Annotated in this window: 46 protein-coding genes (1 of these 46 running past the window's edge); 33 read left to right on the forward strand and 13 right to left on the reverse strand. The window is 42.9% G+C overall.

The genetic code is table 11. From position 1 onward, the window contains the following. Window positions 1–251: 251 nt before the first annotated feature. Together viaA and ACED42_RS08465 are read right to left on the reverse strand one after the other, a co-directional pair. A complete protein-coding gene (viaA, locus tag ACED42_RS08460) occupies window positions 252–1697 on the reverse strand; it encodes an ATPase RavA stimulator ViaA (protein WP_135441605.1) in 1446 nt (481 codons plus the stop codon). Between the two features lie 12 nt (window positions 1698–1709). After that, the gene (locus ACED42_RS08465) at window positions 1710–3365 is read right to left on the reverse strand and encodes an ATPase RavA domain-containing protein (RefSeq protein WP_012600558.1); all 1656 of its coding nucleotides are present in this window, start codon (window positions 3363–3365) and stop codon (window positions 1710–1712) included. 287 nt (window positions 3366–3652) lie between these two features. Between ACED42_RS08465 and ACED42_RS08470 the strand changes: the two genes are divergently transcribed. The 11 genes from ACED42_RS08470 (at window position 3653) to ylqF (ending at window position 14605) form a co-directional block, all read left to right on the forward strand. Next, entirely contained in the window at window positions 3653–4168 is a 516-nt protein-coding gene (locus ACED42_RS08470) for an NUDIX hydrolase (RefSeq protein ID WP_009845430.1), read from the forward strand. Between the two features lie 40 nt (window positions 4169–4208). Continuing rightward, a complete protein-coding gene (gene ltaE, locus ACED42_RS08475; RefSeq protein ID WP_009845431.1) occupies window positions 4209–5213 on the forward strand; it encodes a low-specificity L-threonine aldolase in 1005 nt (334 codons plus the stop codon). A gap of 797 nt (window positions 5214–6010) precedes the next feature. Next, entirely contained in the window at window positions 6011–6535 is a 525-nt protein-coding gene (locus tag ACED42_RS08480) for a hypothetical protein (protein WP_371702154.1), read from the forward strand. A gap of 77 nt (window positions 6536–6612) precedes the next feature. Beyond that, the gene (locus tag ACED42_RS08485; protein WP_009845433.1) at window positions 6613–7110 is read left to right on the forward strand and encodes a hypothetical protein; all 498 of its coding nucleotides are present in this window, start codon (window positions 6613–6615) and stop codon (window positions 7108–7110) included. Between the two features lie 114 nt (window positions 7111–7224). Beyond that, the gene (locus ACED42_RS08490) at window positions 7225–7950 is read left to right on the forward strand and encodes a molecular chaperone (protein ID WP_371702155.1); all 726 of its coding nucleotides are present in this window, start codon (window positions 7225–7227) and stop codon (window positions 7948–7950) included. 2 nt (window positions 7951–7952) lie between these two features. Then, the gene (locus ACED42_RS08495) at window positions 7953–8639 is read left to right on the forward strand and encodes a molecular chaperone (RefSeq protein ID WP_009845435.1); all 687 of its coding nucleotides are present in this window, start codon (window positions 7953–7955) and stop codon (window positions 8637–8639) included. Continuing rightward, window positions 8623–11115 carry a fimbria/pilus outer membrane usher protein gene (locus ACED42_RS08500; protein ID WP_371702156.1) on the forward strand — a complete coding sequence of 831 codons (2493 nt, stop codon included), beginning with the start codon at window positions 8623–8625 and terminating at the stop codon, window positions 11113–11115. The genes ACED42_RS08495 and ACED42_RS08500 overlap by 17 nt, the downstream gene beginning before the upstream one ends. Then, on the forward strand, window positions 11105–11986 hold the full coding sequence (locus ACED42_RS08505) for a hypothetical protein (RefSeq protein WP_371702158.1): 882 nt from the start codon (window positions 11105–11107) through the stop codon (window positions 11984–11986). The genes ACED42_RS08500 and ACED42_RS08505 overlap by 11 nt, the downstream gene beginning before the upstream one ends. Window positions 11987–12081: 95 nt before the next feature. Continuing rightward, window positions 12082–12765 (forward strand): helix-turn-helix transcriptional regulator, encoded by a 684-nt coding sequence (locus tag ACED42_RS08510; RefSeq protein ID WP_009845438.1) that lies wholly within the window; start codon window positions 12082–12084, stop codon window positions 12763–12765. Window positions 12766–13188: 423 nt separating this feature from the next. Further along, entirely contained in the window at window positions 13189–13503 is a 315-nt protein-coding gene (locus tag ACED42_RS08515; RefSeq protein ID WP_371702159.1) for a cytochrome c, read from the forward strand. A gap of 166 nt (window positions 13504–13669) precedes the next feature. After that, window positions 13670–14605: a ribosome biogenesis GTPase YlqF gene (ylqF, locus tag ACED42_RS08520; protein ID WP_009845440.1), complete on the forward strand. Its 936-nt coding sequence runs from the start codon at window positions 13670–13672 to the stop codon at window positions 14603–14605. 186 nt (window positions 14606–14791) lie between these two features. Here the strand turns inward: ylqF and ACED42_RS08525 are convergent, their stop codons facing one another. Then, window positions 14792–15337 (reverse strand): GNAT family N-acetyltransferase, encoded by a 546-nt coding sequence (locus tag ACED42_RS08525; RefSeq protein ID WP_009845441.1) that lies wholly within the window; start codon window positions 15335–15337, stop codon window positions 14792–14794. 166 nt (window positions 15338–15503) lie between these two features. Here ACED42_RS08525 and ACED42_RS08530 point away from each other — a divergent pair, with 166 nt between their 5' ends. Together ACED42_RS08530 and ACED42_RS08535 are read left to right on the forward strand one after the other, a co-directional pair. Next, window positions 15504–16646 carry a fatty acid desaturase gene (locus tag ACED42_RS08530; protein WP_009845442.1) on the forward strand — a complete coding sequence of 381 codons (1143 nt, stop codon included), beginning with the start codon at window positions 15504–15506 and terminating at the stop codon, window positions 16644–16646. Between the two features lie 255 nt (window positions 16647–16901). Next, window positions 16902–17192 (forward strand): putative quinol monooxygenase, encoded by a 291-nt coding sequence (locus ACED42_RS08535; protein ID WP_102250016.1) that lies wholly within the window; start codon window positions 16902–16904, stop codon window positions 17190–17192. A 405-nt stretch (window positions 17193–17597) separates the two neighbouring features. Here ACED42_RS08535 and manA read toward each other — a convergent pair whose 3' ends face one another. From manA to mngA, 4 genes are all read right to left on the reverse strand, one after another. Further along, entirely contained in the window at window positions 17598–18785 is a 1188-nt protein-coding gene (gene manA / locus ACED42_RS08540) for a mannose-6-phosphate isomerase, class I (protein ID WP_009845444.1), read from the reverse strand. A 2-nt stretch (window positions 18786–18787) separates the two neighbouring features. Then, window positions 18788–19954 carry a glycerate kinase gene (locus ACED42_RS08545; RefSeq protein WP_371702161.1) on the reverse strand — a complete coding sequence of 389 codons (1167 nt, stop codon included), beginning with the start codon at window positions 19952–19954 and terminating at the stop codon, window positions 18788–18790. 45 nt (window positions 19955–19999) lie between these two features. After that, the gene (gene mngB, locus ACED42_RS08550; protein WP_371702163.1) at window positions 20000–22669 is read right to left on the reverse strand and encodes a mannosylglycerate hydrolase; all 2670 of its coding nucleotides are present in this window, start codon (window positions 22667–22669) and stop codon (window positions 20000–20002) included. 238 nt (window positions 22670–22907) lie between these two features. Beyond that, on the reverse strand, window positions 22908–24842 hold the full coding sequence (mngA, locus tag ACED42_RS08555; protein ID WP_054545553.1) for a PTS 2-O-a-mannosyl-D-glycerate transporter subunit IIABC: 1935 nt from the start codon (window positions 24840–24842) through the stop codon (window positions 22908–22910). A gap of 317 nt (window positions 24843–25159) precedes the next feature. On the opposite strand from mngA, the gene ACED42_RS08560 reads away from it, so the two are divergent. The 5 genes from ACED42_RS08560 to ACED42_RS08580 all read left to right on the forward strand — a co-directional run bounded on the left by ACED42_RS08560 (window position 25160) and on the right by ACED42_RS08580 (window position 30368). Beyond that, a complete protein-coding gene (locus tag ACED42_RS08560; RefSeq protein ID WP_009845448.1) occupies window positions 25160–25876 on the forward strand; it encodes a GntR family transcriptional regulator in 717 nt (238 codons plus the stop codon). 232 nt (window positions 25877–26108) lie between these two features. Continuing rightward, window positions 26109–27005 (forward strand): hypothetical protein, encoded by an 897-nt coding sequence (locus tag ACED42_RS08565; RefSeq protein WP_371702165.1) that lies wholly within the window; start codon window positions 26109–26111, stop codon window positions 27003–27005. 191 nt (window positions 27006–27196) lie between these two features. Beyond that, window positions 27197–27949 carry a DUF481 domain-containing protein gene (locus ACED42_RS08570; RefSeq protein ID WP_371702206.1) on the forward strand — a complete coding sequence of 251 codons (753 nt, stop codon included), beginning with the start codon at window positions 27197–27199 and terminating at the stop codon, window positions 27947–27949. A gap of 192 nt (window positions 27950–28141) precedes the next feature. Then, window positions 28142–29158: a polysaccharide lyase family 7 protein gene (locus ACED42_RS08575; protein ID WP_371702167.1), complete on the forward strand. Its 1017-nt coding sequence runs from the start codon at window positions 28142–28144 to the stop codon at window positions 29156–29158. Window positions 29159–29456: 298 nt separating this feature from the next. Continuing rightward, window positions 29457–30368: a 2OG-Fe(II) oxygenase gene (locus tag ACED42_RS08580; protein WP_371702169.1), complete on the forward strand. Its 912-nt coding sequence runs from the start codon at window positions 29457–29459 to the stop codon at window positions 30366–30368. A 96-nt stretch (window positions 30369–30464) separates the two neighbouring features. Here ACED42_RS08580 and ACED42_RS08585 read toward each other — a convergent pair whose 3' ends face one another. The 4 genes from ACED42_RS08585 to ACED42_RS08600 all read right to left on the reverse strand — a co-directional run bounded on the left by ACED42_RS08585 (window position 30465) and on the right by ACED42_RS08600 (window position 38508). Further along, window positions 30465–33542, reverse strand: a complete 3078-nt coding sequence (locus tag ACED42_RS08585) for an efflux RND transporter permease subunit (protein WP_371702171.1) — start codon at window positions 33540–33542, stop codon at window positions 30465–30467. Continuing rightward, window positions 33529–34866: an efflux RND transporter periplasmic adaptor subunit gene (locus tag ACED42_RS08590; protein WP_371702172.1), complete on the reverse strand. Its 1338-nt coding sequence runs from the start codon at window positions 34864–34866 to the stop codon at window positions 33529–33531. The genes ACED42_RS08585 and ACED42_RS08590 overlap by 14 nt, the downstream gene beginning before the upstream one ends. 194 nt (window positions 34867–35060) lie before the next feature. Next, window positions 35061–36254 (reverse strand): outer membrane protein transport protein, encoded by a 1194-nt coding sequence (locus tag ACED42_RS08595; protein ID WP_371702174.1) that lies wholly within the window; start codon window positions 36252–36254, stop codon window positions 35061–35063. Then, window positions 36244–38508 carry a lipase gene (locus tag ACED42_RS08600; protein WP_371702176.1) on the reverse strand — a complete coding sequence of 755 codons (2265 nt, stop codon included), beginning with the start codon at window positions 38506–38508 and terminating at the stop codon, window positions 36244–36246. Before ACED42_RS08600 ends, ACED42_RS08595 begins: the two co-directional genes overlap by 11 nt. A 358-nt stretch (window positions 38509–38866) precedes the next feature. On the opposite strand from ACED42_RS08600, the gene ACED42_RS08605 reads away from it, so the two are divergent. The 3 genes from ACED42_RS08605 to dcuC all read left to right on the forward strand — a co-directional run bounded on the left by ACED42_RS08605 (window position 38867) and on the right by dcuC (window position 41900). Then, window positions 38867–39571: a transcriptional regulator gene (locus ACED42_RS08605; protein WP_371702177.1), complete on the forward strand. Its 705-nt coding sequence runs from the start codon at window positions 38867–38869 to the stop codon at window positions 39569–39571. Then, complete coding sequence (locus tag ACED42_RS08610; protein ID WP_050634228.1) at window positions 39564–40070, forward strand: hypothetical protein; 507 nt, start codon at window positions 39564–39566, stop codon at window positions 40068–40070. The genes ACED42_RS08605 and ACED42_RS08610 overlap by 8 nt, the downstream gene beginning before the upstream one ends. A 462-nt stretch (window positions 40071–40532) precedes the next feature. After that, window positions 40533–41900 (forward strand): anaerobic C4-dicarboxylate transporter DcuC, encoded by a 1368-nt coding sequence (dcuC, locus tag ACED42_RS08615; protein ID WP_029405584.1) that lies wholly within the window; start codon window positions 40533–40535, stop codon window positions 41898–41900. A 193-nt stretch (window positions 41901–42093) separates the two neighbouring features. Here dcuC and ACED42_RS08620 read toward each other — a convergent pair whose 3' ends face one another. Both ACED42_RS08620 and narQ read right to left on the reverse strand, forming a co-directional pair. Then, the gene (locus tag ACED42_RS08620; RefSeq protein WP_371702180.1) at window positions 42094–42726 is read right to left on the reverse strand and encodes a response regulator; all 633 of its coding nucleotides are present in this window, start codon (window positions 42724–42726) and stop codon (window positions 42094–42096) included. Then, complete coding sequence (gene narQ / locus ACED42_RS08625) at window positions 42713–44443, reverse strand: nitrate/nitrite two-component system sensor histidine kinase NarQ (RefSeq protein ID WP_009845451.1); 1731 nt, start codon at window positions 44441–44443, stop codon at window positions 42713–42715. Before narQ ends, ACED42_RS08620 begins: the two co-directional genes overlap by 14 nt. Before the next feature lie 253 nt (window positions 44444–44696). Between narQ and napF the strand changes: the two genes are divergently transcribed. The 12 genes from napF to ACED42_RS08685 all read left to right on the forward strand — a co-directional run. After that, window positions 44697–45176, forward strand: a complete 480-nt coding sequence (gene napF, locus ACED42_RS08630; RefSeq protein ID WP_017101835.1) for a ferredoxin-type protein NapF — start codon at window positions 44697–44699, stop codon at window positions 45174–45176. Between the two features lie 23 nt (window positions 45177–45199). Beyond that, a complete protein-coding gene (locus tag ACED42_RS08635; protein WP_009845453.1) occupies window positions 45200–45505 on the forward strand; it encodes a chaperone NapD in 306 nt (101 codons plus the stop codon). Beyond that, the gene (napA, locus tag ACED42_RS08640; RefSeq protein WP_009845454.1) at window positions 45502–47991 is read left to right on the forward strand and encodes a periplasmic nitrate reductase subunit alpha; all 2490 of its coding nucleotides are present in this window, start codon (window positions 45502–45504) and stop codon (window positions 47989–47991) included. The genes ACED42_RS08635 and napA overlap by 4 nt, the downstream gene beginning before the upstream one ends. Window positions 47992–48116: 125 nt before the next feature. Then, entirely contained in the window at window positions 48117–48578 is a 462-nt protein-coding gene (locus ACED42_RS08645) for a nitrate reductase cytochrome c-type subunit (RefSeq protein WP_009845455.1), read from the forward strand. 29 nt (window positions 48579–48607) lie between these two features. Beyond that, window positions 48608–49189 (forward strand): NapC/NirT family cytochrome c, encoded by a 582-nt coding sequence (locus ACED42_RS08650; protein ID WP_009845456.1) that lies wholly within the window; start codon window positions 48608–48610, stop codon window positions 49187–49189. Between the two features lie 11 nt (window positions 49190–49200). Continuing rightward, on the forward strand, window positions 49201–49338 hold the full coding sequence (locus ACED42_RS08655) for a TIGR02808 family protein (protein ID WP_009845457.1): 138 nt from the start codon (window positions 49201–49203) through the stop codon (window positions 49336–49338). Between the two features lie 451 nt (window positions 49339–49789). After that, entirely contained in the window at window positions 49790–50989 is a 1200-nt protein-coding gene (locus tag ACED42_RS08660) for an HD-GYP domain-containing protein (RefSeq protein ID WP_122047503.1), read from the forward strand. A gap of 394 nt (window positions 50990–51383) precedes the next feature. Continuing rightward, the gene (locus tag ACED42_RS08665) at window positions 51384–52592 is read left to right on the forward strand and encodes a TolC family protein (RefSeq protein ID WP_371702208.1); all 1209 of its coding nucleotides are present in this window, start codon (window positions 51384–51386) and stop codon (window positions 52590–52592) included. A gap of 1 nt (window position 52593) precedes the next feature. Further along, window positions 52594–53814 (forward strand): efflux RND transporter periplasmic adaptor subunit, encoded by a 1221-nt coding sequence (locus ACED42_RS08670; protein ID WP_371702183.1) that lies wholly within the window; start codon window positions 52594–52596, stop codon window positions 53812–53814. After that, window positions 53804–56959 (forward strand): efflux RND transporter permease subunit, encoded by a 3156-nt coding sequence (locus ACED42_RS08675; protein ID WP_371702209.1) that lies wholly within the window; start codon window positions 53804–53806, stop codon window positions 56957–56959. Before ACED42_RS08670 ends, ACED42_RS08675 begins: the two co-directional genes overlap by 11 nt. Next, window positions 56949–57629, forward strand: a complete 681-nt coding sequence (locus tag ACED42_RS08680; RefSeq protein ID WP_371702185.1) for a response regulator transcription factor — start codon at window positions 56949–56951, stop codon at window positions 57627–57629. The genes ACED42_RS08675 and ACED42_RS08680 overlap by 11 nt, the downstream gene beginning before the upstream one ends. A gap of 2 nt (window positions 57630–57631) precedes the next feature. Then, window positions 57632–57671 carry the beginning of a sensor histidine kinase gene (locus ACED42_RS08685; RefSeq protein WP_371702187.1) on the forward strand. Its footprint extends 1268 nt past the window's final position, so the window shows 40 of its 1308 coding nt (coding positions 1–40); the start codon lies at window positions 57632–57634; its stop codon lies off the right edge, out of view.

A 57671-nucleotide genomic window follows, 5' to 3' on the forward strand; every position in this document is an offset into this window, starting at 1 on the left:
CGAACCGAGGTCCACGGATTTGCAATCCGCTGCATAGCCACTCTGCCAAGGCGCCATTTTTCAACACGTTAGAACCGACTAAACGTTAGCACCGCTGTGTTCGGGTGCCTACTTTACGGATCGAGGGGAGATAGTCAAACAAAAAAATGAATTTCAATTCCGTTTGCTGACATTTAAATCAAATTGCTGCATGTTCGATCTCTTCAATCAATAAACACGCAGCAAAATGGAGCAAATTAAGGAATTCGACGTTACCACTTCTTCATAAAACGGCCGACTAGGCTTGGATGGTAAGCCCAACAATGGTCAAACATCGTCATAAGTTGTGGGTTGCCATATTTCGAAAGACTAACCGCATGAAAACGGTTTTTGTGCTCTTTCAATTTTTCGACCTGAGCAATCATTTCATCAGACTGCTTAGGAGCAATAAAGTCAGAAAGCACGATCAAATCTGCGTTCTTGTATTTGTCACCCGTCATCAAATCAATCGACTTCATCAGAACAGGTTCTAAATCTGTACCGCCATGGAATGAGTAGCTTAAAAAGTCACTCGCTTCACGTAGGCCATCTTGCCTTGTTAATTCATAGGTAATCTGCTCAGAAGAGAACAAAATCACGTAACAGTCTCTCTCTTCGGCTAGAGCTATCTGCATCAACGCATAAGCCATAGCTTTGGCTGACTGCTCTGGGAAACCGCTCATAGAACCCGAAGCGTCGACACAGACGATAAACGGGCCCTTTTCAATATCGATATTCTTGCTATCAGGCTTTTGCGCTTTCACTTTACGTAATGTCCGTGATTTACCTTGCGAACGATAGCTCAATAAACGCTTGTCGGCCAAGTGCTTATAAAAGATAACCTCAAGTTCAGGGTAAGCTAAGAACATGGTTTCGTTTGGCAGCATCTTGTTGAGATCATCACTTTCATGAATCCCAACAATATCATCGACTGCTTCATCGCTTTTCTCTTCAACCATCTGTAGTTCTTCTACAGGGGCTTTGTGTAACGAAGGATCATCTTCCTCACCAGCCATACGGCCTAGCTTTTCTGCGATCTCTTGCAAACCCTTGTGCTTATTCAGAAACTCAGCGTGGCGCTTCATGATGGTTAGGTCTGTTTTGCTTAATTTGGCCGAAGCCATGTCCCACAAGCGCCCTACACTGCCTTCATCGCCCGACTCTGTCACTTTGTCCATGTTTTTCATGGTTTCCATGCGCTGATAAAGATCAGCTAAGACTTTTTCTTTGCTTGTTTCGAGTTCGGTGACTTGAGCTTGTTTGATGGCGTCTGATAGCGATTGGTACCATTGATCACAAAAGTAATGTGGAAACATCGCGTTATAAACACCTTTATTGTTTTCCATCAAACGTCTTGCTTGTAGGTAAAATGCTGAGTGCCACTCCAGCTTCTTGATAACGCTATCAATCTCGTCAAAGAACTGAGACTCATCCCAGTAAATCACTTCTTGGTAAAGTGCGATTTCCTCTTGGAAACGGTCGGTTTCACACACTTTAGTGACGCGTTTTTTTACTTTACCGCGCCATTTAACTAAGTGGTTTTTGACTGATGTTTTCACACCTTTATTCTCAGCAGCCATCATCACTTGAGAACGAGCGATAAGATCATTCATCGCGGTATCAATGATACCTGAGTCAGCCACCATCAAAGCGAGGTTTAAGCCGTCAGCTCCTAACATATGCTCCCCCTCTTACTCAAAGTACTGACTCATGAACTTAATGCGTTGCGCGATCTTGCTACTCTTCACTTTTGTCGTTTCAAGCTCTTGTGTTACCGCCTGTAAGCTTGATTCCATCGCTTTCGGTAAATCAGGGTCAATATAGTTATGCGGTAATGCGTCATGGAATTCAGTGCGTACTCTTTTTAACTTGAATTCAGCTGCAGTTAACTGTTCTAGGGCTTTCTCAGCGCCGTTCAACCACTTGTTATACAGTTCTTGATCTAAACCGTCAGTAGTCACCACACTCACCAATACAGAACGATTAGCAATATCTTTGATCACTAATTGATTCGATGCATCCAAGTCGAGCTTTAAGCGGCATAGATTTTTATTTTCGTTTACGTAACCATAAATGTCGCCATGACCTTCTTTTAGAACACGGTCAAAATCATCTTTGGCTACATACACCCAACGACTATCGCCTTTCTCAGATTCAGACACCGACATATTGCTTTGCAGCATAACCAATTTAATAAGATTGTATGCGCTACCGACGCTGTACATTTTCGCGTTCTTGATATCATGTTGGTAAACGTCTTTACGTCGTAAGCCACTGGTTGACTCCACAGAGAGCGACACCGACAGAGTCGATTCAACATCATCTTGAATCTCTTCTAGCTCTTCACGAGACATTTCGATTTGAGATTTAGACTCTTGCTGATCAAACGCTCGGTTCAACGCAAAATCTTTTACAACGCTACGAACCACATCGCGAGATTCAGGGCTATGCCACAAGCAATCCTGTAAAAGCATAATATCGAGCGGGTTAACGCTATCACGGCCACTGAAAAATGCGCTCGCTTTCAATAGTTTAACCGCTTTCTTCCAGCGTCTGTCCGAAACATACAAATCCGACTCTGACGCTGAGCCTTGCTTCTTAACCGTGTCTTCAAGCATGGTTTTTAGCTCAAATAACTTGTTAAACGAATTATCCGTCAACTCCAGATTATCGAGTTCTTTCTGCCATTGATGATATTCAATGTCTGTAATCGCTAACCCTTTGGGAATGACAGCTTCTTGAGAAGTACCTGTCGTTAGCATCGATTTGAAGTTTTGTTTGTTTTGAATACGGTTGACGAACACGCGAACTAACATTCGGTCATAAAGTGCTTCTAGTCCACTGTCTTCGTCAGGAAGTTCATTAGACGCTGAAACCAACAAGCGCATCGGCACACGCTCAATGTCTGCGCCGTTTTTAAATGTCTTTTCGTTAACCACAGTCAGTAACGTATTGAGAATGGCAGGGCCTGCTTTCCAGATCTCATCAAGGAATACAACTTGCGCGGTTGGTAGGTAGCCTTCGGTCAGCCTTACGTAACGACCGTTGTCTTTTAATTCTTGAATGCTTAGTGGGCCGAACACTTCCTCAGGAGTAGAGAAACGTGTCATCAAATATTCGAAGTAGCTACTGTTGTCAAAAGCCTGGATGAGGCGTTTAGCGATAAGGCTTTTTGCGATACCCGGAGGGCCCAATAGGAACACACTTTCGCCAGCCAGAGCCGCCAGTAAACAAAGCTTAATGGTGTCTTCTCTTTCATAAACGCCATCAGAGAGAGCATGCGCTAATTTATTGATTCTTTCAGAGAGTAGCGCCTTGTCAGCATGTGAGGAAATAGAAGGGTTCATGCGTTACTCCGAAAATCTTTGAACAGTTGAGAGTGTAGATACGTTTTTATACATTTGTTAGCACTTTGTTACAAGTATCTTTTATTATTGAGTTGCCTTTATATCAGATGGTTAAGCTGCAATTTTCGCGCAATCATAGATTCCAATTATGAGAGTAGCATCACGAATGGTGTGAAACTAAATCTATTGTTAACCCTAATTTTTCTTTTATTTTCGACACCATAGACGTTATGGTGGTACACGTCTTCAGTTATAAGAAAAATTGGCAAGGAAAGTGGCCAGATTGCATGAGTAAAGTTATCCATCAATGGAAAAGTATTTCTCTTATAGAAGAGAACGTGACGCTCCCTACGAACGTCGTGGTAAAACATACAACAATAAACCACCCCGGCGCGGCCGTTATTCTTCCTATCACTTCGTCTGGAAAAATCATCCTCATTAACCAGTTTCGTCCTTCTCTTAAAAAATGGCTTTTGGAACTCCCTGCTGGCACGATGGAAATTGATGAGACACCTCTTCAATGTGCACAACGCGAACTCGAAGAAGAAACGGGGTACAGTGCAACTTATTTCCAGAGCTTGGGACAAGTTACCCCTTTAGCTGGCTTCTGTGATGAGATCCAACACTTGTTCATCGCAAAAGACTTAAGCCTTACTACCCGCTTTGAATGTGATGAAGATGAAGTAATAGAGGTTATCGAACTTAGCTTGGAAGAACTGCAACATAAAATTCGCAACGATCAAATTACCGATACCAAAACCATCGCTTGTTTAAGCAAAGCCCAACTATGTGGCCATCTATAGCCAATTATATGACTACCTAATAGTACTCTAGGAGATAAACATGGACTTTCGTTCTGACACCGTAACTAAACCTTCGCAAGCTATGCGTGATGTAATGGCAAATGCAGAAGTAGGCGATGATGTATATGGCGATGACCCAACCGTCAACGAACTGGAACAATGGGCTGCAAATGAAACCGGTTTTGAAGCGGCTATGTTCACTTCTTCCGGCACACAGGCCAACCTACTGGGTTTAATGGCGCACTGTGAGCGTGGTGACGAATACCTTTGTGGCCAACAAGCGCACAACTACAAATACGAAGCTGGCGGCGCTGCAGTATTAGGCTCGATTCAACCTCAGCCAATCGAGAACAACCCTGACGGCACGTTAGATTTTAAAAAGCTTGCTGCAGCGATTAAGCCAGACGACAGCCACTTTGCTCGTACTAAGCTTCTTAGTTTAGAAAACACAATCAATGGTAAAGTGCTGCCAGTCTCTTACCTAGCGGAAGCGCGTGAGTTCGTAAACCAACACGGCCTGCAAATGCACTTAGATGGCGCGCGTGTCTATAACGCGGCGGCTGCACTAGATGTTCACATTAAAGAGATCGCACAACACTTCGATTCGATGACAATTTGTTTATCAAAAGGTTTGGGTGCTCCGATTGGCTCTCTACTTCTTGGTAGCAAAGCGTACATCGCTAAAGCTCGTCGATTGCGTAAAATGGTCGGTGGTGGTATGCGTCAGGCTGGTATTCTTGCTGCAGCAGGTAAAATGGCGCTCACGGAGAACGTGGCTCAACTTAAAGTAGACCATGAAAACGCAAAAAAACTAGCGATTGGTCTAAGCAAGTTAGAAGGTTTCTCAGTTAACCCTGATTTCATTCAGACTAATATTGTGTTTGCGAAGTTAGATCAGTCGATTGATATTAACCGTATCGCACGGGAGTTAGGAGAGCAAGGCATTACAATGTCACCAGGTAACCCTGTACGTTTTGTTACTCATAGAGATATCAGTTCAAAAGACATCGCGACTTTCCTAACTAAGTTGGAAAGTGCGCTTTAACGCTGAACAAGATTCGCATTAAAGCAATTAAGACTAGAGCTTCCCTTACGAAGCTTTAGTCTTTTAAAAAAATCATTCACCTCTTCCACCGAAAAATAGCCACCTCACCTCACCTATACCTATACCTATACCTATACCTATACCGACTAATCTGCCTAATAGACTCAACTAAATTAACTGCAACAGAACGCAATCTTGTTTTGGCCTATGTGAATACCTTCTATGTATTAAACCTGCGTTTAAGTATTAAATTATCGTTAAATTTCGATTTTCATTTGTGAGATTAAATTTTTCGTGCCCAATAAAATCAAAAAATTTAACAGTAATAATTTAATTTTTTATTTACCACACGTACGGTATTTAAAAATAAAACACATCAACTCTAAAAAACATCGTAATAGGCTAATTTAAATAGAAAATTACCAACCAATATAGATAGCCACTGTTCACTATTACAAATAAAAATCGTCACATTCAAATTATAAGCCAGTGAATAAAACTAAAAATAAAATATTCCTGGAAGAATAATCCATCGAAAAATTTACCAAAAATAACGCCGTAGACCATAGTTCTAATTTTATCAATTAATAAAAATCCACTCGTAAATTTAACTGTGGGTCAAAAACTGCCTATCTAATTGAAAACAAAATTATTATCTAAAAATGTACTATTTATACCTTACCTTAAACTCATACTAAAACTCATACTTCGTCTAAATAATAAACTTTTTTTACTACTTCACCATTTTTTAAAGCACTTATAGTTTTGAAAGTTAAGCAACAGGTTACATTCAATCAATGAGAGGTGAAATGATGATTAGAGCATTCGTATTTATTCACAAATTCATCGTCTCAACGTTAATTTTTAGTCTGACACTTTCATTCTACACCAGTGCTAACACCTTAACGTTAGGAATTAATGGCCAGATCAAAGATCGATGCGAAATAAATTTCTTTTCTGGCAATGTCATGAAGTTTACGGAACACCGTGATGTGCAACTATTGCCTTTTAATATGTATTGTAACCGTCCGTTGGGTATAACGATTAATTCAAAATATGGAGGCTTAAAATATCAACACCAAGGGGTTGATATTATTGAAACTTATAATCTGTCATTACAAATAGACGAGCTTCGTCTTGATGAAAGTAGGCACAGCAGCCAACTTACTTCACCAGTAATGATAAACAGTTCTGGTGTTATTCCTTTCTCTCAACAGGGGAGCCTTAGGGTAGCACTCGAAAATAGCTTGCGTTTCGCGGGTTATTATCAAGACGTTATTGAGATCGAAGTTTACCCTTCGATTCATAGCGTGACCAAGTAAAAGCTCTGCAATGTATCTGCAGAACAACATACGCTCAGCAGTATTCGAGCCAATCATTTAAGATAAAGGAATTTCTAATGAAAAAGCTAACACTCTACGCAGCAACAGTCACAGCTATTTTTGGTGCTCAAGTTCAAGCCGCTCCTGGTGATGTCCAACTAGTTGGTTTTGTTTCACCTGTATGTGAAGTTACTGGTCTTTCAACACAACTGATGGACTTTGGTAATGTATCTCAAATTCAAAACCTTTCTGTTAGTGGCCTTAACATGAAGTGTAATGACGTCGATGGTGCAACTGTAACACTGACGAGTGCTGAGGGTGGTCTAGAGTCCGATGATAGCGAAGACTACGCTCTTACATACGAAGCAACATTTAACCCTTCAGGCTTAGCTCCTTTCACGCTTAATGCGCCAGGAGGCCCAGGCCTAAATGACGTTTCAATCAGTAACTCTTATGGTGGTTCAGGAGTATTGGCGACTGGTGTTGCCGCGTCCATTGATATTGTGACAACAGAAACCTCCCCATGGGCAGGTGGTTATTCAGATACGTTAACCGTAAATATCACCTCAAATTAGAGGTTGAATAAGTCGGGGGCTATTATTTGGCCTCCGACTTCATCTAAGCCTTTGTTGTATTAAAACTTAACCTCAGTTGTATTACGACTCTAGTTTAATTTGGAGCTCATCGCGATGTATAAATGGATCATGCATAAATGGACTGTTCTCTTATTATTGTCACTCACTTGTTTGTCAGCTCATGCGTTCAAAGTAGAGCCGATGTCTATGGAGATGACGCCACTTGGTAAAAGAGCTCAAATGACAATGAGGGTTGAGAATTCGTCTACCGAACCACTCACAGTCGAACTGTCTCCAGTATTTATGACTATGAATGAATACGGAAAAGAGACCACGACGCCTGCAGATGACGAGCTATTAGTGATTCCAGTAACTGCAATTATAGAGCCTGGACGTTCGCAATCTATTATGGTCCGATATTTAGGCGATCCGTCCATTACAGAGTCAAAAGCTTTTCGTATTGCTGTTAAGCAAGTGAAAGTTCAAAGAGCAAGTAGCAACCAAGGGCAAGTGAGTCTGTTACTTCAGTTTAATACGCTTATCAACGTGCGACCTCAGAACACGGCCGCTCAACTAGAAATTAAAAGTATCGAACCAAATAACAAGAATAACAAATGGGTCCTTGAAGTACTGAACAGCGGTAATAGTTATGGTCGGTTAACCAATACGACATGGAAAATTTCTGACGGCAAAAAATCAACCTATTTAAAAGGCGTAGAAATCGCCAAACGTATTCCAGGAACTTTAGTTCTTCCCTATTCCACTCGTTTTTTCGAAATGCAGCCACTTGAAAATTACAATGTAGAGACGCTATCGATTGAAATCGAGCAGGATCAGTAGCAATGAGACGTTATATTTTTGGTGGGTTCATTTCTTGTTTTCTGTGTGCACAAGCGCTTGGCATAACACTGTTTCCAACCGTCATTGAACTCAATACCGATCACAGGGCAACATCGCAACTGGTTGTGACTAACAACTCGACGCGGGATCTCCCACTTGAAGCTAACGTTCGTCGTTTGAAATTCTTACCTGATGGTACGTTCCAAACATCAGATCTATCGAGTGAGGTGATGTTTGTGTTTCCACCTGCCGCTATGTTGGCACCCGGTGAACGTCAAGTATTCCGTATACAATGGTTGGGAAACCGCCAACTCGAAACTTCCCAAAGTTACTTTGTTCGTTTCAGTACCGTAAATATTGGTCAAAACAACGAAAAAATGGACAGTCCTACCAGTTTAACAACCGGTATCAATTTGCAAGTTCACTACAATGCGTTGTTGCACATTCACTCATCCTCGCTAGAGCCTGACGTGAACTTACATATAGATGAACAAGGAAAACTAACACTCACTAATTCAGGGTCGCGATTTACCTATACATCGTTACTTCATTTTAAGGGGCTCGAATCTCAGAACCAAAAGGTACATGAGGCTTTAGGTGAACAGTTTATTCCACCACGCTCGACTATTACTTTGCCTTCTTCTTTAAATTACTTACCAGTAGGCACTTATCATGGATATGAAAACTGAAACCTCTCACAAGATGTGGCAAGTTTTCTATGTCTTGGGATTAGTACTGTTTTATTGTGCCGCCTTAAGCCCTGTAGCTTGGGGCCAGGATATGGTATTGAACCCGACAGGACGCGACATTCAACTTACCTCTTTACTAAGGATAAGTGACACCATTCTTGGTGAAGCGGATATTATCATTACCGCAAACAACGAAATTCTTTTGCCAAAGGAAAGTACGCTGTCTCTCCTTTCGTCTGTCGTCACTCAAGAAGGTATTGGTAAGCTCCATGACACGACAGACGATGAGATGCTGTCGCAGCACCACTTTATGAGCGTAGGGCTGGGACTTAATTTCGACTTTTCTTCGTTGGAATGTATCGTGACGGTTCCGCCAGAATTTAGCTTAACCCAACAACTCTCGATGAACGGCGCAGATAATTTTTATAACTATGCTGAGCCAAGTCTGTTAAGCGGATACGTTAACGTCGCCCTTTCCGCCAATGAGAGCCAATATGTCGATCAAAAATCGTCAAGGCAAGATCTTTATCGCAGTCAATTCGACTCTGCACTTAACATTGGTTTTTTCAATTTTGAATATGAATCCTATTTAGAAAATGGTTCATCACAAAAATCACAATATGTGAGAGAAGGAACTCGTCTTAATATTGACTTTGCACAGCAAGGTACACGACTTGTGCTCGGCGATATGTACAACAGTGGCCAATCTTTTCAGGACAGCACCGACATACTTGGTATTGGCTTAACTCGAGATTTCACACTGATTCCAACCAGAAATGCACGACCACGAGCCAATCAATCATTCACACTTCAAAGAGCCTCGAATGTCGATGTCTATATAGATGGGATTGCAGTCCAACGATTAACTTTAGGCGCTGGTAGCTACAACCTGAGTGATATACCTCTTGCGCAAGGTAGTAACGATATTGTACTCGTCATTACCGATCGTTCTGGGAATGAAGAGCGTATCGAGTTTTCTATTGCGACGGGTAACGACTTACTCAATAGCGGTGAGTTTGAATATAGCATTATGTACGGAGCGCCCTCTGAACTCCAAAATGGACAATTAGAATACCTAACCGATGAGCGTATTTTCCATGGTTATGTTGATGTGGGTATTAACCCTTGGTTAACGTTAGGTACCAACTTTCAAACCCGTGAAGATTTATACCAATATGGTACTACCGCACTCCTCGCTTCTAGATGGGGAGTCACTGAACTCAATGCTTCACGTAGCGAACATCCTGTATTAGGAAACGGCGATGCTTACAAATTTGCATTCGATGCGGAATTTTCCAGTAAGAATACACTGGCTCCACAACTGAGTGTGAGTTATGAGTATCTGAGCAACAATTTTACTGGTGTTGCTGGGTTTGACGCCTCCGATAAAGACATCAACTTAACCACTCATTATGCTTCTGCATTCGGTTCGATTTATCTAAGTCGATCATTACGTGCCGCCATGACAGTCAATTACCGTTCAGGAATAGACAAAGAGAACGACTATTGGCTAATTAGCCCGAGTTTATCGGACGGATTGTTTGATACTCACGCGACTTGGAGTGCCCGTGTTAGCTATCAAGATCACGCCAGTAAAGACGATGACATCAGCACTACGCTCACCATAAGCTGGCCTCTTAGCCGACAAACTCGTGTCGTCGGTCGTTACAGTACAGAGCTAAGAGAAGCCGCCTTAGATTACAGCTATCAAAATAATATAGGTAACACCGGAGGGATATCAGGCTTTGCGAGTGTCATTACGAATGAAGAAACGGACGCCGATATGGACGCTGGTATTAACTATACAGCAAACCGTTACGAATTGAGTGCCACCCATGCCTCGCGACTTGACGACATTAGTGGTGACACAAGAAACCACAGTACCGACGTGACCATCAGCAGTGCACTTGCGTTTGCAGGTTCATCGGTAACGATCGGCAGACCAGTCCGAGAAGCATTCGCTATTGTCAGCAAGCACGAAAGCCTCGCAGAGAATGATGTGGCATTAGACCCAACAAAAGATGGAGAGTACGCACGCGTTTACCTTAACGGAGATGCCAGTGCCATGGTCCCTGATCTTGTTGCTTATAATAGCCAAGTCATCGGTTATGAGGTCGATAACTTACCACCGGGATATGATTTGGGGGATGGTGCTTTTTGGGTTAAGCCTGATTACAAGCGGGGCTTCCAACTACAAATTGGTTCCGATGCTGTCTTAACCGTGATTGGTAAGCTATACGACCGTCAAAGTAACAATCCAATTTCACTTGTCGCTGGTGTAGCACATTACCTTGGTGAAGCTAAACAGTTACCGATTGACTTCTTTACCAATCGGAGTGGCATATTTGCGATATCTGGGTTAAAGCCAGGGAAATATCAACTGATTCTTGACACTAAAGGACAAGAGTCAGCCGTCATTACTCTCAGCGAGCGCAGTGACAACTTGATCAGACTAGGAGATGTGTATGTGGATTAAACAACTTCGGTGGGGTGGATGGTTCCTCATCGCCATAAATTCTGTATCCTCTGTATTAGCATGTGAAGCTAGTGCATTGACGATTCAACCCGTCTCATCCCAGTCGCAATACGACGTGTTCAACACAGGTACTTACGCAACAATTAATACTTATAGGATCGATGCAAATATAGTTGGAGAAGCCTGTAAATTGAGTTTGGTTTTACAACTTAACGATACCAGTCGGACGTTAAAAGGGTTAAACCAAGACAAGCTCAACTTCGAGTGGAGTGGACAAGTGGGTGTGCCAATCGCGAATCAGTGGCATTTATCATTAACCGACAGTCAACCTTCGACAACCATACAAATGCGTTTCCCAAGCAAACAGTGGCTAGCGTCAGGAACCTACCGGGGGCTTTTAGAAGTGTCGCCCTCTTATACCTCAGACAACCAACAAATAGAGATTAGCCCTAGCTCACTCCCAGTATCTGTTACCGTGCCACCAGCTGCAAAAGTTCACTTTTATGGGTTAACTCAACAGCATTATGACCTTGATCTAGGAACATTATATTCAAACAAGATTATTCGTTCTGCACCGAACCTATGGGTGCAAAGTAATACAGCGTATACCATCGTATTGGAATCATCCCATCAAGGGATGCTACGTCATGAATCTGATGAGACAAAATGGGATATTCCATACCAACTTTCCCTAGATAACGATAGAGTAAACCTCGGTCAACTTGATGCAAAAATTCAGCGTATTTCGGCTACGATCGGTCAACCTATTCCTTTGAGTTTTGTAATTGGGGAAACAGAGAACAAACCGGGAGGAATATATGACGATACATTACAAATTTCTATAGAACCCCTCCTTTCACAGCAGCCTTAAATATGTAATTATATAAATCCTGAGATATGCAACGCAATTATATAAAACCCAGTATCATATAATCACAACACGATTTGTCAGTTTCGGAGTAAAGTATGCATAACAGTAAAAATAATTTAAAGCACATGCTCCTAATTGGCGATAACGGTATAAATAACCAGTTTATTCAACGAGAAATAGAGAAATACAGTGACTTTTGTTTTAGTCGCGAATGTATTTCAGGTATTGAACGTTCGAATCATCGCAAGACGTTTGATGTCATTCTCATTAGTTACTTACTCTTAGCTGACATCAAAGATGTTTACATCACCTTATCAAAAGTAGAGTCCAACAAATGGGTAATCTATGACGTTCCCTCTGATATTACCGGACAGAGTATTACCGTAATGCAACTATTCAACATGTTTAATATAAAGGGCATAATCTATCAAGATGCTCCTGTAGAACACCTTACACGTTGCTTGAAAACGGTTTGTGATGACGACCTATGGTTACCGAGGAAGTTAATGTCGCATATTTTATCCAATGCGCGCTCCCAAACATTCAAGTCACAGGTAATATTATCTACCCTTACAAAAAGAGAAGCTCAAATATTTAAACGAGTTATCAGAGGAGATACAAATTTAGAGATATCAAGTGAACTATTTATTTCAGAAAGTACAGTAAAAACGCATGTATATAATATATATAAAAAAATAAACGTAACCAACCGAAAAGAAGCAATAAGAAAAGCAAATTTCATCAATAGTTTAGAGACTATTATACAACCAGGCATGTAGTTAATATTTGAGTCACAAATATAGAGACACTGGATTGCAGTTATTTTTACAACAGATCGTATTATAATTTAGGCCCTTGAAAAGGTGATCTTCTATTATCCCCCTCCGTCATAAAATCACAGTTAGACTGAACAACGAAGTTTAAATCATATCACCAGTGACTTAATTACATTCTGCCCTCTAAGGTACGAATAGAATTTTTGAAATCACAAAACATCACTTCTTAAGCCCTCTACTCGCCTAACAGAACGAAGTCAGTTGTAACTGTCAACACTATTAGCTTCTAAAATATCTAAAGCATATAGCATCTAAAGCATCTAAAGCATCTAAAGCATCTAAAGCATCTAAAGCATCTAAAGCAATTCGGACTTGAGCTTCCCCTTAGGGTAAGCTTTATTGTTATGTTTTTACCGGAGCAAAAGCATGACTTACCGTTCCTTCACTTTACTATTACTCACTCTTTCCCCTAGCCTTCATGCCTCTAATTTTGGCGATCCTGAACTGGGTAAAATGAAGTCACCAAGTTGCATTTTCTGTCATAACCCCACGGGTGAAACAAGTAACACTGCTTACCCAAAACTTTCTGGCCAAGATTCAACTTACCTCTATAACAAAATGAAAGCTTACCAAAACGGTGATAGACAAGGCGCTTACGCTGAGATGATGCAAACACAACTGAGTAAACTCAATGATCAAGACTTGAAAGATATTGCGGCTTTTTATGCTTCACAACAGTAATGGATTTCACCTTCATTAGATCAGTCTAAGTTAAATAAACATCACTAAGTCGCCTATACTTCAAGCAAACTCACTGAGCTCATTGAAGGTCGGGAGAGATATACCTTTACACGTATCATCCAACCCTTACAATGTGCAGCAAATATATTTATCAAGGTTTATCTCTATGTCTATTCAATGGTTTCCGGGTCACATGCATAAAGCCCGTAAAGAAATCGAAGAAGTTATCCCACAGGTTGATGTGATCATCGAAGTACTGGACGCTCGTATCCCGTTCAGTAGTGAAAACCCAATGATCTCTTCACTGCGCGGCGATAAGCCTTGTGTAAAAGTGTTGAACAAGCGCGATCTTGCGGATCCTGAGCTTACTGAGCGTTGGATTGAGCACTTCGAGAAAGAGCAAGGCGTTAAAGCGATTGCGATTACTACTAGCGCTAAAGAAGAAGTGAACCACGTTATGGAGCTCGTGCGTAAGTTAGCACCGCACCGTGAACAGATGGGTAAGAACATTCGTACAATGATCATGGGCATCCCGAACGTGGGTAAATCGACCATCATCAACTGTTTAGCGGGACGTACGATCGCGGTTACTGGTAACCAACCTGCGGTAACTCGTCGTCAACAACGTATCAATCTACAAAATGGCGTGATCCTTTCAGATACTCCTGGAATCCTATGGCCTAAAGTAGAAAACCCACACAGTGGCTTCCGCTTGGCTGCAACAGGCGCTGTAAAAGATACGGCAATGGAATACGATGAAGTGGCATTCTACACAGTCGAGTACCTTGCAAAGCAATACCCTAACCTTTTGCAAGAACGCTACCAAATTGAAGAGCTGCCAGAGTCAGACATCGAATTGATGGAAGCGATTGGTCGTAAGCGTGGCGCACTTCGTGCTGGTGGTCATATAGACATTCACAAATGTTCTGAAATCCTACTTCATGAACTGCGTAATGGTACTTTAGGTAAAGTAACGTTAGAGCTACCAGAAATGATCACACAAGAGTTGATCGAAGTTGAAGAAGCGGCTGCGCTGAAAGCCGAACAACAGATTAAGAAAAAAGAAGAGCGTCGTAAACGTTACTTGAAGAACAAGCGTTAATCTCTCTTCGTTTTATGAAAAAAATTACATGGTGCGACTAAACGCCAAATAATTGAAGCGTCTACTCTAATCAAAAAAGCCCCGAACAATTTAATGCTCGGGGCTTTTTAGTTTGTTCTTCTGCTTTAAAGCAACTTTAGTAAGAGGTCGCTGTTGAGCAAGGAACCATTATTCAACTTGAAGTGACTAAGAATACACAATGCTTGCTGTTTTCTGTTCAAGTTCAACGGGAGAGCTCCAAGAAATCACCTTCTCATTAACTTGACTTCCACATGGTGCATTCCAAACTTGCTCTAGCTCTTCTTTACCACCAATCGCTTGATAAAAAGCAATCGCTTGGTGATTTTCAGACATCACCTCTAGGTACAGACCTGAATCCGAATAGTATTGCTGCAACCACTTCGATAATTCAGACAATAAACGCTTACCAACACCACGACCGCGATAGGCATTATCTACATGTAACGCATCGATGAACGTGCCACGCTCAAAGTTGTGATTACCAAACGCGCAGACGAAACCAACCAGTAAACCGCCCTCTTCAAGCAATAAAACATGTTGGTTAAAAGGAGGGTTAATCAAACGAGTCTGCCAAATAACAGATCTGTCCTCCAAAACATCATTTTCTAAGTAATCATCAGCAAGAATGCCACGATAATATAGCTTCCAGCTATCCGCGTGTAATTGGGCAATCCGCTCATAATCTTTATATTCAGCTACCTTAATTTCCATTTATTAGCCCTTAGTACTTCCATTTATGACTTGCTACTACATTTCACACTACCTTTATACAATATTTAAGCAAAACATACTAATACACGTTTACACTTTCAATATTGACTTACACGTGTACGCTGATATTCTAGCGCACAGATGTAAGCTCAATGGAAATTTGCTAATGAATAGTGCCGACAAACAATCTACAAAAAAGCCGCCATTAATCTGGCTCAATATTTTTGTATTCTCTTTTAGTATGCTGCTTGCTGTTGTTGCGGCTCCCGTTTATGGCTACTTTTTTGGCTATGGTATGGAGCACTGGATATGGCTAGCAATCTGTTTTACGTTCTGTAACCTTTCAATCACAACGGGTTATCACCGCTTATGGTCTCATAAAGCGTTTGAAGCGCATTCGAGCCTAAGATTTTTATTTGCATTAGGTGGCGCATTTGCCCTGCAGAACAGCGCGTTACACTGGTCTTCTGATCACCGTGTGCATCATAAGCACGTGGATAACAATGACAAAGACCCGTACTCTGCAAAACGCGGCTTTTGGTACTCGCACATTGGTTGGATGATTCGTAACTACAGCACCTCGATGTATGAAAATTATGAGAATTGTCGAGATTTAAAGAAAGACAAAATTGTTATGTGGCAGCACAAGCACTATGTTCTGTTGGCATTGCTAATGAACTTCGGTGTTCCTATCGCTTTAGGTGTTATTTACGGTGACGTACTTGGCATGTTGTTAATCGTAGGTGCTGTTCGTTTGGTGCTTAACCATCACACGACATTCTTCATTAACTCTCTTGCTCACATCTGGGGTAGCCAACCTTTTACCGACAAAAACACGGCCCGTGATAACGGTGTGTTAGCGGTTCTAACTTTTGGCGAAGGCTACCACAACTTCCACCACATCTTTGAGAACGATTACCGCAACGGCATCTACTGGTGGCAATACGATCCTACAAAATGGTTGATCAAGAGTGCTTCTTTGATGGGATTGGCAAGCAAGCTTAAGAAAACCCCTCAAGCTCGTATCGAAAAAGCAGAAGCATCAATGTTACTTAAACGCACGCAGCAAAAGATCATGCATCGTGCCGACAAGCAGCAAATCGCGGACAAACTTCAACAAGAATTCGATGCTCTAGTATCAAACATGAACGAGTATTACGAAGTCAAAAAGCAGCTACTTGAAAGCAAACGCGAAGATGTTGTGAAGAAGTACGAACACTCTCTACTTAAAGTTCGTTACCAACAAATCAAAATGAATTTTGAGCAACAGAAAAAAAATTGGGCAATGACAGTGGAACAGTATGCTTAAGATAGAACAATATACTTAAGGCAGGATAGTCCGCTTAATGCACCAGTAACGACACTGCTTAACTCTTATTTGAAGCCCTCATATTACTATGAGGGCTTTTTTATGAGCGTAACCTATTTGCCATTAGCCAAATACTCTCAAGTCTAAATTATGGGCTTCAAGAACCATAGTTATTGGATTCCAGAACTCTTTCTTCAATCTGAATTTATACTTATATTACTTTAACTTACTGAGTTTAGACCTAAGGAATTGAAAATGAGCAAACTGACTATTATTGCAACAATCGTCTCTAAAGAAGATAAGATTGAGTTAGTTAAATCAGAGATGATTAAATTGATCGATAGAACCCGTGTTGAAGACGGTTGTATAAACTACGACTTACACCAAGATAACAGTAACCCTGCTCACTTCGTTTTTCATGAGAACTGGGAGTCTGAAGCTCACCTAGAGAAACACTTAGCGAGCCAACACATCGCTGAGTACATGGCTGCGACTGAAGACTGTATCGAAACCTTTGTGCTTAATAAAATGACGCACATTGCCTAACCAGTCACTCAGTACTGATTCAATAAAAGCCCTGATCTCAACGCAGGGTTTTTCGTTTCTACAAGCTTATATCTGCTCATTCCAATAATGAAAAAACCCGCCAGAGTAGCGGGTATGGTCAATAATCATGACTGTCAAAGACAGATAGATAATACCAATCGTAGTAAATAACTGTCAGCCTAGCTGGTTCAAAAACTTGATAACTGCGTTAGAATTTTTGATTGTAGAATAACTACTTATCGAAACTTCTTGTCGAAATGAGCAGCCTTGTTCTCAAGTCTTTTTCCTGCGCTATTTCTGATCACTTACTTACTGTGATTGGTATAACAACCATCAATCCAATATTGAGTACCACTTTACAGTGGCACTCTGACATTTCTTTTGCTGATCGCTAGCACGGGGGCACTAGTTAAAAGCACGAGCCAAAATGCCATTCCCTTGATATTGGTAAACACTTGAATTACTACTTACAAAGACCGATTCTCCGGGCTTAAGAGAAACTGACCGTCCTTCTGAGGTGACGGTCGCCTCTCCTTCCACACAGAACAAGATCTCCGCGCTACGTAAATACTGTGACTTGCTCTCATCAGTCGCAGACAAGATATCAAAGCCAAAGTCATCCACAGGAATCGGATAGCTCATCTTGCCCTCTTTCAATACAGGCTTAAGGCGAATATCTTCTGGCTTAATCGGCTCAAAGATCGTGTTATCGATAAGCTCAGGAACGTCTATGTACTTGGGGGTGAGACCGGCACGAAGCACATTGTCTGAGTTTGCCATAATCTCTAAACCCGTACCTTGAACATAAGCATGTGGGGTTTCTGCGAATAGGAACATCGCTTCACCCGGCGCCAGTTCAACTGTGTTAAGCATCAATGGTGCAAACAAACCAATATCACCCGGATAATGCTGTTTGAATTCAATGCTGTATTGCAGAGCTTCACGTCCCATGACCGTTTTAGCTGGTCGCGCATGTGCAGCATAAAGCTCATTAAGCGCAGACGCTTTACGGTCACCTTCAAGAGACATAATGGCGCTAAAGAAAGACTTCAAAGAATCACTGTCGGCATTGGCTTTAAGTACATTAAGCTCAATCGCTAACGAAGGAATATCCGCTTCTTCGAACAAGGCAATAATATCGTCGATTGGACGAAAGCCATTCATCGCTTTGTAAAAGGTCAACGCATAAACCAACTCAGGCTTATGGTTTGGATCTTTGTAGTTACGATTAGACGCATTCAAAGGGATGCCAAGTGCATTCTCTCGCTCAAAACCTAATTCAGATTTTCGCTTATTCGGATGAACCTGAATCGACAACGGAGTTTCAGCGGCCAACACCTTAAACAGGAAAGGTAATTCACCAAAACGTGCCGCCGTGTACCCGCCTAAGACATCGATTCTATTTTCATCAATCATGTGAGAAAGCGGCTCACCGGTATCGCCTACTTTTGAGCAACCATTAGGATGAGCACCCATCCAAATTTCTGCTTGAGGTTCTTGGTTTGGGTTCACAATACCAAAAAGTTGGTTGATGGAGTCTTTGCTTCCCCATGCGTAATTTTGAATAACGTTATCGAGTTTAAATAGAGACATAATTACTTCTCATTAAAAATCTGGCTGCCAAGCTTGAGCGTGGCGGCGATATTACGGGCAGTGCGAGTCAGGTTTTGATTCGCTTCTGATAAAACTTGGTCTAAAGACTGAGGTGAACGTACGGTTCCAAATAAGCTAGACATTGAGCCGTAAAGTTTTTCAACGTCTTGCCCCAAAGAGCCCGCAATTCCAATGGTTGGAATATTCAGCTGTTGGGCTCTCTGAGCAATACCGAAAGGTGTTTTACCTTGCAGGGTTTGGTTGTCCATCTGCCCCTCTCCGGTCACGACCAGTGAAGCACCTTCAAGAACCTTATCTGCATCCAAAGCATCTAATACCATCTCAATACCCGCTTTAATTTGGATATTGAATGCAAGACTTAACCCAAGAGGTGTACCACCAGCCGCACCAAAACCAGCTGTGTCGCGATGATTAGTACCCGTATGTGCTTGAGCGGTATCGGCAAAGTGACCGATCGCAGTATCAAGTTGTTCAACTTGAGCTTGTGAAGCCCCTTTTTGAGGGCCAAATACGGCACTGGCTCCGCTTTCGCCACACAGTGGATTATTCACATCACACGCGACCACGAACGTCACTTCTTTGCATCTAGGGTGTAGTCCATCAAGATTGATGCTTGCTAACTGGCTTAACTCGGCTCCGCCACCAGATAGCTCGTTGCCTTGCTTGTCGAATAACTTGCCTCCCAACGCTTGTAAAATGCCAGCACCCGCGTCATTGGTGGCACTACCGCCCAGACCAATGATGATCTGTTCCACGCCTTTATCTAACGCATCTTTGATCAGCAACCCTGTGCCGTAAGATGATGCTGTGAGAGGTGATCTTTCTTCTACGGTTAATCGATCTAAGCCCGATGCTTGGGCAAACTCAACCAAAGCAGTTTTTACCTTTTTTCCATCAACAGCCTGCTCTAAGGATGCCCAATAAGCCGTACATTCACGTCCAATTGGATCCGTCGTTTGCAGTCGTTTTTTCTTACCATTGAGAGCCTCTAGCAACACGTCTACCGTGCCTTCTCCGCCATCGGCGAGCGGCATTTTCACAAACTCTGCGTGAGGAAAAACGTCAGCAAATCCATGCTCAATACAAGACGCAACTTGATGAGCGTCGAGTGACTCTTTAAACGAATCTGGGGCAATTACAATTTTCATTGTCGTTCACCATTCCCGCCCACCAAGGTGAGCGGGTAATTGAAATTAGAATTTGATTTGGAATGTTTTTGCTTGGCAAGATGCCAATTCACCAAAAGATAAGTCGCCAAAAGACAAGTCACCAAAGGTTTCTGTTGCTACATCACCTTCGCGTACTCGCTCGTCCATGCTTGTCTCTTTCCAGCTTGAAACGGTTTGAGTGAAGGAGATTGAATCTGACACAGAGCCTGTTTCTGCCGGGTTGTAGACACGCATGATCAACGCATCTTCATCTTCCGCTTTCTTCAGCACACTCAGCACAGCGCCTGATTGTTGCTTAGACAGAAGGCTAAAACTCATAGGTAGGTTCTGCTCACCCACGTTTAGCTTCATCGCGTTGTAAGGGATCTTGTTGTAGCATTCGATTTGAGTGACATTGTCACGTGCTTGCGCCATGATGTTCGCGTCAATATGGTTACCAGAGAAACCGCACAACGTGAATTCACACACTAACTTGCCGCGCACTTGTGAATCTGGTGTCGGGATCTTGATTCCTGATGGACGGCCCGGACGAAGCAATAGCTCTTCTTTACCCAACACGCCGATACCACGGAATAGTGTCAATGCGAAGGTATCTCGGTTTTCGTCACCTTGAGATGCAATCACTTCAAATTCACGTAGACCATTCGACATGATTGCCATGCCCGCGTTACCGTTTTCTAACGCAGCGAAGTTCATCAGTTGGTAAACCGGAACCGGTGCTTCTTTCCACTTCTCTTCTTCCCAAACCGCCATTGCTGGGTCATTGGTTGGTCGAGTAATACAACCGAACTGGTTATCCGCAACCACAGTTTCAGAAACGAATGGCGTTGGTACTAAGACACGTACACGGTGGTCGTCGGCTTGGTTGTCTAGTTCCATACGTACTTCAATGCGGCGAGAACCTTGCTTCAATACCACTTGGCATTGCGCTTCAACGAATCCGTTTTGACCCGTGCGTTCTTCACGCTCTGCAAGGTTTGCAGGTACGTTCATTCGGAAAGCGATGTTCGCTACCGATTGGAAGCCTTGGTGATCAATCGATGTTTCGACTGGGAATTCATCTGAGTACAGTAACCACTCTTGACGAGATGGAGAGTAATCGTACTCATCGCCGTCATCAGAACCGTCTTCTAAACGAAGGACTTGGTCGAATACTTGCTCTGTCTCTTTATCGAAAATAGTCAGAGTACCGTTGTCGTTTACATTGATTCGGTAGTACTCGTTCTCTAGTAAGTAGTCTTTTTGTTCTGCAACTTTTACTGCACCCTTCTCGTTACCTTGGATGTGTAACGTGGTGAAGCCCATTGCTGGAACACTACGTTTGATTTGAATATCAAACTCCATGAACGGGTCGTAGTTACCGTAGTGAACGATTTGGCGGTCTACTTTACCCGGGTCAATTTGGCGCTTGTCTTGGATGAAGTACTCAACTGGGTTTTCGTTTTCATCAAAGATTGAGAATTCTTGAGCACGGATAGTAATGGTTGTGTTCACCACTTCTTCACGCTCGTATGGAGAAAGGTTAAACATCGCCAGTTTGTCGCAACCTTCGCGATCCGGCATGTGGTCAACAATCTTACGCTTGTAGAAATGAATCAGGTTGGTCGCCATGTCGTCCGCAAGGATGTAACGGTTAAGGATCTCAGCGTGAACCTTGTCAGAACAGCAGCAGCCAATCGAGTCATGAGCGTGGTTCTTCATGCTCTCTTTCCACATTTTCTCAATCAAACCGTGGTGGTATTCAAAGCCTAATGTCCAAGCGATAGATGCTAGCGGTTCTAAGATATTTACAATCTTGTTTTCGATTTCAGCGTGGATCAGTTTGATGTCCATACGAGTAGAAGAAATCGTACGGTGAACACGCATGTATTTGCCGTCGTTGAATTCGCCTTTGATTGTGTCGAGTTGGTCGCGTGCCGCTTCTACTTTTTCGAACACTTCTTCAAAGCGACTCATTGAGAATTCGCGATCTGGGTAGATTTCGCGAAGTTTGTCCATTACTTCAAAGATGTCTTTCTGAATCGGCATTTGATCGTGGCCGTTCGGTAATAGGATGTCTTTCGTTACCGATGGTTTTTCTAGCACTGGGAAGTACTTATCTAAACGAGCGCGTAGACCTTCTTCATCTTGCGGAAGGTATTTACCAATCGCGTAACCCAGTGGAAGCACTTGTGCAGTCACTTCACTGCCGTCATTAGACTGCCATAAGAATTCTGTTTTATTCGTGCCATGACGCTCTGAACAACCACGCCAGAACATTGCACGCGTGATGTCGAAACCGTTGTAGATCATCGGCAGCTGTGAGCTCATGCTGAATGAATCTGGTAGGTAACCGATCTTCATTGCATCGCCAAATTTCATACAGTCACGAATGCCATACATCATGTTACGCACAATCGACTCACCAGAAACTTGCATTGTGTCGGTTTGAGAATACCAAGGGCCAATAATTAGCTTGCCCGCTTCAACCAATGCTCTTACGCGTTCTGTGTTCTCTGGTTTGATTGCGAAGTAATCTTCTAGAACGGCTGTTTGACCATCTAGAACGTAGTATTTGTATTCTGGATCACTCTCCAGGCGGTTCATGATTTCTTCCATGTTGTTCACTAGAAGAATACGAGACTCTTCTGTTGTGAAATACCATTCACGATCCCAGTGCATGTGTGGAGTAATATGTACGCGTGATGTAGTCATAATCATTTACCTAAATGTGTCGTTTCGAGTAAATCTAAAATTCGCACTCAAATACGACTAAATTAAAGTTTTTCAAGGGGTTGAAATTGGCTGCCACTAAATTTAGGGTGCAGAAAACCACGCCCAGAATCTGTGTGAATAAAACCGTTAGGAGCACAGGTATTTAGGACAGCCAAGTTGTTCGTTATTTTTTATATGGTGTTTTTACTTACGAGCTATAAGTGAGCTCAAAATTCAGTTAGTTCTGTGTTGCAGTACTTGCTTCAAACTTACCCTTTTTTACAGCATGACCACGCCACATCAGAAGAGTAACAGTTGAAATCACTGTGCCGACAATCGCAGCACCGAACCAGATTGCAGCAGCAGAGAATGCGCCCAAACCTGAATCGTGTAACAAGAAGATAGAGAAGATACCTGCACCCGGAGTCGATAGACCAATACCTGCCGCACCAACCATCGCACCTGTAACCACTGATCCTAGTAAGAATGAGCCGATTACACGGATTGGATCTTCAATCGCCATTGGGATCGCACCTTCGGTAATACCCGCTAGGCCAAGTAGCCATGTAGATTTACCGGTTTCAATCTCAAAGTCTTTAAATAGGCGTGGAGCGATCATGGTTGAAGCCGTTACGGTGAACGCTGATACCATTTTTACTGAACCAAAGATTGCGTATGGGCCATAAACACCGTTCGCCATTGCACCTAAACAGAATGCGTAAGCGGCTTTGTTTACCGGACCACCTAAATCGAATGATACAAACAGACCAAGAATCGCACCCAATAACAGCGCATTGGTGCCTGACATACCGTTCAACCAGTCCGTTAGACCTTGGTTTAGGAACGCTACAGGTTTACCTATAACAAATAGCATCAAGCTACCTGCCACCAAAGTACCGATTACAGGGTAAAGGTAGAAAGTGAGGAAGCCGTTAAACGCAGGGCCTAAGCGAACATGCTCTTTTACCCAACGCATCACGTAACCAGCAATCAAACCACCAACAACACCGCCTAGGAAACCAGAGCCAATGATGTTTGCTGCAATACCTGCGGCAAAACCAGGACCAAGTGCCGGTTTATCTGCTAATGAGTAAGCTGTGTAAGCTGCCAGTACTGGCACCATCAATGTACCCAGTAGGCCGCCACCTAGTTTGCGATACATCCATAGCCAAGAATCTTTTGTTGCGTAGAGCTCTTGCAGGTCAAAAATTTGCGCGATAAGAACAGCAACCGCAAGAACAGTACCACCAGCAACGATAAGAGGAACCGCGTAAGAAATACCAGAAAGCAGTGCTTGTTTAAGCTCAGTTTTCAACGGCAGTTTCTTCGGTTTATCATCAGTAGCTACTTTACGCTCTGCACCGTTGCCTTTTTTCGACTCTTCGATCGCTTCGTTTAAAATGCGTTCACCGTGTTTAATCGGTTCTGCAACTGGCGTTTCTACACGAGGAATGCCGTTAAAGCGCTCAGATTCTTTAATCGCAACTTCAGCAGCAAATACACAAGCCACTGCATTGTTTAATTGCTCAGCCGTTAAGCGATCTTCAATACCGTTTGCGCCCTGTTTTTCAACATGCACGTTATAGCCAAGCTTTTTGCCCGCCTTTTCAAGATATTCTGCCGCCATATAGGTATGAGCAATGCCAGCAGGGCAAGCAGTAACACATACAATTGTCGGCGCATTTGTATCTAAGTTGTCTTGTTTTTCTTCTTGTTGATTGTCGCCATCAAGAAGCGCAAAGATTTCTTCAGCGGTTGTCGCTTTTAATACCGCTTCGCGAACATCGTCATCAACCAATGTAGTTGTCAATGCAGTGAGCAGATGCATGTGGGTAGAACCCGCTTCTGCATTTGGAATCGCAATTAGGAAGATAAGATTTACATCTTCGTCTTCATCCAAGCCTTTCCATTTCATGTCTTCTTTAAGCGTTGCTACAGCGAAGCCAGCTTCTTTAACCGCGTCAGTCTTGCCATGCGGTACTGCTAGGCCTTCACCAAGCGCTGTCGGGCCTTGCTCTTCACGAGCAAATACTGCATCAAGATACTCTTGCTTGTTATGCAGTTTGCCTTGCTGATCCAGTTGGTCAGCAAGTGCGTAAATCGCTTCTTCTCGACTGCTAAACGTAGTTTGCAGATTTACGAGCGACTTATTCGTTAGAGTAGTAAGTTTCATAACCTTTGTCCCATAGTCACGGATTAGTACGACAGTCGTCCCTGCCGACGAGAAGAATAATACAACTTCAAGACATTTAATCCGTGATCACGATCTCACCAATACATATTTGTATTTAATTTGTATTTAAATCGTATTGGTAAATCCTTTAAGAAAGCTTGTTATGTATCGTTTAATTTGTATTATATGTACCACAAAACGCCGATACGATGCTCACACTAACCTTTAAAGCAAGGCTTATATAGAGCAAATTTACGTATTTAAGGTACAGGTTCTTAATCAAAGTCTAGTTGTCCTAGCGCACAAATGAGGCAAAAATGGCAAGACTCCCTATGTATCGCCAAATCGCCGATGCAATAAGAGAAAAGATCAGTTCTGGAGAATATAAAGTTGGAGAAGCACTCCCAACAGAAGCGCAATTGCGTGAAGTATTCTCGGTCAGTCGTGTAACGGTTAGACAAGCGCTGAAACTACTGATCGAAAACGATGAGCTTGAAAGCGTTCAAGGCAGCGGCACTTACGTCAAAGAGAACAAGATCAATTACGACATCTACAAACAGTCGAGCTTTCAAGAAAAGTGGGCGCATTTGGATGTGGTTACACACAGTGAAGTTCTGGCCTTTGAAATGAAGCCGTGTTCTTTGGCGATGTCTGAACATTTAGATATCAAAGAAGGCGAATTGGTTTTCTACGTAAAACGTGTTCGTTTCATAGACAACAATCCAATCACGGTTGAAGAAACTTGGTTACCTGTTGCCCTATTCCCAGATCTCACCTATCAAGTGATGCAGACATCAAAATACGACTTTATTGAGAACACCAAAGGCATGGTGATTGATCGAAGTGAGCAAGAACTGGTGCCGATTCTTCCACCTGAAGACGTTGCTAAACAGTTAGGTATTGACCCAGCTCAGCCTATCATTGAAAAACGTACTCGCGGTTACCTCGCCAATAACACGGTGTTTGAATACAGCCGCAACTACTTCACGTCTAACGATTACCGATTTACTTTGGTCGCAAGACGCCAGAGATAATGCTCATCAGCAAGTTTCGATAGTAGCAAAATGACCAACACAGAGAGCGCCTTGCTCTCTGTGTTTCTATGCTGTTATCTCAATAGTAAACCCAACTTTCTCTCCAAAATATTCCTAAATCAATATCAAGCAACCTCACGAAAGATCATTCACATTCATTTAAATACTGTTCGCGCGCTTTGACCATAAACTAAGCGCCAAATTACAAGAACAACAGTCGACAGGAATGTAGATGAATACCAAACAACTTGAGGACGCTGTAAGTGAAGTGAGCTTATTCAATCAGCACCTCCACTTAATCCAATCCGTGCATACCATTCCGACCCCAAAAATGAATTGGGAGTCGATTGCGATGGAACCTGCACCGACAATGCCAACGGTTCGATTCGATCATAAAGTCAAAGCAATGGAAGCACTCGATGAGTACAAGCCTAACTGGCTAGATATGCTGCTAGGAAACAAGTCGAAGCTCTATACCCTCACCAACAATATAGAGCGTGCCGCCGAACAAGACATCGAGCAATACAAGACAGAGTTTGTGCATTGGGTTCAAAACTACAGCTACTGGGCCAAGGGCAATCAATTATCGAAAGGTATTTTAAACAACGATAGTGAAGCAAAACTATCAGCCCTTTCCGAAGCTCAACAGAACCCGATTAACGCCGCGGTAGTCGACACTAAGCTGATTAACCATAACTTCAATACCTATAAGAATGGTCACCTGCTGGAGGTCAATATTCAGGTCAATAAGCATAACGTGATCCCTAAAGAAAAAAAGGTATTGTGCCAAGGCGAAGTGAAGCTTGAAACGATGTCTCTTTCGGAAAGCAATACCTTATATCGAGAGTATGTCTGCAGCTGTATTCTTAAGTGCGCGCAAGATGCTTTCAATGTGTTACCCGAGACGAGCGTCCTGATCAATGTTGATCAGATTTCAGCAGATCAATCGAGCGAGACCATCGTTTCATGCCATGTCGAACAAGGACTACTTGAGTTCTTGTTAATCGAAGACGATAAACCCTCTGAGATACTTGAATTCTTTGTCTACATTGAAGATTTCAATCCTCATCGAGGTAGCGGATTCTCTGCGATAAAAACGATTTTTTCGCCTTTGCCTATGGCGTCATAACTCACGCGCATTTTCGATTCAATCATTGACGACTCTTCACGACTAGCCTTGCGTTCGTCGTGTTCAATCACCTTATATACCAAATCATTATGTCGACACACGCTATCCCACAAACAACGCGCCCATTAACCAATACAGTTTCATACACACGATCCCGAGCAAAGCTGCCTTTATTTCTCATCGCGTTCTCTATGCCCGTATTTGGAGAAGAGGTTGAAGAAGTGGTACTCGAAGGCGACGTCGTATTAAGCGAAGGTTCTGAGTTAAAAGAAGAAGCTGAAGAATCTCCTTTTACGACCCTGACCAAGCTCGGTTTTATCTACTCACAAAACACCAGCTCATCTTTGTCGATCAATTCTGGAATCTCTGTTGGATACAAAAAAGAGAACTGGGGCCAACGAGTTCAGTTTGATACCTACTATACCGATGCAGAAAACGACGAAGACGGCACCAATCGCTATACCACCAACTATGGCATCAGCTATAACTTGAACGAAGTCACCTATTTGGTCGCCACAACACGTTTTGAACACGACCACTTTGGTACTTATCGTAAGCAATTCATAACGGCTACAGGGTTGGGTCGCCACTTTTATGATACAGAAAGAATCAAACTCCAAGGATCTGCCGGTCCGGGTTACCGAATCAGTAAGCGACAGTCTTCTGATGAAGAGTTTCCAAACAAAGAGAACTATGAACTGATCGTCAATGCCAATATTGATGGATCATTAATCCTAACAGAAACGTTTTCTATGGGGGCAACGGCTAACATGGCTTACGGTGAAGAGAACACCAATTACAACCTTAAAGGCTATCTAAAGAACATCTTAATGGGCAATTTGGCGCTAACTTTTGATACCGAATACATCTACAACACCACTGTCGCATCAGACCAAAGTAACGCCGAAATCTATAGCTCAATGAATCTCAACTACGATTTCTAAACAACGCTTCCCCCATCGAACATGCAAAAGGATTTGCGTGATCGTTCAGAAAGTCATTACTAATCCGTATGCGAAAACCAACCTCATTGACCCTATCTCTAGTTCCATAACTAGGAAAATTGTATTGAGATGTGCTTTTGGAATCGGTAGCACAAAGCTCTGTCAACAAAATGTAAAACCGCTCTTTATCCAATGAAAAACTCATCGTTTATCGATAAAGTTCGCTCACCTTTTGTATTACAAATCATTTTTATGTTCAACTATCAACAACCTTTAAAATACCTCAAAATTGCTGCGTTTATCTCTAGTGGATTATTACTCGCTGGCTGTGAAGCCAACGCTAAAAGCGAACAAGCAGAGCTTAAAACATGCACCGATTGCAATTGGAACATCGAGCAATGGAAGATTACCCTTCCAGTAAGTGGTGATGATTACTATAACAATGGCCGCACTAGCGCAGCGGAGCTCATCCCACAAGAGTGTAATGGTAAAGAGTATCTAACCAACGACACTCATCTCCCTTGGTTTTCGCGTGAATCGGTTAACAGTAAAGAACGTCTCAAGTTCACTGTAGATCTTGGCGGCCAAGTTTCCACAACGCCAAACACAAAGTACGTTCGCTCAGAGCTTCGTGAGCTTTACAACTTTGAATCAGAAAATCGTTGCAGTACTAAAGAGCAAAACTGGGCAGTAACCGGAACGCACGAATTAAAAGCGACATTAAGCGTTGACCAATTTCCGAATAAAGATGCAACAGGCAGCGACCCTAAAGTGGTTCTTGGCCAAATCCATGGCAAGGACATTAAGCAAGCGCTGGTCAAATTGCAGTGGGATGGTGAAAAAAAACCGGTACGCGTTGTTCTGAACGATTCATTTCTACCAGGAAACAAGATGTGTAGCGACTGTCAGCCATTCAGTGTCAACCTAGGGGTTGCACCTGCAAACCTGGATTGGGATTACACGATTCGTCTTGATGACCAAGGTATTAACCTTTCAACACTCATTAATAATGAATTAACAGAACAGTTCTTACCATGGGGCATAGAAACAGAAGATCGTGATGGCAACAAGGTTACGTTGTCAAAAGCATGGTTAGAGGAAGAGTACTACTTTAAAGCCGGTCTTTACGCCCAAATAAAGCCATCAAGAGAGTTTGCTGGTCAAGTATTCTCGGTCAGCTTCTCGAAGATCAATATTGATCATAGATAGAAAGTCACTCCACCAGTTGTGTCTCGAATCACTACTGATACTTGAAAACGGCGTGTGGCTATCTCATCCATACGCTGTTTTATCACTGATACGCCCACGACATCGCAACTCGCTAAGCAAACCTTGCGTTCATTGTTCAATGACCACGTCTAAGCAAGGACTGACAGCTTCTTAAAGTAACCCCTCCTTTACGCTGATTATATAGAAAACGTTAATTCTGTTTTGCCCAGCGCCCCGTTTATCTACAAACCTTGGTGTAATAGATTGGTTGCAAGCAAACAAAAGGAGCGAACACATTATGTTATCTAATCAACTAGAGCGCGCACGCGCCATCGATTTACCGACACGAGAAGCGATGCTTCAACGAGCTCCTTCTGTACAACAGTTTTGGGACAACAATAAGGGCTTGTTCAGCGAAGCTTGGAAAGAAAGGGAAGCAAGTGCGGAAGGCAGCCAATTGGATTTCGATGATTCACTGTTAGATGCCCGCCTGCGTGAAGCTGTTAGAGAAGCTTGGCAAGATCCAACGAAAGAAATCGCGGTAAAAGACTTACTCGAAGAAATCTCTCCTGGAGTATTTAAGTTCCAGTTCTTTGATGCTGAACGTCTTGCTGAATTGCGTGATTACTTGGAAGCGGTTTCGAATGCTCAAATCCCGCTGCGCCCACCATACGGCATAGTGCTTAACCGCGGTGGAGCAATGTTAGACAGCCGTTCTGAAGGTTATCTAGCCGCGCCAAGTTTCCAAACGTTTTACCGAGATTTACTCGACAGTTACATGCGCCCTATTGCTCGTTTATTGTTCCCTGAAATCATGGGTTACGACACGCAAACTTTTGGGTTCTCGATTCAGTATCAAGCGAACAAAGATACGTCTTTACGCCTGCATACTGATGCGTCTTCGGTCACTCTCAACATTAACGTAAATATGCCAGATGAAGAGTTTTCAGGCTCAGAACTTAACTTTTATGACCCTGCTACGGGTAAGATGAACGAAACGACATTCACGCCCGGTGTCGCTATGATTCATCGAGGAAACGTTGCCCATGCGGCGCTGCCGATAACAAGTGGTGAACGTTCGAACTTGGTATTGTGGTTGTATGGCGACCGTGGACAAATACCACACCACAACTCGGTACTAGAGCCTATAGATGCGCATAAACGCTGGACAGTACCAACAGTGGTACATGACAATTTTGCCCCGTTCTAGGCAATTGAGATAATAAATACAAAACGCGCCTACCATGGTTCATGGTGGGCGCGTTTTAGTTTTCACTTCAATTGACGGGTCAATCTATATGGCGAGTTATGCGGGTTTCGTTCTCAATCGAGTCAGTATGTCCATCTGTTTTAGATTCGCCATGCCAACGTAAGCCACTGGCACTAAGAACAATGAGAAGAAGGTTCCGGCAGTCAAACCTCCGACTAATACCAAACCAATATTGATTCGACCTAATGAACCCGGGCCATCCGCCAGTGCCAATGGCAATGAACCGAGGATCATCGTCAGTGAGGTCATCAAGATTGGACGCAGCCTTGAACGTGCACTGCTGATCGCAGCTTCTTTGGCACTCGCGCCAGATTTGCGTTTCTCGTTAGCAAACTCCACCAGCAAAATACCGTGTTTGGTCACGAGACCAACCAGTGTCAGCAATCCTATCTTCGAGTAAATATTCAGGCTTTGGCCAAATACCGAAAGTGTCAATATTGCGCCCACAATACACAGTGGAACGGTCAGCAAGATGATCATCGGGTCGACAAAGCTTTCAAACTGCGCCGCCAAAATCAAGAAGATAAAAATCAACGCCAATACGAACAGCACTTGTGCGCCCGCGGTTGAATCAACCAAATCTTTAACGATGCCATTGAACTCGTAGCTCTGAGCAGGTTTCAACAGGCTTGGTACCGTCTCATCAATATATGCCTTCACGTCGCTCGCCGTATATCCGGGCATCAAGTCCGCGGTGATTTCAGCGCTGTCTTTACCCATGAACGTCTTGAAGTTAGATTCCGATGTCACTTGTTTGATTGATACAAACTGGGATAAAGGAAGCCTTTGCCCCGACTGTGAATCCACATACAACTTATCAAGCACCTTGAAATCACCAAGATCACTTCGGTTTACTTGAACTTGAATTGGGTATGTATAACCGTCGTCCGCTTGCAAATCTGCGGCTTTAACAGAACCAAGGAACGTCGATAACGCATTGGTTACGTTACCGTAATCAACACCAGACAATACAATCGCATTGCGATCAATCGACAAATCATAACGTAATTGGTCACGCAACATTGAGTTCTTAATGTTGGTCACACCCTCGTAATCCTCAAGCGCCTTAACGACTTCGCTCGCAGTTTCAGACAGCACAGTGGTATCACGGTTAACCGTCGTCAGTTCAAGGGTCATGTTGGTAGCGATGTTCAAGTTATCTGCTGAGCGAACCTTGAAAGACATGCCGTAAGCAGAGACCGAACTTTGTGCTTTAGCAATAAACTCGTTTACCAATTCATCCGCTGACTGGTCACGTTCACCCCATGGTTTCAATAGAACATGATTGGTCGGTGTACCTTCAATGTAAGATAAGTTCGCTTCTACTAAACTATTACCTTTGAACACACTGTTCAGTTGCTCGTTGTTATCTAGATGGTACTGACGACCAACACCTGTTGGTGGCGTAGACGTCACCTCAACAAAACCGGTATCTTCGGTTGGAAGCAACACTTGAGGCATTTTCCAAACCGCTAAGGCCGATAAAGCGATCAGCACTAAAGCAATACCACTCATCAGAGCCTTACGATCAAACCATTTACCTAGCTCTTTGGTGTATAAATCCGATAGCACATTCAGTTTCGCATCAACTTTTTGATACCACTTCGCCGGAGTTGATACTGGCTTCATTAAGTAAGCACTCATCATTGGTGAGAGCGTTAACGCCACAAATCCAGAAATGATCACCGCTGCTGCAAGCGTGAACGCGAACTGCCTGAATAGATCGGCAGTTAGGCCTGCCATCAAGCCAATTGGTAAGTAAACAACCGCCAAAGTCAGCGTCATCGCAATCACAGGGAAGACAATCTCTCGACACCCTTTAATTGCAGCATTGAATGGCGTTTCACCTTCTTCGATATGACGGTAACAGTTTTCAGCCACAACAATCGCATCATCAACCACCAAACCAATGGCGAGAATGATAGCGAGAATCGTCAGTACGTTGATGCTAAATCCAAGTAAATGCATGACAGCAAATACGCCTATTACGCACACAGGAATGGTGATGATCGGAATTGAAGCAACTCGAAAAGAGCCAAGGAACAGAACCACAACCGCTGAAACCAGAACAATCGCTTCAACTAAAGTCATGAAGCCCTCATCAATTGCGGTTTTAATGAAATCCGCTTGGTTGTAGACCATCTTCATCTCAATGCCTTCTGGCAACTGAGGCTGAATCACATCAATCTGTTTCTTAACTTTATTCGCAACGGTTACTGGGTTTTCACTTTTCAGTGGCAACACCTGAATCGACATCGCTAGATTGTCATCTACACGCAGAATACTTGGTGTAAGGCTCTCCTCACCCATTTTGACTTCAGCAATATCACCGATACGAATGATCTTGCCGTTATCAACACGAACCACTAAGTCTCGTACATCATCAACGCTGGTTACTTGGTTGACTGGGTTGATGGAGAAATCTCGCACCTGCCCCTTGATGGTACCGGCGGTAAACGTTGCATTGTATGAGCTCAATGTTCCAACAACATCGGATGCACTCATATTGAGCGCCATCATGCGATCCGGTTGCAACCAAACACGCACCGCTTTTTCGCTGCCACCATACGGCCCCCAAATACCACCCACACCTTGGATGTGCTTAAATTGAGGCACGACTTGCTGGCTAATGTAGTCGTACATGTCTTGCTTAGACATCTTGCCAGTATTCACAAACGTGATGATGTTACTCGGCATACTGGTGTCAGAAGAATCATCCGTGACCGTTGGCTTATCCGTCATACTCGGTGGGAAATCACCAATCGCTTCGACGCTGCTGCGCAGGTTGTTCATCAAGCTGGTGTATTCGACGTCATTAATGTCATCTTCAAAGATGATTTTTAGATTACACGTGCCTTCCTGACAGTCCGTCGTCATGGTTTTCACGCTGTCGAGGCCCGTTGCAGCAGTAATAAGCTTATCTGCCACATTGCGCGACATAAACTCAGCGCTCGCGCCATTGATCGCAGCCGTTACCGTTGCTGACGGTGTTTTATGTTCTGGAAAGTATTGGATTGAGAGCTTTTGAAATGACAAAAGCCCAAGCAAAACAATGGTGATGCTCAGAACTGACGCAAACACAGGGTGCTTGATACAAATCTCAGGAAGCTTCATTCAGATTCTCCTTCGTTACAGCTTCCTTGCTTAGTGTTTCCTTACTGTGAGTTTCCTTGCTTTGAGTTTCGCTTGATGAATCCTCAACAGTCGCGCTAGTCTCTGCTTGCTCGCTGTTTTCGTTGATCGCTTCATCTACACCTTTCGATGCTTCCGTCCAATCAACCGAAGGTTCAATTGGATGTGCTTCGTCCACCTGTGTTACGGTCTTTTCTACTTTAGGCTCAGCGGTCTGTTGAGTGTTATCTTTGCTTGTCGGTTCCGTGATTAGCTCAACAGTTTTCTGTTCAGCATTTGGGTTCATGACCTTAACTAACGACGCTTTCTTAAGGTTCTGTTGTCCCGTCACAACGACGTTATCGCCAAGTTTCAAGCCTTTCTCTACAACAACGTAACCATCGTTAGTATTCACGCCTAATTCGACAATGCGTTGCTCGATTTTTTCACCATTCACGACCCAAACAAAACGCTCTGCATCTTTTGCTTGAACGGAGTTTTGAGAAACCACCATCTGCGTTGAATCTTCGCTGGTCATCTGACTTACTTTGGCAAACATACCCGGAACTAAGCGATGCTCTGGGTTAGTCACGTGCGCGTGAACTTCTACACGGCCCGAGCTTTCGTCCACCGCCGGCGCAATGTAATCCACCACACCAGAAAATGCTTCATCGACAAATGCATCAACTTGGATGGAAACATTCTGCCCCAGCTTTGCATTTCCTAAATCCGACTGGCCAATGGAATATTGAACTTCAACAGGATCGAGTTTGATCAAACTGACCAACGCGGTTGCGCTATCAATCTTACTGCCCACTGAGTGAGTGAAGTTAGTTAGCTGCCCATCAAATGGCGCTACCAATAAATAGTCATTCATCAGCGCTTCTTTCTGACGGAAATCAGCTGCGGCTAGGTTCGCCTGTTCGCCCAGCTCTTCCACATCTTGTTGAGACATAGAGTCAGGCTGTTTCTTTAGTAATTCTTGTACTCGCTTTAATTTCGACTTTGCTAACGCTAGAGAGCTTCTTGCTTTGTCTAAATCGGCTTTCGCTTTGGTATTGTCCAGTTGAGCGATCAGTTCGCCTTTTTTAACTGAATCTCCATCTTTGAAATGGATGTTGAGAATTTTGTCGGAGGCACTAAATGTCAATGCAGCAGAATCCGTTGCCCTGATTTTGCCAACCTCGTTGATTGAAGAAGTGAATGCTTGTTTGTGAGCTTTTTCGATAGTCACAGGAATTAAGTTTGAGTTTTGGGCAAACGATGGAGAGATATGTAAGGCAAACAGTGCCAAACAGATTGTTTTACTAAGCTTTGTAAATTTCATTTTTAATAACCATAACCGTTGAATTCGTCTGAATTAAAACGTTTTTCTAAGCAGCTATTTCTTACTTAATGAGCTTCCAGCTATTTAAATAATGCTAAAACAGCTAATAATGAGAAAAGGGCTCAACTCACTGTCGAGCCCTGCAATTTTTATATGATTCCTAAATTTTTACGTTCTGAACTCCAAAGTAAAAGTTAAAAACGATGCTGATACTGAACACCGAGCAAGAGAGCATCGGCGGTCACATCAGCAGTTATATTGGAACTCGTTTCTGGGATCGTCGTCAGGCTTTCGTCAATATCTTGTGATTCTCCGATGATAAAACCGACACCAATATCCACAGAACTGGCAGCCGTGAAGTTATATGTCCCTCCGACCGTTAGCCAATGACGGTTAACATCAGGAATTGATAACGACGTGAGTTCGTCAGTTGGGGAAATGTCGTACATGTAGCCAGCTCGTAGAACGATGTCTTTCGACATGGTGTACGTACCACCGACAGAAACATGTCCTGCGTCTTTCCATTGATACTCTTTAATTGAGTCGTCATAAGATTCAGATGTTAGCGAATCAAATTCAGACCAGTTCACCCACTGCAGGCTATAGTGAAAAGCCCACTGTTCGTTGAGCTGGTGCCAACCGGAAAACTCTAGAGTGTCTGGTAACGGAACATTCATCTTGTCGGCAGGGACACCGCCTCTGGTAATGTCACCTTCCACTTCAATATCGGGGCTGTAACGGTAAGTAATACCAAACTTGTTATGTTCATTGACTTGGTAGGTCGCCCCAACGTTAGCCCCCAAACCGAAGCCATCGGCATCTACGTTTAACAAGTTTTGGCGGTATATTTCACCCTCACCGTAAATAACATCTAGCCCTGCGCCCAAATTGATTTTTTCAGACAACTCATAAGCCACAGCGAAGCCAACATTGATACTGGAAAGCGCCGTTTTGCCTCCAAACTCATCCGCTTCAAACGACTCGTCAAACTCTACGTCAGTACCGAAATTGGAATGGACTGTTGCGCCCAGAGTGAACTTAGAACCTTCGATAGGATGCACATAATGAATGTTCGGAACTAATGTCCCTGCGTCTAGAGATTGATCATCGAGTGTTTCTGTATCGCCTTTCATTGGTGTGTAGCTAACACTAGACACATCAATACCACTATCGATATAGATAGCGCCGACAGAGAGTGTTGGTTGCTCGATGTAAGCCATCGCAGCACTGTTCTTAGCAACAATCGCAGCGCTATCTGCCATCACAGCATCACCAGCGAATGCACGGCCTAAGCCTGTTGCAGACTGCGCGTTAAGTTGAAATCCAGCCGCATTAGTCAGGCAAGGAACAAGAGCAGCGGCAGTGCCCAATAAAAGTTTATTCTTCATCTTGAGGCACCTCTGTTTCGATATGCTCTTCGTTATTAATGACGACTACTGAACCGTCACTCATTACCATAGAAGCAACGGCAATTTGTTGAGTGCCCACCGCTTCACGAACGTCTGACATGTTTTCACCTGGTGTGCCCGGCAAGCCATTTTCATCAACGGGACCTTCATAGGGGAACAAATACGTACCATGCCCGCCGGTAGTTGTTCTCACGGCTCCACGCTTTTCATTAATATTTTCTGAGGTACCTGTTATTGGGTCTAAGCCAAGCGCAGTAATCAGTGGTTCAGTACCAGTACGAATGTTATCTGGCGCGGTATTCGGAATTACGCTATCTGGGACGTAATCAACACCAACGTCACAAGTCTCCCCGCAATCTCCAACGGCAGCTAACAAAAGAGTTGGTTGCTCAGCAGCGACTTGGCGAGAGATAAAACTAGCAGGGTCTGCACTATCAATTGTGGCTTGAACCCCTTGTTTAAGGTCTGTCACAACTAAATCAAAGATGTCATTCTCTAGCTGGCTGACAAGCAGCGCGTTGTCAGATGAAAGCTCTACAAACTCACGGAGCGCTTCAATGCACTGCTGATTTGTTGCTTCTGTTGTACATGTATCTGGTATGACAGTTTCAGCAATGCCGCGCTGAACATCTGGAGACTTCTTAACACCTTCAGACATTTCAGGGCCTAAGGTTTGAGAAGACAGAACCAAGTTGGTTAGCCCCTGCCCCGGAACAACAAAGTTCACCGTATTGAATTCAAAATTAGAATTAGTATCCGAGTGAAAATCAGGGTTTGCTTGGCTAAACTCACTCACCATTACCGACATAATGCCGCCCAGCGATTGTCCAATTAAGTGAACGTCATCTTTTTTCACCCAAGCTTCTTGGCTTAGCGCATAACGAAGACCTAAAAAGTCAGACACTGATTGCTGAAGGTTAGAACGCAGTGCTAAAGGGGAATCAATATTGATGAAGAACGCCTTGTCTGCTCTAGCACTAATCTCTACCCCTTTCTCTGGCCCCTCACCGTCTGGATCGGTATTGTCATAGCGCATTCTTTCCCCGTGATATGGCATATCGATAGCAACAACGGCATAGCCTTTTTTTGTGTACTCGGCCGCCATCAAAGAAGCAGTGCCGCGCTCTGCAGTAACACCGTGGATAAATATCGCAGTCGGGAACCCAATAGAGGTATCTTTCGGCCTAGGCGTATCAGCATAATTAGGTAGATAGATGTCAGCAGTTATATCGAGAAATTCTATTACCTTTGGTTCTGGCATTGCTGCGGTCGGGAAACCACCTTCTTGATTAGTTATCCATTCATATAAAGGAGGACAATTTTCTTTTGGATCAAACTCATCAACAAGGCACTCGGATTCTCGAGCCTGAGTAAAAGGTAGATAAGATGGTATTCTTAACTTCTTAGAATACTGATTGTAATCCCCATTAAACTCGCGAACCGTGTCATAACCATCTAAGAATCTAGTATTAAACTTGACGTGGTTATTCCTCATTGCGTCTAGTGACGAATAAGAACTCTGAGTTTTAAATTGAGCTGCATATACAGGAATACCGTTATCTGGATATAACGCATAATATGAATCAATAGCGCTCAATACTTGCTCTTGAAGGACTTCTTCTTTTTCGCTATTTAATGGAACGTCTGAATAAATCAAATCATCAAAGCTAGCATCTGCTTTTAAAGGCTCATTAAATTCAGTTTTTACCCCATCCGTTACTACAATCGAATAAGTACGACTCTCAGCTAAGCCTGATTCACATTGAATTTTAATATTGGAACCATTAGCGGATATTTGAGTGATAACTTCTTCGCCTGTTAGGTCATCAATTAATACAACATTCCCGGCTAAGGTTTCGTTATTGAGTGGATAACGTTTGTCCGAATTAACACTTTGAAGCGGAATTAAAATCGGTTCTGCACAAAGTCCCCAACCGTCTAGGGCTGCGTATGAATTGTTGTAGTCCTGATAATAAGCATCATTGGTCGATGACATTGCGGCAGCGTCTTCACCGACACCGGATATTGTTCCATCGTCGTCATACCCATACCCATCGTTTGGTTTTGGTAGTTCATTAATGTTGTAGGGAACCAATACCGAAACGGCCTCTTGAGTCGAGTCTTCAGACTGACAGCCGAGCAAGGCAAGCGTAATTAGTCCACATATATATGGCTTATTGAAATCTTTCAAAACAGCTCCTTCGTAGCTTTCGCATTTAACTGGTGTGGTCATGCGATTTATCGTTATTTGAGTTGCCGATGGAGTCGGAGGTAAGCTCGACTTTTTATTCGTAGAGAGCAAGGCAACACAGAGTTGGAATGACACGTTGATAAAACTACGTAAGAAATTTGAGCAATTAACCCACACCCACTAAATCAGCGTCACCCGTTAATGATCCAATAGCTACTAACGGCAAGCACCTGAAACCGCATTAAACAACCTCAAAAAGGTATATAAGGAAATCTAATCAGGTTAATAATCAACATAAATTCAGATACTTAAATATCAAAGACGATGAAATCAGTAAGTTTATGTTTGTTGTAAGATTTGTTATATTTAGGTTAGAACGCTTATAACAATGAGAACCCAGATGTCTGCTGAATTTATTATCAATGATGATATACAGGTCAATTTAGAAGAGAGTGAAATCCATCACTTTAAGACGGGCCGTACCTACCCAATAGGTTCTAATGAATCAGAGCTACTTAAGTTTTTTATCTCGAGACCTAATGAGGTGATCACTCGCCAAGTTCTTATTGAACAGGTGTGGGTGTCTAAAGGTATATACGTTGAAGATGGCAGCCTAATGCAAACCATCTCGATTTGCCGAAAAGCGTTAGAAGATAAGAGTGGGATGATCATCGTCACTGAGCGCGGTAAAGGTTACCGATTTGCAGGACAAGTGACACAAGACAAAGAACGCGCGCTGCGTCAAATTCAATCGCAACCAAAGCAAGAACCGACACAACCTGAAAGCAACACAGCGCCTGAAAGCTCAACAACCAAGACAACGGCCGCTACGAAAAAAACAAACAGTCTATTAGCACTGGTTGCATTATTTGTAGTGGCTGCAGGTTTATCCCATTATTTGTTTTCTTATTTAGATAGAAATAGCCTAGGCGAAGATCTCGTGGGTCAGCATTTTATCTCTTGTAGAATCGAATCCGACGAATTCACTTTTAATGAGTTATTCAACGTAACGCTTTATGAATATAAGGGACGAAAAATCATCATCGATAATTCAGGAAAATCTCTGAGCTTCCCTGCCGGATTTAAAGGAGTGACTTGTGAATAATAAAACGAATACAGCAATTTTTGTGGTACTGCTTGGCGTATTAGTCGGCTGGGTTTCTACCTTTATTCCCAAGTCACATCTTGAAGGGCATTATTTAGCAAATACAGCATCGATTATTAACCCGTCCAATAATATGATTCATAACCAGTCTGCTATTAACATCGAGTTTAAGAAGAATGACAGTTATGACCTATTGTACGTATCGACTAAGCAAGTCGGCTTTACGTCATCGGGATCTTACTCTGTCACTCAACACGACATCTCACTGGATGAGAACCAACACCAACAAATCATCCCGAATCGCGAGTTGTCGTTTTACGAAAAGGTGATGATAAGTGAAGGGTCTACCCTATCTTCTGACGCCATGCCTTACATTCCATTGAATAGAGAAGAGTTTTTACTCATTACTCGCTATGGGATGATTCATTTTTGTAAGAAGGTTATCTGTTCTGAGCTGCCAACGTATTCAAATGACACTCCTGACGTTGATATAAACTAAACTCGCTCGCTATTTTTAAACCTAATTATATTTGAGTGCCAACTTGTGTTTTAGCGCTTACTTATGGGAAATAAGTAGGCGTTAAACATAAGTAACCTTTAAATGTAAGTAAGCTTAAAAGCTAAGATTCTCACCTCTTTACTCCGATAAATACCCAGTTCGTTACACGTTCCCTTCCAAAGTACAAAAAACACTCACGATTTATAAAACAACACCACTATATGCAACTAGAACAATTAAAGGTGATCCAAGTTATATTCTAACAAGCCACAAAATTTGTTTATTAACATCTAAACAACAGTAGTTAATCACGATTTACAACCACAATTAACATCGAAAAAAATGTTTGTCTTAGATCATATCAACCTCAACTATGCCTCGTGCCACAGTGCAGTTTTCTGTACATTCATTGTCATATTCTGAAACACTTTCTTATATTTTTTAAACTTTGTGGAGATTTCTATGTTAGAGCTCTTGATCGGATTAGTGATTACTATTGCTGTTGGTTACTTTATTGTAAAAGGCTATAAAGCGGCGGGTGTATTACTAACTGCTGGCCTTGCCCTACTTCTTATCACCGGCCTTATTGGTCACACAGTCTTACCAGCTAAAATCGCTTCAACAGGTAACATGGTTACCGACTCACTAGAATTTGTTAAGTACATGCTTCAATACCGCGGGGGCGGCCTAGGCATGCAAATCATGCTTCTTTGTGGTTTTGCTTCTTACATGACGCACATTGGCGCTAACAACGTGGTAGTGAAGCAGTTCTCTAAACCACTTGCTGCGATCAAATCTCCCTATGTACTTCTTGTTGCGGCTTACATCGTAGCGTGTCTGATGTCTCTAGCAGTAAGTTCTGCAACGGGTCTTGGTGTGCTATTGATGGCAACCCTATTCCCAATGATGACGGCAATGGGTATTTCTCGCCCAGCGGCAGTTGCAGTTTGTGCATCACCTGCAGCCATCATTCTTTCACCAACCTCTGGTGATGTGGTTATCGCGGCAGAAAAGTCAGGCATGTCCCTTGATGTGTTTGCTGTTCAAACGGTACTACCTGTTTCTATCTGTGCAATCATCGTAATGGCGGGTGCGGCTTTCTTCTGGAACAAATACCTAGATAAGAAAGAAAACACACCAATGGAGAAAGTAGACGTTTCTGAAATTGAAACGACCGCACCGGCTTTCTACGCTGCACTTCCATTCTTACCTATCATCGGCGTTTTTCTATTCAACGGACGCACTATCCCTGGGCTTTCACTTGATATCTATACCATTGTGGTAGGTTCTATCTTCGTGGGTGCAGTTATTGATTACGTTGTTAAGAAGTTTGACGGCGAGAAAACACTAGAAGACCTAGATTCTTGCTACCAAGGTATGGCTGACGCGTTTAAAGGCGTGGTAATGCTGTTGGTTGCGGCAGGCGTATTTGCTCAAGGTCTAATGTCTATTGGTGCGATTGATAACTTAATTGGTCTTGCTGAATCGGCAGGCGCAGGCGGTATCGCATTGATGCTTATCCTGACGGGTCTAACGGTTGCTGCAGCTATCGCAACAGGTTCTGGTAACGCGCCTTTCTATGCATTCGTAGAACTGGCTCCATCATTAGCGGCGAAAATGGGCTTGAACCCAGCATTCTTAATCATCCCAATGCTTCAAGCATCTAACTTAGGCCGTACTATTTCACCAGTATCTGGTGTAATTGTAGCGACATCTGGTATGGGTAAAATCAGCCCATTTGAAGTCGTAAAACGTACTTCTGTACCGGTAATCTGTGGTCTTATTACCGTTATCTTCGGCACGCTTGTATTGGTTCCAATGGCAGCGTAAGCCTTAAGTTTCTAATCTCAAAGAACGAAGAACAAACGAACACCAATACTGATATAAAATGCGTAAACAAAAAGGCGCTGAACCTAATAAGTTCAGCGCCTTTTTTTAATATCATTTTCTCAACATCGTTAAAACTATCGAGACATGTATAAACAGTAAGGCTTGAAATAGTGTTATCTCAAAGGACCAAGCCCTACTTCATTTCACCATAGCGTTCTAGATACAGAACCGTGGCAGCGGTACGGGAAGGCACTTGTAGCTTTTTCAGTAGACTCTTCATATGTACCTTAACTGTCGATTCAGAAATAAACAGGTGATCAGCGATCTGCTTATTACGGTAACCTTTCGCGACTTCTTGAAGAATTTGCATTTCACGTTCAGTCAATTGGTCGAAGATATCATTTCGACTGTCAGCATCATTCAAATAGCGAGCTACCACACTACTGTATGCCTTATCGCCGCTATGTGCTTGCTTAAGCAGTTCAATCAACTCATCGGGTTCAGTATCTTTCAGTAAGTAACCATCAGCGCCCGCTTTAACAATCGCTTCGATATCCGCAGGGCTATCAGAAACCGTTAAAATAACGATGTTAGCGCTTGAACCATCAGTACGAAGTGCTTTCAGAGTATCTAGCCCAGACATGCCTTTCATATTCAGATCCAACAGGATCAAATCAGGTTCTTCTTCATGGGCAAGAGCGACCGCTTCAGTACCGTTACTTGCTTCTGCAATCACTTCAAATTCATCTTCAAAGCTCAGTAATTGGCTTATACCTCTGCGCATCAATGGATGATCATCAACCAACATTACTTTACAAATCGTCAACTTTAACTTCCTTTAAACTTTTATATTTCAATATGACTGTACAGCCCTCACCTTGAGCCGCTTCAATCGTTAAGTCACCATTCAGTCTTGCCGCACGCTCCTGCATAATACTCATTCCGTAGTGGTTCATCTTCGAACTACTTGGGTCAAAGCCTTCTCCATTATCTTTAATCACGACTAATACTTGTCCGTCCTCATCGATACAGCATACATCTATCAAGTCGGCATTGGCGTGTTTTATTGCGTTTATTGTTGCTTCACGAATCAATTGAAGCAAGTGAACCTGACTGTGCGCATCAAGCTCTAGCGATGAAAGGTTATTAGTTAATTTAATCTTCGCATCGGTTCTTTCACTAAGTTGCTCTAGCATGGTGCTCAAAGCATCTCCAAAGCTACCCTCTTTGATGGATAACCTAAATGTGGTGAGTAGCTCTCTCAATTGAGTATAGGCACCGGCTAACCCATTCCCTATCTCAGATGCTATCTGCTCAGACTGCTCTCGATGTTTGTGTTCCGGAAGTTTACCAATAACACGCTTTAACAATGTCACTTGGATTTTTAAATACGACAGCGATTGGGCCAATGAATCATGCAGTTCACGCGCAATCGTCGCTCGCTCTTCCATAATAATAAGCTGCTCAGCTTTCTTTTGAGCGCGATTATAGTAGATAGCTCTCGATAACAGTTGGATAAAACTCTCAATTAGGGTCTTAGTTGAATGACCATGATGATATGAGCAATACAGATAGCCCAAAACAAGCTCGTTATCATCCAGTTTCATTTCAAACTTTTCATAATCGCAAGTCGGGTCGTAACCTTCATCCATAATCAAAGAACGTCCCGAATTATCGACTATTTCTAACCTTAGCGATTCAATCCCTTCTAGGCTGACCAAGTGCTGCAAAATAGCTCGGAAATTTTCCGGTGCAACACGCGTTACCGTGAGTTCTTGAGAAGAATAATAGAGTGCTTGTAATGATTGGTTGGCATTTTGTAACTCAACCGTCTTGGCATCGACAACATCTTCAAGGTTTCGATACAGCACGCCTAAATCTTTCGCCATCGAGTTAAATGTTTTGGTCAAAATGCCCAGTTCATTATTGTTGGTAACCTCCAACTTAACCTCGAAATCACTATTTTTTATTCTCTGGCTAGCTCTAACGAGAGCGTGTAGAGGCTTAACAACTTGTTTACGTACAAAATGAACAACAAAAAGAGATATGACGAGTATTCCACCTAGACCTATACCACCAGCCCATGCCAATTTAATTAATTTATTTTCTGAAAATTCTTGTAACTTAAAAACAAAGCGGTCGATTTCAATAACAAAATTTTCAACAAGTACCAGGTAGTGTTTTCTATCTTCGCTATTTAAGACCTGCTTCAATTCATGCCAACGGCCAATTATTAAATAATAATCATTTGTAATATCAGTTGGCACTTCCCAACTCACCAAATTAGTCATCGATGTGGAATAAAGGGAACTTTCAAATTCACGAATATGAGAATCGTAATCCACTGATTCTATTTGAATATCATGCGCTAAACGGTAGCTTTGCATGCGCATCGAGCCAGCTACATTAACCGCCTCGGCATCATTAAGGCTGGACGCCAATGTAAAAATAGCAAAACCGGTGGTGGCAACTGAAAGGAGCAATATAAATAGCAATGATTTAGCTATTGTACTCGTCACAGATGAAACAGGTTTAATAAGCAAAGTTAATATCCTGAAGGTATAAAAATGGCTATCGAGAACCTATTGTCACACATCAAAAAACAGAGCTCCATTCAATATGTGACCAAACGCTTCATAATTTATTGATCTAAGACAATATAGGATCCTATTTAGCCCTTAAGGGGTATTTATACAAATATTTCTAAAACTACACTACTTGTGAGGATAAATGACAAGATATTAACGAAACAATGATCTACAATTACAACATCTTAGCAACATTAGTAGGCATTTAGTGGTAGACCTATCGAGACGACGCCTATTTTCTAGGCGAAAAGTAGATTCAAGCCAAATTCGATTGCCTTGGATTAAAAGTCTAGAAAGCTTCGCAGATGATTGTACACGTTGTGGTAAATGCATCGAAAGTTGCGAGACACACATCATCATTGTCGGCGACGGTGGTTTTCCTACTGTCGACTTCTCAAAAGACGAATGTACATTCTGTTATCAATGTGCAGACGTTTGTCCAGAGCCAATTTTTAAACCCAAGGAAGAAACGCCTTGGCTGGCAAAAGCAACTATCTCTGATAAATGCTTGGCCCAACAAAATGTTGAATGCCGAAGCTGTGGTGACATGTGTGAACCTATGGCGATTCAATTTCAACTTAGAGCAGGCAGTGTTGCTCTACCAAAAATCGAGTTAGATGAGTGTAGCGGTTGTGGAGCCTGCGTAGCAGTTTGCCCTACTTCGGCTATTCTTGTGAGTAATGCATAAAACAAAAATAACGAGAGCAATTTATGGCACTAAATGAAGTGCATATATCAAGTTTAGTCGTGCATGTGAGCCCAGAGCATCTAGACGAGATCAAAGCACAAATCGAGCAATACGATAATGCGGAAATCTACGGCAGTAGCCCTGAAGGCAAAATCATCGTGGTCCTAGAAACCGAGAACCAAGGTTTTGTTACGGACACCATCGAAGAAATTAATAATATTACGAACGTTTTAGGGACAGCTTTGGTTTACCACCAAATCGAGACTGGACTAGACGAAACGGATTTAGAAACTGGAAGCAACAATTCTCAACTTGAGGGTGAAGTATGAAAATGACAAGACGCGCGTTTGTGAAAGCAAACGCAGCTGCATCAGCGGCAGCCGTTGCAGGTGTAACTCTACCAGCAACAGCAACCAACCTGATTGCTAGCTCTGATCAAACAAAAATCACGTGGGATAAAGCGCCTTGTCGTTTTTGTGGTACGGGCTGTTCGGTACTAGTTGGTACTCAAAACGGTAAAGTGGTCGCGACTCAAGGCGACCCAGAAGCACCGGTAAACAAAGGCCTTAACTGTATTAAAGGCTACTTCCTTTCAAAAATTATGTACGGTAAAGACCGTCTTGAACAGCCTCTTCTTCGTATGAAAGATGGTGAGTTCCACAAAGATGGTGATTTTGCACCAGTATCTTGGGACAAAGCTTTCGACGTAATGGCTGAGAAATGGAAAGCCGCTCTGAAGAAGAATGGTCCAACAGGCGTTGGTATGTTCGGTTCAGGCCAGTGGACAGTAATGGAAGGCTACGCAGCGGTTAAGCTGATGAAAGCGGGCTTCCGTTCAAACAACATCGATCCAAACGCTCGTCACTGTATGGCTTCTGCGGTAGGTGCATTCATGCGTACCTTCGGTATCGATGAGCCAATGGGTTGTTACGATGATTTCGAACACGCAGACGCATTCGTTCTGTGGGGTTCAAACATGGCAGAAATGCACCCAGTATTATGGACTCGTATTACAGACCGTCGTCTAAGCCACCCACACGTTAAAGTAAACGTACTGTCTACTTACTACCACCGTTCTTTCGAGCTTGCAGACACAGGTTACATCTTCGAACCTCAATCAGACCTTGCGATTGCTAACTTCATCGCTAACTACATCATTCAAAACGATGCGGTGAACTGGGAATTCGTGAACAAACACACGAACTTCAAGCAAGCAACGACAGACATCGGTTACGGCCTTCGTGACAATGACCCACTACAGAAAGCCGCTGCGAACCCTAACTCAGGTAAAATGACTGATATCAGCTTCGAAGACTACAAAGCTTCTGTTGCTGAATACACCGTTGAAAAAGCATCTGAAATGTCAGGTGTATCTCAAGATGACCTTATCAAGCTGGCTAAGCAATACGCAGATCCAAACATCAAAGTAATGTCACTTTGGACTATGGGTATGAACCAACATACTCGTGGTGTATGGATGAACAGCCTTGTGTACAACATCCACCTTCTTACAGGTAAGATTTCTACTCCAGGTAACAGCCCATTCTCACTTACTGGCCAACCATCTGCATGTGGTACAGCTCGTGAAGTAGGTACGTTCTCTCACCGTCTACCGGCAGATATGGTGGTTGCTAACCCTAAACACCGTAAGATTGCAGAAGACATCTGGAAGCTTCCAGAAGGCACTATCCCACCTAAACCGGGTAAACACGCTGTTGCGCAAGACCGTGCGTTAAAAGATGGTACGATCAACGCGTACTGGGTAATGTGTAACAACAACATGCAAGCTGGTCCAAACATCAACACTGAACGTCTACCAGGTTACCGTAACCCAGACAACTTCATTGTATGTTCTGACCCGTACCCAACAGCAACAGCTCAAGCTTCTGACCTTATCCTTCCAACAGCAATGTGGATTGAAAAAGAAGGTGCTTACGGTAACGCTGAGCGTCGTACACAAGCATGGTACCAACAAGTTAAAACCGTAGGTGAAGCAAAGTCTGACCTATGGCAAATCATGGAGTTCTCTAAACGCTTCACTGTTGAAGAAGTTTGGGGCGAAGAGCTTCTAGCTAAAGCACCTGAGTATCGTGGTAAAACGATGTACGACGTGCTGTACAAAAACGGCAACGTTGATGCATTCCCACTGTCTGAAGCACAAGAGCTTAACGACGATGCTCAAGCTCAAGGTTTCTACGTTCAAAAAGGTCTATTCGAAGAATACGCAGCCTTTGGTCGCGATCACGGTCACGATTTAGCACCTTACGACACTTACCACAAAGTCCGTGGCCTACGTTGGCCTGTTGTTGACGGTAAAGAAACACTGTGGCGCTTTAAAGAAGGTTCAGATCCATACGCTAAGAAAGGTTCTGGTTGGGATTTCTACGGTAAACCAGATGGTAAAGCTCTTATCATCAATGCTCCTTACGAGGCACCACCAGAAGTACCAAGCGACGAATACGACATGTGGCTATGTACAGGTCGTGTTCTTGAGCACTGGCACACAGGTACTATGACTCGTCGTGTACCAGAACTTTACAAAGCAGTACCGGATGCACTTTGTTACATCCACCCTGCTGACGCTAAAGCTCGTGGCCTTCGCCGTGGTGATGAAGTTCTTATCGAAAACAAACGTGGTGAAGTACGCGTTCGTGTTGAAACTCGTGGTCGTAACCGTCCACCACAAGGCTTGGTATTCGTACCATTCTTTGATGCAAGAATTCTGATCAACAAGTTGATCTTGGATGCAACGGATCCTCTGTCTAAGCAGACGGATTACAAGAAGTGTCCAGTTAAGATCACTAAGGTTTCTTAAGAGCCAAGCGCTTTTCGAACCTAGATACAAGATCTAACGTATTTAATATTGCGACTACTTTTTTCATCACTTTTTGAAGGAAGTAGTCCACTCAAAGAATTAGCCTTTAGGCGGAGAAATTAACCATGAAAAAACTGATTACTGCCCTACTATCAGCTGGTCTTTTGCTAGCTGGTGCAGTTCAAGCTCAAGCTGAGCTGGATAACCCTGGCGGCATTGGTGGCGTAGAATCTCTACGTGGTGCAAGTGAACTTGAAGCAACTCGCGCAGCAGATGACTTCAAAAAGTTTCCTCGTGACCAAGTACTTGAGAGTGACTACGTATACCAACCACCTTTAGTGCCTCATACTATTCGTAGCTATGAAGTGTCTCTTAACGCTAACAAGTGTCTTGCTTGTCATAGCTGGAAAAACGCAAAAGAAATGGGTGCAACTAAAGTGAGTGTAACTCACTACATGAACCGCGAAGATGCGGTACTTGCTGATGTTTCACCTCGTCGTTACTTCTGTCTACAGTGTCACGTACCTCAAGCTAATGCTAAACCGCTAGTTGAGAACGAGTTCAAACCTGTAGATTCACTGCGTTAATCGTAGCCGGACTGTAAGAGAGGCTATATATGATAAAATTACTTAAAGCGTTTTGGAAAAGACTCGCGACACCAAGTAAAGCAGCGGTAGGCGTTGTTTTATTCTTGGGTTTCTCGGGTGGTCTTTTGTTCTGGGGTGCATTCAACACAGGTATGGAAGCAACCAATACGGAAGAGTTCTGTTCTGGTTGTCACGCACCTATCGTTGCTGAAATCCAAGAAACAATTCACTACTCTAACCGTTCTGGTGTTCGTGCTATCTGTTCAGACTGTCACGTACCTCATGAGTGGACAGATAAAATTGTTCGTAAGGTTCAGGCTTCTAAAGAGCTATACGCACACTTTATTGCGAAAACCATCAATACTGAAGAAAAGTTCAAAGCACGTCGTGCTCACTTAGCAGAACGCGAATGGGCTCGATTGAAAAAGAATGATTCACTTGAGTGTCGTAACTGTCACCAGTTCGATTACATGGACTTCTCAGAGCAGAGCCCTCGTAGTGCGAAACAACACTCGACAGCGCTAGCTTCTGGTGAAAAAACGTGTGTAGACTGTCACAAAGGTATCGCACACAAACTACCAGACATGCACGGCGTTGAAGGCTGGCAATAAGGAGCGATTGAATGAGTACTTTAGAGAACGTAATTTGGCACATCCTAGGTTACAGCGCTATGCCAGTTATCATTCTTGGTGGCTTTGCAGGTGTTGCAGCCGTATCTCTTTGGCTTTTATCTATGACTAAAGACAAAGAAATCGATTAGAAATCGAAGAGTACGTCAACTTTTATCAGCTAATTTTAATCCATTCTGATATGGGTTGACTCTAAAAAGCCACTGATTTCAGTGGCTTTTTTAATATCTAACGTTTTATCTTTTTATTAATAGGTGGCAACCTCCCTACCTCACCTCTTAAGTCACATCCACAATACAAAGTACCTTTCTACAGAGTCCTTTAGATAGACACTTCGATTAGAAAAGTACGCTTATTACTACACCACTGCCACTTAACCGTTGTAAACAATATCGCTAAGATCGAAGCATAACTCGGTGACATTTCGGCCTTTTGTTTTCAATTTCATGTGTTTCACTATTGATCTCACGTGTTTCACGATTAATTTCAGGTGTTTTGAGTAAATAAATCAACAATTTGACTAGATTCGTCGCGAAATTGGATTAGAATCACACTGTTTTTGACAACACTTAATTGAATTTAATGCAGTTCGACCTTAAAGACTCAGTAAAAATTTCCATAAACACATTGGTTGTGGGAATGTTTGTTACATCAATTCAGAAAAGTGAGCGTGTTTATTTATCTAACGCTGGACGCGTGTCTTCAAAAAAAGGAATTGATACATTAGTTAATAAAGGCATTAAGTATGTCTGGGTTGACAAGAAGCTCTCTGCTAAAGGTTGTAAATTTCACCCCGTTCCTGATGACGAAACGAGTGAGGAACAACAAAAGAGCAGTAAAAATTCTCCAAGTAAATTGGTCTCTCGAGAAGTAAGACAAAAAAATGCAGAGCGAATCATCCAAGAAGCGCGCGGTCTTGCTCAGAAAATTATTACGGCAACATTTGATTCGCATACGTTTGTTTCGGATGAACTGGATGGTTGGGCGGATGAGCTGATTGAATCAGCACTGATCAATTCAGATGCCTTGCAATGTGTTTCTGCATTACGTAAGAAAGATGCCTATTTGCTTGAACATTCCGTTAATGTCGCCACACTTTTGGTCACATTTGGCAAGCATTTGGGTTTTGGCAAAGACCGATTAAAGCCATTGGCTATTGGTGGGATTATTCATGATGTCGGTAAAGTGCATATCGATGATAATGTTTTGCACAAGCCTTCTCGTCTAACCGAGGAGGAATTCGCTCACATCAAGCAACACCAAGTATTTGCTAAACCTATCATCAAAAAAATCGAAGGCTTAAGTCAAATTAGCCGTGATGTATGTTTAATGCACCATGAAAAGTTAGATGGTACAGGTTACCCTAATGGATTGAGTGGCGAGCAAATTCCGCAGCACGGCCGAATGGCTTGTATCGTCGATATCTATGACGCATTGACGGCTGACCGTTGCTACAAACGTGGAATGAGCCCAGCGGAAGCGTTTAAAATAATGTTAGGTATGACACCTAATCACTTAGACCGGCAATTGGTGTACAAATTTATTAATTGCATTGGTATTTTCCCTATTGGGGCCATCGTTGAGCTGAGCAATGGCCATCTTGGAATCGTATGGTCATCGAATGATGATGCTCCTGTTGAGCCTGTCGTTAAGTGCTTCTATTCACGAAAGAATAAACGTTTCATTGACGTCAAGTATGTGGATTTAAAACACAGCTGGCATACGATTGTAAAAGCAATTTCTCCTACGAAGGCTGAAATTGATGTCACCCCTTTCTTTTAATAGAGCCTGCTATTCGAGGGGTATGAGGTCAGCACATTCCATGTATGGCCTGATTAGATAAAACGGACAAGTCTAGAAAGCCACTGATTTCAGTGGCTTTTATTTTTTCAGAAGTTCTTTCATAAACCCTTGACTAGCCCATATCCAATTTGAATCAATAACCAAACACTCATTTCACCTCCAATTTACTCGCTGTTAGGTATATCTATAGATAAATACCTTAGAGTAAGACAGCATGAACACACACCACCCCCTATCCGCGTTATTACTACTGGGTAGTCTGACCTATCTCACGGGTTGCGCTTCTCTATCACCAACGCCGCAAGCCAGTTTGAACAATACAACCCAGATTCCCGAGCAATGGGAAAGCTCTCAACGATACGTAAACACTACGATGTCGACACAATTGCTCTCGCTGTTCAACAATCAAGCTCTCGCCGATCTGGTTCAAGAAGCCCTCACCAATAACCACGACCTACATAAAACTGCACTTCGCTTGAAGCAAGCTGAACTATTAGCGGCTCAAAGTGATCAATACCTTCAACCTTCTTTAAATACAGACTTTCAAGCCTCTAGACAAAAAACAAGTCAAATTCAGAACAGTCACAAACTGTCTTTGAATTTAAGTTGGGAGTTTGATGTTTGGGGACGCTTAGCTGACTCAGCAAGCGCAGCTAACGCGAAACAACAGGCAACACAACTCGACTATGCTTACGCACAAAACTCTCTCGCGGCTCGCGTAATAGAGGCGTGGCTTGATGTTGCTTACAGAGCAAGAGTGATCGGGGTTGAACAACGCTGGCTACAAAGCCTTTCAAACACTGAGAATATTGTACTAGAGCAAGTGCTCGATGGGTTTAAAGAACAAGCAGACCTCGACACCGCTCGTGCTGCAACATCCAGAGTAAGAGCGAGTTTAGCGGCTAAAGAACAAGATCAGCTTATCGCAATCAGAGGCCTTAATACCTTACGAGGTAAGAGCGACACCCAGCTTAACCGAATGATTTTCACGATCCCAGAAGTTGAAGCTCCGCCATTACGTCTTCCCGGAGAAATGATTGGATCACGTCCTGACCTCCTTGCCGCTTATCAGCAAGTGCTCGCCGCCGACAAAAGCGCGGCAGTTGCTTACAAAGATCTACTGCCTAAATTCACGCTGTCTGCCTCTGTTTATCGTAGCGGTTCAACACCAAACCAGCTTATCGACAATCCTTCCCTGTGGAATCTCGTTGGGGGGATCAGCGCACCTCTTCTTGACCAATCATCACTACAAACCCAAGCAAAAATAGCTCAGCTTCAAGCAGAAGAGAGCTTTGTTGATTACCAAAAGAAACTATTGGTTGCCATCAATGAGGTAGGAAATGCACTAGACAAAGAGTTCTACCTCAAACAACAAGAACAGCATTATCGAGATGCTTTTACATTCTCCAAGGCTAGTATGAAAAACTATCAAAACCTTTACCAGGAAGGAGCCAGTGACGTTTTGGCACTGCTTATCGCCCAACAATCTATTTACCAATCTAAAATCCAGTTGCTTAATACTCAGCGTAGTCGGCTCTCAAACAGAATTACCTTAGGGTTAGCATTAGGAATGGGGGTTTAAAATGAAACAGATACTTGTTACAGCTTTGGGCTTGCTCAGTATCATTGCCACCGCGATGTACATCATGAAGTCAATCCCCGAAGAAACAACGTTAGCGCTGGAAGCTCAGCCTCGACAATATATCAAAGTCACCACAGTCGACATTGCTGCCGGGGAACACCGCTCTACCATTGAAGGTTACGGTCAGGTAATTCCAGAAGAAACTTTAACGCTCACGAGTCAGGTTTCAGGAGTGATTCTTTCGAAAGCAAAAAAATTTCAACTAGGTGAACAAATCTCTAAAGGTGATCTGCTATTTCACATTGACGATTCCAGTTACCAAGTACTTCTGGCTAACGCAGAAAAGGAGCTAGCTAACGCACAACTTTCATTTTTCCAAGAACAACGCAAACATCAACGTGCTAAAAAAGAGTGGAAAACTTCAGGTATAGAAGAGGCACCGAGCCCCCTCGCTTTGCGAGAGCCTCAGTTTAAAGCAGCAAAGGCACGATTAAACGCCGCACAACAAGCAGTTGAAGATGCTAAGCAACAACTAAATAACACGAATATCCATGCTCCTTTTGATGCCATTGTCAGCCAAAGCAACGTCACCACAGGCAGTGTTGTTGCATCCGGAACCTCGTTGGGACAGATCAAATCCATAGAAACTGCTGAAGTACATCTTCAGCTCACAGAACGCGACTGGCAACAGCTCCCCTCCGATTTGAGTGCACTGTCGGTGACAATTCAGTCAGCATCAAATTCAGACTCAGGGCAACAATGGGCAGCACGGGCGAGTCACCTTTCACTGCTCGTGGAACAATCAACACGTATGCGTAACCTCATATTAAAAATAGACTCCCCTCTTCAACAGCCAGCGCCTTTACTGATCGGGAGCTTTGTTAAAGTTGTCATTCAAGGTAAGAGCTACTCAGATAGTTTTGTAGTTTCATCCTCTTCCATTACTGCAGACGGCAATATTTGGTACGTCAAAGAAGGTCAACTTCATCGTCACAAGACTCTATCACTGTTTCAAGATATCGATGCGATTGGTTTTAAACAGGGCAACCTAAATCAACACATCACTTTGGTTGTAAAGCCGTTGTCCAGCTACGTGGAGGGAATGCAAGTACTCTCGGATAGCCCTCAGACAGACGACACGGACAAACTCGCATTAAATCGGAGCCTCCCGACTCCTGCCTCTGGGGACAAATCACTTAAAGAGGTGAATGATGGACAATAACCTAAAAACTCATGGCGTTATCACATGGTTTGTTCACAATCCTGTTGCTGCAAATCTTTTAATGGTTTTGATCATAGTCGCGGGTGGTTTTTCGGTTATCCAATCACGGGTAGAAAGCTTCCCCTCACTCCCCCCAACCAATATTACGGTAAGTGTCGAATATCAAAGTGGCTCAGCCCGCTCGGCTGAAGAAAGCATTGCGATAAAAATAGAAGATTCATTGTTAGGTGTAGAAGGCATCAAACAGATACACAGCAGTTCAAATAGTGACGGTGCAACGGTAACCATCACTAAGTCGAGTGGCTATTCACTCGACAAACTGCAACAAGATGTAAAAAGTGTGGTTGATGCTATTGGCGATTTACCTAGTGAAGCAAAAAAACCTGTGATCACGCGTCAAGCCGACCTTGAAGAGGTAGTTTCAATTAACCTGTTTGGTGACGTGCCTATCGGTGCATTACAGCGTTATTTAGACGAGTTACGACACAAGCTCCTAAACTCTCCTTTGATACAAAAGGTTGATTACATTGGCCGAAAATCTCAGCAGGTCTCGATTGAAATTGACGAGGCAAAATTGCAAGCTTTCAGTCTCACGATGGAGCAAATTGTCAGCCAAATTAGAGCAGAATCATTAACCCAAACGGCCGGCCAGCTCAAAGGTTCTCAAGGGACGTTAGTTCTTAAAGCGGACCAGCAACACCGAAGCGCGAAAGAGTTCGCTTCGCTGCCAATTAAACGCACAGCAACAGGGCAAACCATACTCTTGTCTGACGTGGCACATATTGAATTAGGATTTGACGACGACGGCATCATTACTCGTTATAACGGCCATCCATCAGTAGGATTAAAGGTGAAAATGTATGGTCAATCAAACATCAACCAGCTAGCCCAAGAGACCAAATCCATCGTTGATGCTTACCAATTGACTCTGCCGAACGGTATCCACCTGACCCAATGGAATGATCAAAGTGAGCCGATTAAAAACCGTTTATCTTTGCTACTTAAGAACAGTGCTCAAGGTATCGCTCTCGTTGTTATTTTACTGGCTCTGCTCTTAAACATACGTGTGGCTTTCTGGGTTGCCGTTGGCCTACCTGTTACGTTTGCCGGTGCAATGGTCCTTATGGGAGATTCTTTCTTTGGACTCACCCTTAATGAATTAACCACCTTTGGCTTCATCATGGCCCTCGGAATTGTCGTTGATGATGCCGTCGTCATTGGTGAAAGCATTTACGAACAAAGAGAGAAACACGGAGCTTCCGTTGAGTCGACCATCGCTGGTGCGCAAAAAGTGGCAACACCAACCACATTTGGTGTGTTGACGACCATCGTCGCTTTTATGTCTCTCAGCTTAATCGAAGGGGAACTCGGTAAGATCTTTGCGCAATTTGCCATGGCTGCAACTTTCTGCCTGATTTTCTCACTCATTGAGTCCAAATTAATTCTCCCAGCTCACCTTGCCCGAGTCAAAATGGAACCGACTTCAGCATGGGGTATTCCTGCCGTATGGCACTATATTCAACAGCGTGTTCTACGTGGTTTCAAATACATCACTTGGCATCTCTACAAACCCTGTTTACAACTGGCTATACGCTACCGTTATGCTGTAATTTGTGGCTTTTTTTCCCTGTGTATTCTAGTTGGCGGTTCGCTAATAACCGGCAAACTTAAGTCGGTATTTTTCCCAGAGATTTCTACTAACTTCATCACGATCGAGCTCGCATTCGAAGATGATACTGGCTACGGATTAGTACAACGTGAAACACTTAAAGTTGAACAAATGGCGGCATCATTGAATGATTCGTTGGTGAAGCAATATGCGCTGTCTGTACCTCCAATCCAAAGTGTATTGGTAGAAACCACCAATAACAGTTCGCAAATCATTGTTGGCCTTTCGAGTAACACTCAACGCCCAATCAGCGCGGGTGCTATCGCTAAAGAATGGCAATCCATGGTCCCAACACTTGAAGGCATAGACAGCGCGAATTTCTTAGCCGATATGATCAGCGATAAAGCAATAAGCATAGAATTAAGAAGTCAAAATGAAGCAACGATCAGCAACGCAACTCGTGAACTGACTGATCATCTCAATAATGTACAAGGTGTGCATGGCATAAAAAGTAGCCTCGCGAATACACAAGCCCAAGTTGATATTAAAGTTAACGAAATGGGGTTAACGATGGGGCTTACTACATCGAATCTCTTACAACAACTCAACATGGCCTATCAAGGTTATGAAGTGCAGCAATTTCAAGAAGGTTCGCATGAAATAAAGGTCAAAATTCAGTATCCACGGGCAAAAAGACAAACACTGGATAATCTCAAATACGCACAAATTCGCTTGAGCAATGGTAAGTTAGTACCACTCAATGCGGTAGCCAATATATCGACTCGATATGTGTCCAAAAATATTGAACGAATGAATCGTAACAGAGTCAATGTGATAACAGCTGATGTTGATAAAACGATCGCTTCTCCAGAAGAGATCATTGATAAGCTAGATAGCGACCTGTTTAAAAGATTACAGAATAAGTATCGTGACCTAAACATTGTCCTTTCTGGACAGCAACAAGAGCAGGAACAAATATCTAATTCACTGTATAGCGTGTTTGCTATCGCTCTTATCGGCATCTACGCATTGCTTGCAATACCACTCAACTCATATTTCCAGCCACTGCTGATCATGTGCACAATTCCATTTGGTATTGTGGGCGCCTTGATGGGACACTTAATCCAAGGGATACCCATCAGTATACTTTCTCTGTTCGGAATGCTTGCATTAACCGGGGTCGTCGTGAATGATAGCCTCTTACTTATCTCACGCTTTAATACCAAGATAATGAGTGGTGATACCGTATACGAGGCGTTAATTGAATCAGGAACAGGACGCTTAAGGGCTATTGTGCTGACTTCTGCAACCACGTATTTTGGCTTAGTGCCCTTACTGTCAGAAACCTCTCCTCAAGCTCAGTTTTTAATACCAGCAGCTACGTCAATGGGGTATGGAATCTTATTTGCAACGGTAATAACACTTCTTTTGGTACCCGTATTGCTAATGGTTCAGCAAGATATCAAGCAGCTGTTTCACAACATAACCACCCAAAGATCCGCTTCTTTTACTGGGGTTAAGAAAAATGAAATCTAACTTATCTATCAACGTGTTATTAGTTGAAGATGACAAGGAGCTCGCCGCTTCAGTTGCAGAGTTTCTCGAATTTGAAAACATCAAATGCGATCATGCTTACAATGGGTTAAGCGGTTTTACACTCGCAAAACAAAATTACTATGACGTTATTCTTCTTGACCTAATGTTACCCAAAATAGATGGTTTTACTGTCTGTGAAAGACTTCGAGACGACGGTGACGATACGCCTATTTTGATGCTGACAGCAAAAGATACGCTGCAAGACAAAGAAGCTGGCTTCAATGCTGGCACTGATGACTACTTAATCAAGCCATTTGCAATGAAAGAGCTCGCCTTACGTATCAAGGCGCTCTCTAAGCGAAGAAGTAGCCAACAAAAAAGGTTAGTACAAGGTGACTTAGTCTATGACCTAGAAAGCCAGCAAGTATCAAGATCAGGACAAGTCTTGGACTTAAATCGACTCAATCTAATGCTTTTAGAACTCCTCATGCGCCGAACTCCACAAGTGGTTACTCGTAGAGAAATAGAGGAGTGTTTGTGGCCAAATGACGCACCAGAAAGTAACAACATAAAAGTACAGGTTTATCAACTGAGACAAAAAATCGATAAGCCTTTTGAATCTAAGTTGATTGAAACCGTCGTTGGCCAAGGTCTGAGGATAAAAGAGTAACCATGAGCATGAAAAAGAGCTTCCCAATACGGGGTCACCTTA

The organism is Vibrio sp. FF145, from assembly GCF_041439075.1.
Lineage (GTDB): Bacteria > Pseudomonadota > Gammaproteobacteria > Enterobacterales > Vibrionaceae > Vibrio > Vibrio tasmaniensis_A.

Excerpts from the sequence above, each read along its gene's own strand:
- viaA (WP_135441605.1), bottom strand. The coding sequence starts at position 1,697 with ATGTTAGGAGCTGACGGCTTAAACCTCGCTTTGATGGTGGCTGACTCA.
- ACED42_RS08465 (WP_012600558.1), bottom strand. The coding sequence starts at position 3,365 with ATGAACCCTTCTATTTCCTCACATGCTGACAAGGCGCTACTCTCTGAA.
- ACED42_RS08470 (WP_009845430.1), top strand. The coding sequence starts at position 3,653 with ATGAGTAAAGTTATCCATCAATGGAAAAGTATTTCTCTTATAGAAGAG.
- ltaE (WP_009845431.1), top strand. The coding sequence starts at position 4,209 with ATGGACTTTCGTTCTGACACCGTAACTAAACCTTCGCAAGCTATGCGT.
- ACED42_RS08480 (WP_371702154.1), top strand. The coding sequence starts at position 6,011 with ATGAGAGGTGAAATGATGATTAGAGCATTCGTATTTATTCACAAATTC.
- ACED42_RS08485 (WP_009845433.1), top strand. The coding sequence starts at position 6,613 with ATGAAAAAGCTAACACTCTACGCAGCAACAGTCACAGCTATTTTTGGT.
- ACED42_RS08490 (WP_371702155.1), top strand. The coding sequence starts at position 7,225 with ATGTATAAATGGATCATGCATAAATGGACTGTTCTCTTATTATTGTCA.
- ACED42_RS08495 (WP_009845435.1), top strand. The coding sequence starts at position 7,953 with ATGAGACGTTATATTTTTGGTGGGTTCATTTCTTGTTTTCTGTGTGCA.
- ACED42_RS08500 (WP_371702156.1), top strand. The coding sequence starts at position 8,623 with ATGGATATGAAAACTGAAACCTCTCACAAGATGTGGCAAGTTTTCTAT.
- ACED42_RS08505 (WP_371702158.1), top strand. The coding sequence starts at position 11,105 with ATGTGGATTAAACAACTTCGGTGGGGTGGATGGTTCCTCATCGCCATA.
- ACED42_RS08510 (WP_009845438.1), top strand. The coding sequence starts at position 12,082 with ATGCATAACAGTAAAAATAATTTAAAGCACATGCTCCTAATTGGCGAT.
- ACED42_RS08515 (WP_371702159.1), top strand. The coding sequence starts at position 13,189 with ATGACTTACCGTTCCTTCACTTTACTATTACTCACTCTTTCCCCTAGC.
- ylqF (WP_009845440.1), top strand. The coding sequence starts at position 13,670 with ATGTCTATTCAATGGTTTCCGGGTCACATGCATAAAGCCCGTAAAGAA.
- ACED42_RS08525 (WP_009845441.1), bottom strand. The coding sequence starts at position 15,337 with ATGGAAATTAAGGTAGCTGAATATAAAGATTATGAGCGGATTGCCCAA.
- ACED42_RS08530 (WP_009845442.1), top strand. The coding sequence starts at position 15,504 with ATGAATAGTGCCGACAAACAATCTACAAAAAAGCCGCCATTAATCTGG.
- ACED42_RS08535 (WP_102250016.1), top strand. The coding sequence starts at position 16,902 with ATGAGCAAACTGACTATTATTGCAACAATCGTCTCTAAAGAAGATAAG.
- manA (WP_009845444.1), bottom strand. The coding sequence starts at position 18,785 with ATGTCTCTATTTAAACTCGATAACGTTATTCAAAATTACGCATGGGGA.
- ACED42_RS08545 (WP_371702161.1), bottom strand. The coding sequence starts at position 19,954 with ATGAAAATTGTAATTGCCCCAGATTCGTTTAAAGAGTCACTCGACGCT.
- mngB (WP_371702163.1), bottom strand. The coding sequence starts at position 22,669 with ATGACTACATCACGCGTACATATTACTCCACACATGCACTGGGATCGT.
- mngA (WP_054545553.1), bottom strand. The coding sequence starts at position 24,842 with ATGAAACTTACTACTCTAACGAATAAGTCGCTCGTAAATCTGCAAACT.
- ACED42_RS08560 (WP_009845448.1), top strand. The coding sequence starts at position 25,160 with ATGGCAAGACTCCCTATGTATCGCCAAATCGCCGATGCAATAAGAGAA.
- ACED42_RS08565 (WP_371702165.1), top strand. The coding sequence starts at position 26,109 with ATGAATACCAAACAACTTGAGGACGCTGTAAGTGAAGTGAGCTTATTC.
- ACED42_RS08570 (WP_371702206.1), top strand. The coding sequence starts at position 27,197 with ATGCCCGTATTTGGAGAAGAGGTTGAAGAAGTGGTACTCGAAGGCGAC.
- ACED42_RS08575 (WP_371702167.1), top strand. The coding sequence starts at position 28,142 with ATGAAAAACTCATCGTTTATCGATAAAGTTCGCTCACCTTTTGTATTA.
- ACED42_RS08580 (WP_371702169.1), top strand. The coding sequence starts at position 29,457 with ATGTTATCTAATCAACTAGAGCGCGCACGCGCCATCGATTTACCGACA.
- ACED42_RS08585 (WP_371702171.1), bottom strand. The coding sequence starts at position 33,542 with ATGAAGCTTCCTGAGATTTGTATCAAGCACCCTGTGTTTGCGTCAGTT.
- ACED42_RS08590 (WP_371702172.1), bottom strand. The coding sequence starts at position 34,866 with ATGAAATTTACAAAGCTTAGTAAAACAATCTGTTTGGCACTGTTTGCC.
- ACED42_RS08595 (WP_371702174.1), bottom strand. The coding sequence starts at position 36,254 with ATGAAGAATAAACTTTTATTGGGCACTGCCGCTGCTCTTGTTCCTTGC.
- ACED42_RS08600 (WP_371702176.1), bottom strand. The coding sequence starts at position 38,508 with ATGACCACACCAGTTAAATGCGAAAGCTACGAAGGAGCTGTTTTGAAA.
- ACED42_RS08605 (WP_371702177.1), top strand. The coding sequence starts at position 38,867 with ATGTCTGCTGAATTTATTATCAATGATGATATACAGGTCAATTTAGAA.
- dcuC (WP_029405584.1), top strand. The coding sequence starts at position 40,533 with ATGTTAGAGCTCTTGATCGGATTAGTGATTACTATTGCTGTTGGTTAC.
- ACED42_RS08635 (WP_009845453.1), top strand. The coding sequence starts at position 45,200 with ATGGCACTAAATGAAGTGCATATATCAAGTTTAGTCGTGCATGTGAGC.
- napA (WP_009845454.1), top strand. The coding sequence starts at position 45,502 with ATGAAAATGACAAGACGCGCGTTTGTGAAAGCAAACGCAGCTGCATCA.
- ACED42_RS08645 (WP_009845455.1), top strand. The coding sequence starts at position 48,117 with ATGAAAAAACTGATTACTGCCCTACTATCAGCTGGTCTTTTGCTAGCT.
- ACED42_RS08650 (WP_009845456.1), top strand. The coding sequence starts at position 48,608 with ATGATAAAATTACTTAAAGCGTTTTGGAAAAGACTCGCGACACCAAGT.
- ACED42_RS08655 (WP_009845457.1), top strand. The coding sequence starts at position 49,201 with ATGAGTACTTTAGAGAACGTAATTTGGCACATCCTAGGTTACAGCGCT.
- ACED42_RS08660 (WP_122047503.1), top strand. The coding sequence starts at position 49,790 with ATGCAGTTCGACCTTAAAGACTCAGTAAAAATTTCCATAAACACATTG.
- ACED42_RS08665 (WP_371702208.1), top strand. The coding sequence starts at position 51,384 with ATGTCGACACAATTGCTCTCGCTGTTCAACAATCAAGCTCTCGCCGAT.
- ACED42_RS08670 (WP_371702183.1), top strand. The coding sequence starts at position 52,594 with ATGAAACAGATACTTGTTACAGCTTTGGGCTTGCTCAGTATCATTGCC.
- ACED42_RS08675 (WP_371702209.1), top strand. The coding sequence starts at position 53,804 with ATGGACAATAACCTAAAAACTCATGGCGTTATCACATGGTTTGTTCAC.
- ACED42_RS08680 (WP_371702185.1), top strand. The coding sequence starts at position 56,949 with ATGAAATCTAACTTATCTATCAACGTGTTATTAGTTGAAGATGACAAG.